A 55,583-nucleotide genomic window follows, 5' to 3' on the forward strand; every position below is an offset into this window, starting at 1 on the left:
TGTCTTACCGGGAGCCTCACCTCACCCTCAACTCGTCCGGCTCGCCCGCCTCCTGTGCTCATCCTGACCAGCGTGATCAGGATGAAAATGGCTCATTGCAACGGGCCGCAGGATCGTGCTCTTGACGGTGTTCCACAAGACGCAGCCACGTGAGGACTGTGAGACTTGAGGCCGAGTCGGATTTCGCGGAACGCTCTGAAGAGATCTTGCGCTCGGGGGACAATCACTCTTCGTGATTGTCATTGATTCGGGACCTTTGGTCGCAGCGGTCAATATCCGGGACGACCATCACGGACTCTGCGCCAGGCTTCTGCGGACTCATCCGGGTCCGCTTCTCGTTCCCGCCACGGTAGTCGCGGAAGTCTGCCAGCTCATCGAGAAGCGTCAGGGAAGCAAAGCGAAGCGGCTTTCTTGAGGTATTTCCAATCTGGCCTGGTTCTGATCGATCTCACGAACGAAGACCTGGACCGAATGAGTGATTTGGTCGAGATATATGCCAATCTCCCCATTGGGTGCGGTTGATGCCTCTGTGATCGCGGTGGCTGAGAGACTTGAGTTGGCCGAGGTGGCCACACTCGATCGTCGTCATTTCACCGTCGTACGTCCCCGGCACGTAGACGCGTTCACCCTCTTGCCCGAGCAGCTCTGAGCATAGGAATGAAGGAGCATCGCTAGCAGTATTCGGACGGATCGGCTACTGCGGGGTCGGTGGCACCAGCGTCAAGCTAGGTGACCCTTCAAGCCGTTGCGCGCGGGCGGCCACTTGTGCTTCTGTATATGTATCTATACAGTTATCGCATGACTGTTCTCCATGACGCGATCGAGCTCACGGTCACCGAGGCCGCACAACGTGGGGTAGCACGCCTGGTGGCTGACGCGGAGCAGGGTGCGGATCTGGTGGTGACCCGCCGGCACCAACCGATCGCAGCCGTCGTGAGCATGCGACGTCTCAACGAGCTGGAAGAAGCCGCAGCAGATCTGCGGGATCTGGCCTTGGTTCTCGTCAGGTCCGCCACAGACACGGGGCGGCGGACGTCGATGGACGAGGTCCTATCCGCCTTCGGGCATACCCGTGAGTCGCTGGCTGCGCTCCCGGATGACGACGAGTAGCAGTGTCCGACGTCGTATTCACCGACCCGGCCATCGATGATCTCCGCAGAATCGGGCCGGATGCCGTACCCAAGGTCCTCAAGAAGATCCTCCTTCTGCTGGAGAACTCGGAAGCGGGCTACCCGCTGGGCGGTGAGCTGACCGGGTTCCGCAAGCTTGTCGTGGGGCGGAACACGTGGAGGATCGTCTACCGGATCACCGACGACAAGACGGTGGAGATCTGTGAGATCTGGGCAGTCGGAGAGAGGGCTGACGCCGAGGTCTACGCCGAAGCCCAGGCACGAGTCCGCGCGGCCGGAGGCTCACGGCCCGACGTCGTCCGCCTCGGCGAAGTCATCGACCGTCTGGGCGCTTTCACCGATCACATCCGCATCGATGAGATGCCGATGCGCGAGCCGGTACCCGACTGGCTCGCCAATCGATTGATCTACACAGTCGGCATGGCACGGGAAGATGTGGCGGCACTCGACCTGGAAGAAGCCGTCGATCTTTGGGCGGAGTTCCGCTCCAAGTCCCGCTAGCTCTCGTCGGCGTTCATGGCTGCAACGCGTGCTGTTCGGTGCCGGGCTACTGCGGCATCGGCGGCACCAACGTCAATCCAGGTGACCCATTAGGGGAGCCTGCTTGTCAGACGGGCCTGGTTCCGACCGAGGAGTTAATCTCCGCAGGTCTCCCTGTACGGCTCGCTCGTTGACGCCACTCTCATCGGCTCCCGCCCCCAAACCCACCAGAGTTCCGCCTCCCGCGTACCAAGTCCCTCAGCGAGGCGGTGGAGGAAGCCGATAACACTGGAGTCATCGTCGGTGATTTCGGCTCACGCCTGTTGGATGTATCTGATCTGTGGAACATATCCCGTCATACGGCACCGATCATCCGATGTGATCACTCCAGCAATGATCTCGCCGGGAGGATGGTACCAAAAAGTGATACCATCAGCGTATGGCTGAGACACGGCTTCGACTGCCGGACGAGACGTATGAGCAGATCAAGCAGATCGCCAGTGGTGACGCTCAGAGCGTCAACTCGGCGATGGTGGTCGCCATCGAGGAGTACATCTCCCGGCGCCGGCGGGAGCGTTATCAGGCGATGGGCCGAAAGATCGCCGAGCGAGACCGGGAGTTGCTTGAGCGGCTCGCGCGATGACGACCTATCCGACCACGGAGGACCTACTCGCCCTGGCGGAGGCGGTGCTCCCGCTGGTCCGGGTACGTGATGGCGGTCAACTGCACGCTGCTGTGCTCCGTCCGCAGACGACCGTGTTCGGTGACGACGCCTATCCGGACCTGTGGCAGAAGGCGGCCGCCCTGATGCAGAGCATCCTGATCGGGCATCCACTGGTCGACGGCAACAAGCGGCTCGGCTGGGCCGCGGCCGTCGCCTTCCTCGAAGACAACGGGGAGACTCTGGAGTATCACGACGTGGACGAGGCCGAAAGCCTGGTCATCTCCGTGACGACAGGCGAATTGGAAGATATCCCTGACCTGGCGCAGCGCCTCCGCAAGCTACGCGCATGATGACGATCCAACAGACTACGCGATCACCATCTGAAGCCTGAAGCCAATCGCGGCCACCAGCAGCATCTCAAGAGCCAACGGCTGCTGCGGCATTGGTGGCACCAGTGTGTGCTGTCCCTTGAAGGGGCGGTACGTACCGGTGTCAGGGGCGGGGGACGGGGGCGGGACGGGTGCCGATCGGGACCACCAGCGGAGTGCCCACCACCGGGTCGGCGATCACCCTGGCCCGCAGGCCGAAGATCTCCTCGACCCGCTCCTCGGTCAGCACGTCCTCGGGTGCGCCGGCGACGACGACCCGGCCATCCTTCATTGCGACCAGCCGGCCGGCGTACCGTGCCGCGAGGTTCAGGTCGTGCAGCACCATGACCACCGTCTTGCCGGCCTCGGCGTGCAGACGGCCGATCAGCTCCAGCACCTCGATCTGGTGAGCCAGGTCGAGGAAGGTGGTGGGCTCGTCGAGCAGCAGCAGATCCGTTCCCTGAGCCAATGCCATGGAGATCCACGCCCGCTGCCGCTGCCCGCCGGAAAGCTCGTCGAGCGGCCGGTCGGCCAGGTCGAGCAGGCCGGTGCGCTCCAGCGCCTCGGCCACCGCAGCCTCGTCGTCGCGCGACCACTGGCGGTACCACGCCTGGTGCGGGTGCCGCCCCCTGGCCACCAGGTCGGCGACGGTCAGGCCCTCCGGGGCGACCGGAGCCTGCGGAAGCACCCCGAGGACCCTGGCGACCTCGCGCGCCGGGAGCCCGTCGATCCTCCTGCCGTCGAGCAGCACCTGGCCGCCGGACGGCCTGAGCAGCCGGCCGAGCGCCCTGAGCAGGGTGGACTTGCCGCAGCCGTTGGGCCCGATGATCGCTGTGATGGTTCCGCTTTCGATGCCGAGGTCGAGCCCGTCGACGACCAGCCGGTCGCCGTAGCCGAGCCGCACGTCAACGGCCTGGAGCCTCATCGGTGTGCCTTTCCGATTCGCGCGCCGCGGGCCCGTGAGGGGCGCCGCCACAGCAGGAACAGCAGGTAGGGAGCGCCGAGCACGGCGGTGACCACGCCGACCGGCAGCTCGGCCGGGGCGAGGAGGGTCCTGGCCGCCAGGTCGGCGGCGGTCGTGAGCACGGCACCGGTGACCGCCGACGTGATCAGCGGCGGCTGCGACGCCCGGGTCAGGCGCAGCGCGATCTGAGGGGCCGCGAGGGCGACGAACGCGACCGGCCCGGCCGCCGCGGTGGCGACGGCCGCCAGGAGCACGGCCACGAGCACCAGCGCCGTCCGCGCCCGGCCCAGCCGCACGCCAAGGGCGGTGGCGGTCTCGTCGCCGAACCGCAGCGCCGCGAGTGTGCGGGACAGGCCGAGGGCCACCGGGATCAGCAGGCCCAAGGCGTACGCCACGGGGGTGACGTGCTCCCATCCGCGCGCGTGCAGCGAACCGGTGATCCACACCATCGCCCGGGCGCTGTCGTTGACGTCGCCGACCGTCAGCAGCCAGTACGTCACGTTGGTGAACACGGCCGCGACGCCGATGCCCACCAGGACCAGGCGGTAGCCGTCCAGCCCGCGCCGCCAGGCAAGGGCGTAGACGAGCGCCGCACCGCTGAGCCCGCCCCCGAGAGCCGCGGCCGGGACGCCCACGTCGGCGAGGGCTCCGCCGGCGCCGCCGTACGCGCTGCCGGTGGCCACCACCACCGCGACGACGCACAGGCCGGCTCCGGAGGTCACGCCGAGGATGTCCGGGCTGGCCAGCGGGTTGCGGGAGACGGCCTGAGTGATCGCGCCTGCCAGGCCGAGCGCCGCGCCGACGAGCGCGCCCGCCAGCACCCGCGGCAGCCGCAGCTCCATCACGACGAAACGGTTACCACCCGAGCCGAAGATCGAGTCGAGGATCTCGCGGGTCGTCAGAGGGAAGTCGCCCATCCGCAGGTGCGCCAGGGCGAGGGCCGCGAGCAGGGCGAGCCCCACGAGCGACACGACGGCCGCGCGCGGCCGGACGAGCCAGGACACCCGGCCCAGCCGGTACGGCCGGGCGCCGGAGGGCGAGAGGCGCCGCACGGGCGCCGGGCCGGGGACCGCGCCAGGAGTCTTGCCGGGCGTCTTGCCGTAAGTCTCGCCGGGCGTCTTGCCGGGCGTCTTGCCGGGCGTCTTGCCAGGGATCTTCGCCGGGATCACAGCCGCACCTGCCTGCCCCGCCGTACGACGGCGATGAAGAACGGGGCGCCCAGCAGGGCGAGGACGACGCCCACCTCCAGCTCGCCGGGCCGCGCGACCACCCGTCCGATCACGTCGGCGACCAGCAGCAGCACGGCCCCGAGCAGCCCCGAGTACGGCAGGAGCCATCGGTGGTCGGGGCCGGACAGCGCCCGGGCCAGATGGGGGACGACCAGGCCGACGAACGCGAGGGCGCCGCAGGCGGCCACCGCTCCCGCTGTGAGCAACGTCACGGCGCCCAGCCCCACGACGCGGGTGACCCACACGCTCTGCCCGAGTGACCGGGCGACGTCCTCGCCGAGGGAAAGCGCGTTGAGACCGCGGGCGTTCGCCAAGGCCAGCACCAGCCCGGCGGCGATGAACGGCGCGATCTGCCACGCGGGCTCGGAGCCGCGCCCGGCGATCGAGCCCGCCTGCCAGAAGCGGAAGACGTCCATGGCCTGCTCGTCGAACAGCACCAGGGCCGAGGTGAGCGCGTGGAGGAGGGCGCTGACGGCGGCCCCGGCGAGCGCGAGCGTGATCGTCGGCGGCCCGGCACGGCCGCCGGCGAGCCCGAGCGCGAAGACCACGACGCTCGCGACCAGGGCGCCCGCCATGCCGAACCAGATCGAGGCGTGGACGGTCGAGACGCCGGTCACGACGATGGCCAGTACCATCGCGAAGGCGGCGCCCTGGGCCACGCCGAGCAGGCCCGGATCGGCGAGCGGGTTGCGGGTGTGGCCCTGCATGAGCGCCCCCGCCACCCCCAGCGCCACTCCCGCGAGCACGCCGAGCACGGTCCGCGGCACCCGCAGCGAGCGGACGATCAGGTCGTTCTCGCCGCCGGACGGTGACCAAAGGGCGTGCCAGACGCCGCTCACCGGCACGGCCTTCGCACCCACGGCGAGGCTGAGCACGGCGACGGCCAGCAGCGCCGCGGCCAGCGCCGCGAGCAGGCGCACGCGGCGGCTCTCCAACATGGCTCTCCTTGACCTTCCCGATGCCTTCGTATTAGGTATGGCTAACCTAACTTAGTGGCAAGAGGGGAACAAACACATGAGAGTGCTTCGTGGCACCGCGCTCGCCGTGGCAGGGGCGCTGCTGTCGATGACCATGGCCGCGTGCGGCTCCACCGGCGGTGGCGCGGATGCGGCCTCGCCCCCGGCGGCCGGGGCGTACCCCAAGGTGATCGAGCACGCGATGGGCACGACGAAGATCCCGGCGCCCCCTAAGCGGGTGGTCGCGCTTGATCAGAGCTTCGTGGACGCCGCGCTGACCCTGGACACGGAGGTCGTCGGCTACACGACGTACCGCTCGATCACCGACGGCCTGCCGGCCTACCTGGAGCCGGTCATTTCCAAGGCGCGCAGCGCGGTGCCGGTCGGCACCCTTGAGGCCCCCAGCCTGGAGAAGATCGCCGCGCTCAAGCCGGACCTCATCCTGTCGGCGAAGGTGCGTCACGAGGCGTTGTACGCCAAGCTCAGCCAGATCGCCCCGACCGTGTTCAGCGAGACGACCGGAGCGGCCTGGAAGGACAATCTCCGCCTGGTCGGCAGAGCCCTCGGCAAGGAGGACCTGGCCGAACAGAGGCTCGCCGAATACCAGGAGCGGGCCAAGAAGATCGGTGAGCGGATCGCGGCCAAGAACGGCGGCACGGCGCCGACGGTCTCGATCATCCGGTTCGCGGGGGAGCCGACCGTCCGCCTGTACGTGGAGAACTCCTACTCGGGCCTCGTGCTCAAGGACGCCGGGCTGGTGCGCCCGAAGGGCCAGCCGACCACGACCGAGACCATCGCGGTCGACCTGAGCGAGGAGCGCATCCCGGACATGGACGCCGACCACATCTTCGTCTCCGCGTACGACGACCCGTCGGTCGGCCCGGTGAAGGAGAAGTTCGAGGCCAACCCGCTGTGGGGACGGCTCAAGGGGCAGTTGCACGAGGTCTCCGACACCACCTGGATGACCGCCGTCGGGATCCAGGGGGCCCACTCGATCCTCGACGACCTCGCCTCGACGTTCGGGGTGGACCCGGCCCGCCAGGCCTGAGGCCGGAGCGCCGAAGCGACGAAGCGACCGGGACCGGCGAGCGGGGGCGCGACGCCGATCCCCCTGGCGTGCGCCCCGATCCATCGCGTCGCGTGAACCGATCGGGTGCGCCCGCCCGTCTTCCAAGTAGGGCCGGTCATCCCGGTGCGCGGAGAGCGGGGAGGCGTGCCAGTGAATTCTGCCACACTTTACTCCGGATTGAGCCTCTAGTGTTACGATATTGAGACTTGTTCGGCCGGTGTGTGACTTGCCCGTGCCGACCCGCCATGCTGGGCGTCTCCTGAGCACTCCGCTGACCAGGGAAAACGAATTAACACAGTGCTTACACCCCGGACGGCACGATGTCCTTGGCGCAAGAATGAATGGTTGGCCTCGCATGGCTTCCGGCCGGACGGGTAACGGGGGAGAAGTTCCGTAGGGGGAATGAGATGATCTCGACCGACGAGCAGCGACAGACATGGTTCGAGCGTGAGGTCGTGCCGGTCACCGGCCAGCTTTACGCCTCCGCCATGCGTCTCACGCGTAATCCCGCCGACGCGGAGGACCTGGTCCAGGAGACGGTCGCCAAGGCGTACACGTCCTACCACCAGTTCCGTGAGGGCACGAACCTCAAGGCGTGGCTGCACCGGATCCTGACGAACAACTTCATCAACGACTACCGGAAGAAGCAGCGTTCTCCCAAGCTCTCCGCCGCCGAGGACATCGAGGACTGGCAGCTCGCGGCGGCCGAGTCCCACACGTCGACCGGCCTGCGGTCCGCGGAGAACGAGGCGCTCGACCAGATTCCCGACGGCGTCGTGATGAACGCGCTGCGCTCCCTCCCCGAGGAGTTCCGCGTGGCCGTCTTCCTCGCGGACGTCGAGGGCTTCGCCTACAAGGAGATCGCCGACCGGATGGGCACGCCCATCGGGACCGTGATGTCCCGCCTGCACCGGGGTCGCCGCCAGCTCAGGGGCATGCTCCAGGACTACGCCCGCGAGGAGGGCGTCGTCCGCGTCCCGGAGCACGCCTACGCCGCGTGAGCCGCCCCGCCATCCCCCTGGTCGCGTACGGCGGGCCGTCAGGAGACCGGTGAGGCGGCGATCAGCGCGACGGCGCCGAGCGCGAAACCCACGCCGGTGATCTGCATTGGGCTCAGCCGCTCTCCCAGGACATGTCGTGCGAGCATCAGCGTGCTCGCCGGATAGAGCGACACCAGCACCGCGACCAGGCTCAGCATTCCCCGCTGGGCCGCGAACAGATAGAGCACGTTGGCCGCCATGTCGAGGACTCCGGCCGTGATCGTCACCGGCAGGCTCCCCGGCAGCGGCCGCAGGCTTCTGCGGGTGGCGAGCGCCAGCAGCGCGACCAGGGTGATGGACGCGATCCGCGCACCCGCGAGCGGCCAGACCCCGGCGTCGCCGGGCGCCAGCTTCAACAGGATGAAGAACCCGCCGAAACCGGCTCCGGAGGCCAGCGCGCCGACGATGGGTCCGAGCCTGGCCCCGGCGGCGGGACCGTTCGGGTCACGGCTGACCAGCAGCACGGCCAGCAGGCCGAGGGCCACGCCGGCCAGCGCCTGCGCCGACGGCCGCTCCCCCCGCACGAGGCCGAACGCCACCGGCACGACCATCGCCGTGGTCGCCGTCGTGGGCGCCACCACCGACATCATCCCCGTGGCGAGACCCCGGTAGAACAGCACGATGCCGCATGCCCCGGCCACGCCGGACGCCATGCCCCACAGCAGCGCCGCCGCGCTCAGGGTGCCGGGCAGCACGGGGATCAGCGCAGCGATCAGCAGCAGCCCCCCGATCTGCGAGACGGCGACCACGGCCAGCACCCGTGAACGCCTGGTGGCCAGTCCTCCGAAGAAGTCGGCGGTCCCGAAGATCACCGCACATGCCGTCGCCAGCGCCACCGCTGTCACGAACGCCCCCAAGAAAAGATCTCGACAGTGCAATAGATTGTAGTCACAGATCACTATGCTGTACTCATGCCTGATCCTGTGACGATCAACGCGGCCATCGCCGCGAACGTGCGCGGCCAGCGCGCTCACCGGGGCATGACGTTGGACGAGCTCGCGGCCAGGTCGAACGTGAGCCGCGGCATGCTCATCCAGATCGAGCAGGGCCGCACCAACCCGAGTGTGAACACGCTGTGCCGGATCGCGGACGGCCTCGGGGTGACGGTCGGAAGGCTGGTGGAGGTCGCCGACACCCCGGTGGTCCGGGTCGTGCACGCCTCGGAGGTCGTGGCGTTCGAGCACGCAGGCGGCGGCAGCGCGCGGCTGCTCGTGGGCACCGACGCGCCCGCGATCCTGGAGCTGTGGGACTGGCGCCTCGGGCCCGGGGAGCACCACGACGGCGACGCCCACCCCGCCGGCACCCGCGAGATGCTCACGGTCCTGGAGGGGGAGCTGACCCTCGGCGTGTACGGCAGGAGCCATGTGGTCGGCACCGACGAGGCCGTCGTCTTCAGCGCCGACCGCCCCCACCGGTACGCCAACGAGGGCCGTGGGCCCCTGCGGTTCATCATGGTGGTCACCGAGCCGGGAGAACGTCTCGACGACTGACCGTTACGGCTGCGCGGTGACGCTTCGTAGCCGATGATTACAGTATGAAGTCGCAAGCCCGGGCCCAAGGTTGGGTACATCCCTCTTTGTGCGTCTCTCTACGGCAGGGGGCGGTAGCCGGTGACTGAACCGCTCGCCGCATTGGGCAAACTGCGCGCGGAACTCGCCGCACTCGGGGTTCAGGAGGCCTACGAGATCGGCGACGACACCACCCTCTCGGTCTGGATCGGCCTCGTCGTGAGCTTCCGCGAGGGGCTTTACCGTTGGCGCGAGGGTGCCGTGAAGTGCCGCCACCTGGGTACGGACCCCGTTGGATGCGCCATCAGGGTGGCCCGCAGGTACGCCGAGCTCAAGGCGGACGTGCCCCCCTGGTGGGAGGAGCTGGACAAGGTTCTGCGGGGGGAATCGGCCGAAGGCTATCCATAGGCGTCCGTGACCCCCCGCCTGCTCCGGGGGGTCGTATGCGGATCGGTTCCGCCTTGCTGTCGCTGTCGCTTTTGCTGGTGTCGGGATGCGCCGAGGCGAGGTCGGCGGCGTCGGTGGTGTCGGCGATCGGGGCCGGGACCGGGACCGGCGAGTCCCGCTCGCACTTCCGCGCGGCCAAGGACTTCGACGCGGAGATCCTGCGGATGCGGCTCGTGGCGGCGCAGCCCGCCTGGCCGGGACCACGCCTGCCGGCCGCCCCACCCGCCCGGCGGATCGACTGCAGGCAGCACCGCTGCGTGGCGCTGACGTTCGACGACGGGCCCGGCGACAACACCGGCACCGTCCTGGACATCCTGGCCGCGCACCACGCCCGCGCGACGTTCTTCCTGCTCGGCCAGATGATCACCGGCGGCACCCGCGACTTCGTCCGCCGGATGGTCGCGGAAGGGCACGAGGTGGGAAACCACTCGTGGGACCACGCCGCGCTGGCCGGGCTGTCCTCCGCCGCGCTCAGCCGGGAGCTCGACCGCACCCAGGACGTCGTACGGCGGACCACGGGGGTGCGGATGACCCTCATGCGGCCGCCGTACGGGTCGACGAACAAGGAGGTGGAGGCCGCGTCCAGGAAGGAGGGGCTGGCGCAGATCATGTGGGCCGTCGACACGCTCGACTGGCGCGACCGGAACCCGGCGCTGGTGGCCAAGCGCTGCGGCGAGGCGAAGCCGGGCGACATCGTGCTGATGCACGACATCCACCCCACCACCGTCAAGGCGCTGCCCCATCTGCTCGACGAGCTCGACCGCAAGGGCTTCACGTACGTGACCGTGTCCGAGCTGCTCGGCAGCCCCCTCCCCGGCAAGCAGTACTTCAACCGATGAAGGGCTACGACTTCGAGGGGCCGGCGCTTGAGCTGGGGGCGCTGCTGCGCGACGACGGCACGGCCGATCCGTCCCAGCGGATCCGCGTCCCGCTGGCCATGATGAACCGGCACGGCCTGGTGGCCGGGGCGACCGGGACGGGGAAGACCAAGACGCTTCAGCTCATGGCCGAGCAGCTGTCCGAGCACGGCGTGCCGGTCTTCCTCGCCGACGTCAAGGGTGACCTGTCCGGCATGGCCTCACCCGGCGCGTCCTCCGACCGGGTGGCGCGCAGGGCCGCCGAGGTGGGCCAGACGTGGTCGCCGGAGGCCTGCCCCGTCGAGTTCTTCTCACTCGGCGGGCTCGGCGCGGGCATCCCGCTGCGCGCCACGATGAGCGCGTTCGGGCCGACCCTGCTGGCTCGCGTGCTGGAGCTCAACGAGACGCAGGAGTCCTCGCTCGGCCTGATCTTCTACTTCGCCGACAAGAACGGGCTCCCGCTGCTCGATCTCAAGGACCTGGTGGCGGTGATCCGCTACCTGACGGACACGCCCGAGGCGCTCACCGGGATCGGGGGGCTGTCGGCGTCGACCGTCGGCGTCATCCTCCGCGCCCTGGTCAACTTCCAGGCGCAGGGCGCCGAGAACTTCTTCGGCGAGCCCGAGTTCGACGTGCGCGACCTGCTGCGGACCGCGCCGGACGGCCGGGGGGTGGTCTCCATCCTGGAGCTGCCCGCCGTGCAGGACCGGCCGCAGCTGTTCTCCACCTTCCTGATGTGGCTGCTCGCGGACCTGTTCGAGGTGCTGCCCGAGGTGGGCGACCCGGACAGGCCGTCGCTGGCGTTCTTCTTCGACGAGGCCCACCTGCTGTTCGACGGCGCGTCCAAGGCGTTCCTGCGGTCGATCACCCAGACGGTGCGGCTGATCCGATCGAAGGGCGTCGGCGTCTTCTTCGTCACCCAGACGCCGAAGGACGTGCCGGCCGACGTGCTGGGTCAGCTCGGCGCCCGCGTGCAGCACGCCCTGCGCGCCTTCACGCCGCAGGACGCCAAGGCGCTCAAGGCCACGGTGTCGACCTTCCCCACGTCGTCGTACGACCTGGAGAGGCTGCTGACCGAGCTGGGCATCGGAGACGCCGTGGTGACCGTCCTGTCGGAGACGGGCGCGCCGACGCCGGTCGCCTGGACCCGGCTGCGGGCCCCGCGCACTCTCATGGCGCCGTCCGCCCCGGCCGCGGTCGACGGCCTCGTCGCCGCCTCCCCGCTCCGGTCCAAGTACGGCGCGGCGGTGGACCGCCAGTCGGCGTACGAGATCCTGTCGGCCCGGCTGGCCCCGGGCGGTGCGCCGGAGCCCGGACGGCCCGCGGAACCACCGGCTCCCGAACGGCCCGAGCCGTCCGCCCTGGAGGGGGTGCTGGCGTCGAAGGAGTTCCGGTCGTTCGCGCGCTCGGCCGCGTCCGCGCTGGGCCGGGAGATCACCAGGTCGATCTTCGGCACGCCCCGGCGCCGGCGACGCTGACGCGGGGAGCGGTTTTGTCGGGCGGACGTGCGACAGTGTCGGGCATGGGTTTCAGCGGCATCCCCGACGAGGCGCTCATGTTCTACGAGGGGCTCGTCGCCGACAACAGCAAGGTCTACTGGGCGGCCAACAAGGAGCTCTACGAGACCGCCGTGAAGGGGCCGATGCTCGCCCTGATGGAGGAGCTGGCCCCCGAGTTCGGCTCGGCCCATCTGTTCCGGCCGTACCGGGACGTCCGCTTCGCCAAGGACAAGACGCCGTACAAGACCCACCAGGGGGCCTACTGCGGAGTGGGAGTGGAGGGGGTCGGCTACTACGTCCAGGTCGACGCCGACGGGCTCTACGCGGCGGCGGGCTGGTGGGGGTCGGGTGAGCAGGTGACCCGCTACCGGGACGCCGTCGACGACGACACCGCGGGCTCCCGGCTGCGGGATGTGCTGGCCGCCCTGCCGGACGGCCTCGCACTGGGCGGCGACCGGCTCAAGACCCGGCCGCGCGGCACGCCGGAGGGCCATCCCCGGCTCGACCTGATGCGGTACAAGTCCCTGCACGCCGGGCGCCGGTTCGAGCCGGAGCCGTGGCTTCACACGCCGGAGGCCCTCGACCGCGTCCGCGGAGTCTGGCGTTCCCTCGTCCCGCTGGTCGACTGGCTGCGGATCCACCTGAGCTGACCGCCGGCTCTGGAGTGCCGTGCGGCGGGCCAGGTCAAGCCGGGGTCCTGATGACCCCGCAGGCCACCCGGCGGCCGGCGTCGCCGGTCTTCAGCGTGGTGGCGTCGGGCCCCGTCGTGCCGGTCTCGTCCTTGGGGTGGGTGTACCTGTCGGGGATGTTGGCGAAGTTGTCCGGCTTGGCGTGGATGATGATCGCGCTGCCGTCGCCGTCCCTCAGCCGGTTGACGGTGAGCCGGTCGGTGAGGAACGACGCGCTGGCCGTGCCGTCCGCCGCGGCGAGCAGCGAGGGCAGGTTCCCGGCGGCGTCGCCCGACGAGCCCGGCTCCAGGTGGCCGCCGGCGCTGGTGAACGCGCTGCCCGTCCCCGCGTCCACGGACTTGGGATCGCAAACTCCCGAGGAGTGGACGTGGAAGCCGTGGAAACCGGGGGTCAGTCCCCGGACGTTGACGGTGACCCTCGACTTGGTCGCGTCGTACCGGTCGATCTGGAGGGTGCCGAGCACCGCTCCGTTCACGTCCCTGATCACGGCGGTCGCCGGGCGGTCGGATGGCACCTGAGCCGGTGCTTGGGCCGGTGCTTGGGCCGGTGCCCGGCCTGGTGCCTGGGCCGTCGCTTGGGCGGGCCACAGCGCTGACGCGCCGCCGGCCAGGGCGAGGACGAGGTTGACGGCCAGGGCGGCATTGGTCTTGCGGGGCATGGAATGACTCCTCCGTAGGCGTCGGTGCCTGCGACAGGAGACCATGCGCGGGCATGCCCGGCGGGAGCGGTAGACCCGATCCGTGCCGGCCGTTTACCCGTTCCTTGCCTCCGCGTCCCAGTCGATGCGGTGCAGGTGGACGGGGGAGAACATCTGCTCGGGGGAGGGCATGGCGGGCCGGTCGCCGGCTTGACCTGCCTTGGCCTTGTTCTTGGCGGCGGCGTCGCCGCCGACCATCTCCACCCGCGTGCGCCGGAGACGCTCGAATGCCGCGAAGGCCTCGGGCAGCGGCAGGTCACGCAGGCAGCGGGCCAGTTCGACGGCGCTCTCCACCGCCAGCGAGGCGCCCTGCCCGGAGCTGGACGACGGGGCGTGGGCCGCGTCGCCGACGAGGACCATGCGCCCGCGGTGCCAGTGCGGCACCGACGGCATGCGCTCCATCGGGCCGGTCACCATGAGGTCGCCGGGGTCGGTGCCGGCCAGCAGCTTCTCGCCCGGGACGTGACCGGCGTAGAGGTCGCGCAGGCGTGCCAGCCAGTCGGCGCCGGGAACGCGGACGACCTCGGCGAAGGTGAGGGGCTCGGTGCGGGGCAGGCTCGCGAACCAGCAGATCCGGCCGTCGGGCACTCGCCAGTAGCCGATGAAGGTGCGGCCGAAGGCGAAGTACATGACCCCCGGCTCGGCCTGTACGCCGCCGCCGCCGGCGTAGCCGCCGAAGCTGAGGACGCCGCCGTACTCGGGGCCGGGCGCGCCCGGGTCGATCAGCGTGCGGACGGTGGACCGGATGCCGTCGGCGCCGATGAGGACGTCGGCCGTGGCGGTGGTGCCGTCCGCGAACGTGGCGGTCACCCCCTCGGGGGTCTCCTCGGCGGAGACGAGCCGCTTGCCGTACTCGATCGGGACCCCCGCCGCCACGGCGTGATCGGCCAGTGCCCGGAAGAGGTCGGCGCGCGGCATCGCCAGGGTGGGCGGCAGGCCGGGGAATCCGCCGAACTCGGCAAGCCGGTTCCCGGCACCGTCGGCCATCACCACACCGGGGACCGGCTGCCCCACGGCCCGCACCACCTCGTCCGCTCCGACGATCCGGAGCGCGTCGAGCCCGTTCGGGGCCAGGCTGAGCATCGCCCCGACGCCGTACGCGGCGCTGTCGTGGGCCTCGTGGACGGTCGCCCGGATACCCGCCCTGGCCAGGGCGAGCGCCGTCACGGGCCCGGCGATGCCGCCGCCGATCACCAATGCGCTGGTCACCTTGCTCATGCTCACTCCTCGTCCGCTACGAGCCCTTGGGGTGCTCGCCAAATAGTTGCATTGCAACTAGTTGAATGTCAACTAGTTCACGTGAGACTACGAGGCGAGTGGCTGGACCGGATCCTGGCCGTCCCCGGGAACGGCGAAGCCCCCGGGCCGGGTCGGCTCGGGGGCTTCGGGACGTCGCGTCAGTTGGCGCGCTTGGCGCGGGCCGTCGCACGGCCCCGGCTGGAGCTGTCGAGCACCACCTTGCGGATGCGCACGGTGTCGAGGGTGATCTCCACGCACTCGTCCTCGCGGATGAACTCCAGCGCCTGCTCCAGGGACAGGACGCGCGGAGGGATCACCTTCTCGGTCTCCTCGCTGGTGGAGGAGCGCATGTTCGTGAGCTTCTTCTCCTTGGTGATGTTCACGTCCATGTCGTCGGAGCGGGAGTTCTCCCCGATGATCATGCCTTCGTACACCTCGGTGGTGGGCGAGACGAACAGCGTGCCGCGCTCCTGGAGGTTCAGCATGGCGAACGCGGTCACCGCCCCGGCCCGGTCGGCCACGAGCGAGCCGTTGTTGCGGGTGCGCAGCTCGCCGAACCACGGCTCGTAGGAGTCGAACACGTGATGGACCAGGCCGGTGCCCCTGGTCTCGGTGAGGAACTCGGTACGGAAGCCGATGAGGCCGCGGGCGGGCACCACGAACTCCATCCGGATCCAGCCGGTGCCGTGGTTGGTCATGTGCTCCATGCGGCCCTTGCGTACGGCGAGAAGCTGGGTGACGGCGCCGAGGTACTCCTCGGGGCAGTCGACCGTGAGCCGCTCGACCGGCTCGTGCACCTTCCCGTCGACGACCTTGGTGACGACCTTGGGCTTGCCGACCGTCAGCTCGTAGCCTTCGCGGCGCATCTGCTCGACGAGGATGGCCAGGGCCAGCTCACCGCGGCCCTGCACCTCCCACGCGTCGGGGGTCTCGGTCGGCAGCACGCGGAGCGAGACGTTGCCCACGAGCTCCTTCTCCAGGCGGTCCTTGACCAGGCGCGCGGTGACCTTGGCGCCCTTGACCTTGCCGACGAGAGGGCTGGTGTTGGTGCCGATCGTCATGGAGATGGCCGGCTCGTCGACCGTGATCAGCGGCAGCGGCCGGGGGTCGTCGGGGTCGGCCAGCGTCTCACCGATCATGATCTCCGGGATTCCGGCGATCGCGATGATGTCGCCCGGCCCGGCCTCCTCGGCCGGCTTGCGCTCCAGGGCGTCGGTCATCAGCAGCTCGGAGATCTTGACGCGCTGGATGGTGCCGTCGGTCCGGCACCAGGCGACCTGCTGGCCCTTCTTGATCGTGCCGTGGTAAACGCGGCACAGCGCGATCCTGCCGAGGTAGCTGGAGGCGTCCAGGTTCGTCACGTGGGCCTGGAACGGCGCCGTCGGGTCGTAGATGGGCGCCGGGATGGTCGTCTTGATCGTGTCGAACAGCGGCTCGAGGTCCTCGGCGTCCGGCATGCCGCCGTCGGCGGGCCGGTTCAGGGACGCGCGGCCGGCCTTCGCGGAGGCGTAGACGATCGGGAAGTCGATCTGCTCCTCGGTCGCGTCGAGGTCGATGAACAGCTCGTAGACCTCGTCCACGACCTCGGCGATCCGGGCGTCCGGCCGGTCGACCTTGTTGATGCACAAGATCACCGGCATCTTCGCCGACAGCGCCTTGCGGAGCACGAAGCGGGTCTGCGGCAGGGGGCCCTCGGAGGCGTCGACGAGCAGGACCACGCCGTCGACCATCGACAGGCCGCGCTCGACCTCGCCGCCGAAGTCGGCGTGGCCGGGGGTGTCGATGATGTTCAGGGTCATCCCGCCGTGCCGGACCGCGGTGTTCTTGGCGAGGATCGTGATCCCCTTCTCGCGCTCCAGGTCGTTGGAGTCCATCACGCGCTCGTCGACGTCCTGGTTGGCGCGAAACGCCCCGGACTGCCAGAGCATGGCGTCGACCAGGGTGGTCTTGCCATGGTCGACATGCGCGATGATCGCGATGTTCCGCAGGTCGTCGCGGCTGTTCATAGGCATAGTGGAGTCTCGCTCTAAGTCGTCGGGGTGCCGCGTCCCGGGACTGAGGCGAGACGCACATCTGGAACCGCACAGTGCGGCTCTCCCATTTTAGTCGATGCCATGGGCCGGCATCGCCGATGCCGCCGCTCGCCGAGCGGCAGGGCGCGGGGGAGCCGCGGCGGTGAGGAAATAAGGTCGATGGCATGGCTCTGGCTCCTGCTTTCGCGGCGATGCTCCGCACGTCGGACGGTGTGCGGATCGACGCCGCCCACACGCCCAACGGCTCGTTGGACCTCGGCATCGTCGTCGCCCACGGCTTCACCGGGTCGTGGCGGGAGCGCACGACCAGACGGATCGTGCACGTCCTGTCCCGGTCGGGCGGGGTGGTGTCGTTCGACTTCCGCGGCCACGGGCGCTCGGACGGCCGGTCCACCGTCGGCGACCTGGAGGTCCTCGACGTCGACGCGGCGGTGAAGCACGCCCGCTCGATCGGCTACCGCCGCGTCGTCACCGTCGGCTTCTCCATGGGCGCCGCCGTCGTCGTACGCCACGCCGCGCTGCACCGCGGGGTGGACGGCGTCGTCTCGGTCAGCGGACCCGCCACCTGGTACTACCGGGGCACCCGGCCGATGCGGCAGGTGCACTGGGCGATCGAGCGCTGGCACGGCCGGCTCGCCGCGCGGGTCGCCAAACGCACGCGGATCGCCGAGGGCCAGTGGGACCCCATCCCGCTGGCGCCGTTCGAGGCGGCGGCTCTGATCGCACCCATTCCGCTGCTGGTGGTGCACGGCAACGCGGACCCGTTCTTCCCGCTTGAGCATGCCTACCAGCTCTACGAGAACGCCAGGGATCCGAAGGAGCTGTGGATCGAGAAGGGGTACGGGCATGCCGAGGCGGCCGCCTCCCCGGATCTCATCCGGAGAATTGGTCAGTGGGTTTCGCGAACCAAATCCCTATAAGGGTCGTCTATGGAGGGTGTGCGGGCGCGGACCAGGCCCGCACCGCCGGTCGAGGGGACCGGCGCACACCTTCGCCGGTGTGGCCCAGCGTCGCGGGGGCGCGCTGGGCGGTCCCCGGTCCCGTACGGCACGCGCGCGCCGCCGTAGGGGACCGGGGGCCAGGCGAGGTCGTCCGGCCAGGTGGTCAGATGGGCCAGGGGCTCAGCCGAGACGGGCGATCGACTTGTACTCCAGGTAGGACGCCAGCCCCTCCGGGCCCAGCTCGCGGCCGAGGCCGCTGGCCTTGAACCCGCCGAACGGGGTGTTCGGGTCCAGCGTGTTCATCATGTTGACGCCGTAGGTCCCGGCGCGGACCCGGCGGGCGACGTCCATACCCCGCTCGGTGTCCGCCGTCCAGACGGTGCCCGCCAGGCCGTAGTCGCTGTCGTTGGCGATCCGGACGGCGTCGGCCTCGTCCTCGTAGGGGATCACCGTCAGCACCGGGCCGAAGATCTCCTCGCGGGCGATCCGCATGTCGTTGGTGGCGCCGGCGAACACGGTCGGCGCGACGTACCATCCCCGGTCGAACGGCCGGTCGAGTCCGCCGACGACGGGCTTGGCGCCCTCCTCGATGCCGGCCCTGATGTAGCCCTCGACCCGCTCCTGCTGGCGCTTGGCCACCATCGGGCCGATGCCCGTGGCGGGGTCGGCCGGGTCGCCGACCCGCTGGCCGGTGACCATCTCGGCCACGGCCTGGACCACCTCGTCGTACCGCGTGCGGGAGGCGAGGATGCGGGTCTGGGCGACGCACGCCTGGCCGTTGTTCATCAGCGAGGCGATGGACAGGAAGCCCATGGCCGACGGCAGGTCGCAGTCGTCCAGGATGATCGCCGCCGACTTGCCGCCCAGCTCCAGCGTGCATCTCTTGAGCTGCTCGCCGCAGATGGCGGCGATCCTGCGGCCTGCGGCCGTGGAGCCGGTGAAGGCGACCTTGTCGACGCCCGGGTGGGAGACGAGGTGCTCGCCCGTCTCGCGGCCCGCCGCGACGATGTTGACGACGCCCGCGGGAACGCCCGCCTCGATGATCATCTCGGCGAGGAGGTAGGAGTCGAGCGGCGTCTCCGGCGCCGGCTTGAGCACCACCGTGCAGCCCGCGACGAGCGCGGGGGCGAGCTTGGTCATCGTGACGAACTGGGGGACGTTCCACGGCACGATGGCCGCGACCACGCCGACCGGCTCGCTGCGCACGACCACCGGGCCGAACATGCCGGGCCGCTCCTCCTCGACGGGGAAGGTCGCGCCGAGCCCGGCGTAGTACCTCAGCATGCCGAGAGGCTGCGGGGCCTGGGCGAGCTGGGAGAACGTGATGGGGGAGCCCATCTCCAGGGTGATGATCCCGGCCATCTCCGCCTGGCGGGCCTCGTAGAGATCCGCGAGCCTGGCGACGACGGCGGCGCGCTCGGCCATGCTCATCCGGGGCCAGGGGCCGTTGTCGAAGGCCTCCCGCGCCGCGGCGACCGCCCGGTCGACGTCGGCGGGCGTGCCGTCGGGCACCCGCGCGACGACCTCCTCGCTGTGCGGGGAGACGACCTCGATCGTGCCCGTGCCCGCGGGCGCCATCCAGTCGCCCCCGATGAACAGCGTGTCGTGCTGCAGCATGGTCCAGCCTCCAGATCGGGCGCGCCTTCCCGCGCACACAGTCTGACCGAACCATGTTCTGGAGGGCCTTGGCAAGGCCTTTGGCAAGGGCCTGTCCGCGTTCCCGCGGTTCCCTCCGGCGGCCCGTACGGCGGGACGCTCAGGGCTGGGCGGGGCCGAGCAGGTGGGCGAGCGCGCGCTTCACCAGGTCGGCCCGCAGCGCCGGCGTCGCGACGTCTTCGAGGCCGAAGCCGAAGTAGACGGTGCTCCTCGTGGTGACGGCGGCCCCGTCCTGGAGCGCCACGTCGCTGCGCGTCCAGGTCGCCGCTCCGCGTGCCGAGCCGGGGGGCGGCCCCGCGACGGTCCAGCCGCCCAGGCCGTCCTCGAACGACGTCCGCGCGAGGGTCGTGCCGTCGGCCGTGACCTCGACGTCGTCGAGCAGGACGCCGATGCCCCGGCCGTGCCGGTCGCTGACGAAGGAGATCGAGACCTCGGCCCGGCCGCCGGCGTACCGGGACAGGTCGACCGACCAGTGCCGCCAGCCCCCCGAAAAGCCCGACGCCGCGTTCCAGACCCCGGTCCTGCCCTTCGGGACGCACGCGGATGGGCCGCCGGGCGTCTCGTACGCGGCCAGGAAGGGGTGGATCCGCGTCCGGTCGCCGCAGCCGTCGCCGGTCTCCCGCGAGGTCTGCCCGTCGCGGTCGGGCAGCGTCGTCCAGTCGTCCCGGCCTGGAGTGCGGGCCTCCACAGTGAGGAAGTCCCCGTCCGGCTCGGTGTCGGTGGACGCCCAGAACGACAGCGTGGCGCGGCTCCTGCCGGTGAGGTCGACCGTCCGCGTCAGCCGCTGCCAGGAGGCGTCCGCCTGGCCGCTGCGCACGGTCCAGGCGCCCGTGTGCGGCGCGAAGGGGGAGCCGGAGTCGTACGCCCACCTGAGCGGGGCCGCGCCGGCGAACTGCGGGAACCGGCGCGGCGGCAGCACCGAGGAGGTGGTGATGAAGGCGGAGGTGCGCTCCCGGCCGTCCGGCGTGCCCGCGAAGCGGTCACCGCGGGCGTCGCTCAGCGTGCCCGCGAAGCCGGCGAAGTCGCCGGCGGCGCCTCGCATCGGGAGGGCGTCCCCGCGCCGGTCCTGCCCGCCGCCGCGTACGAGCGTGTACGCGCCGAGGTAGTACTGCGCGAAGTCATCGCTCAACATGAGGCACGGCGGCTTGACGGGGGCCGCGCACTCGGGCCGGGCCGGGTAGTCGGGCTGGTACCAGTAGGCGCCGTCGGCCGCCCGGCCGCGCAGGGGATGCCGGCCGGAGACCAGCAGCCTGCCGCCTTCGTTGAGGTAGTCGCGGAAGCTCAGCTCCAGCGCCTCGGCGAGGTTGGCGGCGGTGCCGCGCGGCTGGCCGGGGGCCCGGGGGACCACGTTGTCGCCCGTCTCCCAGACCACGGCACGATAGTGGCTCAGCACGCCGAGCGGGTGGGGCGCCGTACGGCGGTTGCGGTCGACGTCGTACACGTCGGAGGAGTATCCGGCCGCCGCCAGCGCCCTGGCGTACTCGGCGGCGTACCTCGCCCCCGTCCCGCTCCGCGGCCCGCCGGCCCCGGTGACGTCCTCGGCCGCGACGATCAGGACGTCCCCGCCGATGTCGCGGGAGACCCGGTAGGCGAACTCACCGCTCGTCGCGGCCCGCGAGGCGAACCACACGGTCACGCGGTCGCCGGGGCGGGCGCCGGTCACCGTGCCCCGCAGCCGGTGGAAGTAGGTGTCGTAGCCGGCGCCGTACCGCTCCCCGCCCCGCCACTCGGCGGTCGGCGCGGACCTGACCGGCCCGTCCCCGATCCGGTAGCGGAGCTCGACCGGCCCCAGCCGGCGCTTGGCGTCGACCTGCACCACCTGGTCGGTCCCGTACGCCACCTCGAACGGGTCGAGGACGAAATCGGGCACCCTGGTCCCGAGGTGGCCGGCCGCGTCCGCGGGGTTCACGGCCGACCTCGCCACGTCGAGGGCGAACGGGAGCTGCCTGTCGAACTCGGCCTGGACCCTGGCCTCGTCGTCGGGGAAGACGAACCCGCAGCGCCGGCAGCCCTCGCCCAGCTCCGGCGTCCAGGCGAGCGTGCCGTACGCGGCGTGGGCGTGGTCGGTGGTCTCGCCGTTGGTGGTGTAGAGCTCGGCGTTGACGCCGGGGTCGAACCCGGGGACGGCGGGCTTGCCGTCGGTCCCGCTCAGCGCCTGGTAGACGGGGTCGTCGGCGGTCCTGGTCGCGACCTGCCAGCCCTCGGGATACAGCAGCAACGGTCCGAACGAGTGGTAGTTGACCATGGCGCGGAAGCGCAGCCTGGCGAGCAGGCCGTCCATGGCCCTGGTCTCCGGCTCCGAGGCGGGGGCGGGGCCGCGGTAGGTCTGGCTGGAGGGGACGCCGGAGGAGCCCTCCTCGTCGTAGCCCCACCGGGTGGGGAAGTTGCGGTTGGGGTCGACGCCGTCGGCGCGGGTGATCCGCCCGTCGCCGTCGTTGTCGCGCAGGTTCTTGCGCCACAGGCGGTTGCCTGGTGTGAAGGTGTAGTCGTAGCCGTCGGGGTTGGCCACCGGCACGAACCACACCTCGGTCGTGGAGAGCAGCCGCGCGATGTCCGGGGTGTCCTTGCGCGCCACGAGGTATTCCAGGAGGCGCATGTCGACCTCGGCGGCGATCCACTCGCGCGCGTGCTGGGTCGCCGCGTAGAGCACCGAGGGACGGGCCCCGTCAGGCAGGATCCGGGCGCCACGGGTGAGCCGTACGGCGAGGATGTCCTTGCCCTGGACCGATCTGCCGATCGACTCCAGTTTCGCGACGTCACCGTTGTGGGCCGCGATCGCCCGGAGCTTGTCCGCGATGCCGCCCTGCTGGGAGTAGGACCTCCAGACGGCGTACCCGCCCGCCGCCTGCGCCCTCGCCGCCTGGAGCTGTGTCCGCCCCCGGGAGTCGCGGACCGGCCGCGGGGCCAGGCCGAGATCGCGGATGCCGGCCAGCTCGGCCCGGGCGGCGGTGAGCTCGACGCGCTCCCTGGCCCCCTCGATCCGCCGGCGGACGACGTCGAACCCCTCCTGCGCCAGCGTCGCCCCGGTGCCCGGCGGGCCCTCGACCCGGTAGAGCTCGCTCCTGTCGGCGGGAGGGAGGGCCTCCGCGCCGGCCGGTGAAGCCGCCGCCGGCGGGGTGACCGTCGGTGGGGCGACGGCCGGCGGCGCTCCCGTGGCGAGGACGGAGGCGAGGACGGAGGCGAGTAAGGAGGCGAGCAGTCGCCGGGGCATGGACGCCGTCCTTCGCTGGAGGGGCCGGTGAGGGCGGGACCTCCCGAATCTCACGTGCCGGGGGAGCGCACGCCAGCGCGGACGACCTCGTGTCGGTCGAGGCCGGGTCAGGAGGTCTTTGCCGGGGCGGTGCCCGCCGCGTGCCTTACTCGCGCGTGCTGTACTCGAAGGAGGGCCGGCCGAGCCGACGGGGGGCGTGCCATGGCCAGGCAGACGATCGCGGAGCAGCTCGTGGAGATCCTCGCCGGGACCGGCGTCCGGCGGGTGTACGGGGTCGTCGGCGACAGCCTCAACCCGGTCATCGACGCGATCCGCAGGACCGGGGGGATCGACTGGGTCCAGGTGCGCAACGAGGAGAGCGGCGCCTTCGCCGCCGGGGCCGAGGCCCAGGTCACCGGGCGGCTCGCGGCGTGCGCGGGCAGCTCGGGCCCCGGGAGCGTGCACCTGGTCAACGGGCTCTACGACGCACACCGGAGCATGGCGCCGGTGCTGGCGATCGCCGCGCACATCCCCAGCGGCGAGATCGGCACCGGCTACTTTCAGGAGACCCATCCCGACCGGCTGTTCGCCGACTGCAGCCACTACAGCGAGCTGATCTCCAACGGCGCCCAGATGCCCCAGGTCCTGCGTACGGCGATCCAGCACGCGGTGGGCCTGTCGGGCGTCTCGGTGGTGAGCCTGCCGGGCGACGTCGCGGGGCAGGAGGCGCCCGAGGCGTCGGCCGGGCCCGCCCCGGTCGCCACGCGGCCGGTCGTCCGCCCGGCCGACGAGGAGATCGCGGCGCTCGCCCGGCTGGTCGACGGGGCCCGGCGGGTCACCCTGTTCTGCGGCAGCGGGACGGCGGGGGCCCATGACGAGGTCATGGCCTTCGCCGGGAAGGTGAAGTCGCCGGTCGGCCACGCCCTGCGCGGCAAGGAGTGGATCCAGTACGACAACCCGTACGACGTCGGCATGTCAGGGCTGCTGGGCTACGGCGCCGCGTACGAGGCGATGCACGAGGCCGACCTGCTGATCCTGCTCGGCACGGACTTCCCGTACCGCGCGTTCCTGCCGCAGGACGTACGGATCGTCCAGGTCGACGTGCGGCCCGAGCGCCTCGGGCGGCGCTCCCGGCTCGACCTGGCCGTGTGGGGCGACGTCCGCGAGACGCTCCGCGCGCTGACCCCCCAGGTCGCGGAGAAGGACGACCGGCGGTTCCTGGACCGGATGCTGCGCAAGCACGCGGAGGCTCTGGAGGGCGTCGTGGCGGCCTACACCCGCGGGGTCGAGCGGCACACGCCCATCCATCCCGAATACGTCGCGTCGGTCCTGGACGAGGAGGCCGCCGACGACGCGGTCTTCACCGTGGACACCGGCATGTGCAACGTCTGGGCAGCGCGCTACATCTCGCCCAACGGCAGACGGCGGGTGATCGGCTCGTTCACCCACGGCTCGATGGCGAACGCGCTGCCGCAGGCGATGGGCGCACAGCTCGCCGGCGGCGCCCGCCAGGTGATCTCCATCTCCGGTGACGGCGGGCTGTCCATGCTCATGGGCGAGATCCTCTCCCTGGTCCAGCACCGCCTGCCGGTCAAGGTGGTGCTGTTCGACAACTCCTCGCTCGGCATGGTGGACCTGGAGATGATGGTCGCGGGCCTGCGGCCCCACGGGACGGGCTATCCCCGGACCGACTACGCCGCCATCGCCCGCGCGGCGGGGATGCACGGCCGGCGGGTGGAGGACCCCGCCGACCTGCGGCAGGCGTTGCGGGACGCGTTCCGGCACGACGGGCCCGCCCTCGTCGACGTCGTGACCGACCCGAACGCCCTGTCCATCCCCCCGCACATCACCGGGGAACAGCTCACCGGGTTCGCGCTCTCCGCCAGCAAGATCATCGTCAGTGGCGGCGTCGGCCGTATGATCCAGCTGGCCCGCTCGAACGTCCGCAACATCCCCCGTCCCTAGGTATCCCCTCCACCGATAGCGCAAAGTGTGACGTTGTCGGCCATCAGTGCATGGGTTTGTTCTGTTCTGCCCGCACGCGAAAAGATCGTCTCCTATAGTTTCGTGCCGAATATGAGTGGAGGTCGCGTGCGGTCAGGACGCCTGGTCGGGCTCGCGGTGGTCACCGCCGCTCTGCTCGGCGCGCTCGGTGTCCCCGGTGCCTCCGGTGTCGCGGCCGACCCCGACCAGCAGGCCAAACTCCGCAACCTGACGAAGCAGGCCGCCGACCTCGCCAAGGCGTACCGGGGGGAGATCCTCAGCCTGGAGGACGCCCAGAAGGCCGCGAGCAAGGCGTCCAGGAAGGTCGGCAGGCTGAAGACCGACCTGCGCTCGGCCGAGCGGCGGGTCGCCGAGTTCGCCCAGGCGTCGTACATGGGCGTCGGTCTCGACGGGCCGCAGCTCTTCACGACGACGGGCGACCTCGGCACGCTGTCGACGAGCGCGTACCTGTCCAGCGCCCGGTCGGAGCAGCTGATCAACGTCAGATGGCTGGTCGACCAGCAGAAGAAGGCGGCGAAGGACGCCGACGCCGAGATCGACAAGCTGCAGAAGCACATCAAGGACCTTCAGGCCAAGCGCCGCGACGTCGAACGGCGCATGGCCAAGTTCGGCTTCCAGACCCCCGACGCCGGAAGCGGCCTGACCTCGCGCATGGTCACCGTCCGGAACGCGATCATGCAGAACTTCCCGATGCCCTTCGGCGTCGGCTGCCTGCGCGCGGGCGACCCGGGCGAGCACGGCAAGGGCCGGGCCTGCGACTTCATGATGAGCAGCGGCGGGCGCATGCCGGACGTGGTGGCCAAGGAGCGGGGCGACGCCCTGGCCAAGTGGTGCATCGACAACGCCGACCAGTACGGGATCATGTACATCATCTGGCAGCAGCGGTTCTACGACATGCGCACCGGCACGGGCTGGCGGACGATGTCCGACCGCGGCGGCATCACGGCCAACCACTACGACCACGTCCACGTGTCGGTGCTGTGAAGCCGATCACGCCGAGCCCGATCACGCCGAGCCCGATCACGCCGAGCCCGATCACGCCGAGCCCGATCACGCCGAGCCCGGTCACGCCGCGGGCAGCCTGAGCAGGCGGGACAGCACCTCCGGGAGGTCGCCGGGAGTGGTCCCCCGCCAGGCCACGATCCCGTCGGGGCGCACCAGCAGCGGCCCGTACGGCCAGCCGTCGATCAGCCGAGTGCTCAGGGGAGTGCTCAGGTCGGCGCCCGCCGCCTCCCACGCGGTGTCCTGCGCGCCGGCCAGCACGGTGAAGCGGGACTCCACCAGGTCGAGCGAGGACACGCCGTCGGCGACCCACATGTGCGGGACCCGCGAGCCGACCGACCCGTCGAGGTCCAGGGCCACGTCCTCGGTCGACGGCAGGTCCCGTACGTCGGCGCCGTACCGGTATCCCACGTGCGCGACCAGGGCGTTGACCGCGCCCACCTTGGCCCGCTCGGCCGCCATGGCGGGGCTGCGGTCCCAGTGCAGGCGCGGGTCGCGCAGGCGCAGGAGGGCCTGCTCCATGGTCATGGCGGCGACCGGCCGCCGTTCCTCGTCGTAGGTGCCGAGCAGCGCGGGGCCCGCCTCGCCGCGTAGCACGTAGGCCAGCTTCCACGCCAGGTTGTGGGCGTCGGCCACCCCGGTGTTCAGGCCGAACGCCCCCAGCGGCGGCACCACGTGCGCGGCGTCCCCGGCCAGGAAGACCCGGCCCACGCTGAAGCGGTCGGCGACCTGGGCGCGCACCCGCCAGGGCAGCACGCTGACGATCTCGACCTCCAGCCCGGGGTCGCCGGCCGCCGTCCGGATCAGGTCCGCCGCGCGGGCGGGGTCGGAGCCGGTGTGGAACACCCACTCCTTGTCGCCGTCGATCGTCACGAGCGTTCCCCGGGCGTCCGGATGGGTGATGTCGCAGACCGCGAAGGCGGTGTCGCCGATGATGCGCCGCAGGTCGGCGCGGAACAGAATGTTGTTGGTGACCGGCCCGAGGACGCCGGGACCGGACACCCCGACGCCGAGCGCGGGCCGCACCGCGCCGCGCACTCCGTCGGCCGCCACCAGATAGCGGGTGCGCGCTGTCCACTCGCCCTCCGGCCCGTTCAGCACGACGGTGACGCCCTCGGCGTCCTGCTCGAACGACACCAGCTCGGTGCCGTAGGAGACCGTCGCCCCGCGCTCGCGGGCGGCGGCGAGCAGCACGCCGTCGAGCCGGTTCTGCGGGCACGTGCCGCGCAGCCGCGCGGGGGTGAGGGCCGGCGCGGGGTAGACCTGCGCGCTCGGGGTCATCGAGGTGAAGTCGGCCTCCGTGAGCGTCTTCACCGAGATCTTGCCGAGCGACGCCCCCATCGCGTCGATGGCGACGGCGTCGACGGCGTCCGCGAGGCCCACCTCGCGCAGGAACTCCACCGTCCGCATGCCCACTCCGGTGGCCCTCGGGTGCGCCTGCGGCCCGGCCTGGCGCTCGGCGACCAGCGCGTGGACGCCGTGGTGAGCCAGGAAGACCGCGGCGCTCAGCCCCACAGTGCCGCCGCCGGCGATCAGAACGTCATGCATGATTCCCTCCGTGGGAACAGTGTGCCCGAATATGGGAACACTGTACCCAGAATCGTATGATGGGCGCCAGAGGAGGCCGTCGATGTCACTGGTGTGGAGCCGCGAGCCGTACAGCCCCAAGAGGCATGCGATGAGCGTCGAGCGGGTGGCCGGCGCGGCCGTCGCCATCGCCGACGCGGAGGGGCTCGACGCCCTGTCGATGCGCAGGGTCGCCGCCGAGCTGGGCTCGGGCACGACCTCGCTGTACCGCTACGTCAGGAACCGCGACGAGCTGCTCGACCTCATGGTCGACGCGGTCAGGGGTGAGGAGGCGCCGCTGCGCCTCTCCGGCGACTGGCGGTCCGATCTGGCGGCGGTCGCGCACGGGCAGCGAGCGCTGATGTTGCGTCACCCTTGGCTCGGCTCGCTGCTCGGGACCCGCCCCGCGCTCGGGCCCAACTCGCTGCGCCGGATGGACGACGCGCTGGCCGCCGCGGCGGAGCTCACCTCGGACGCCACGCGGGCGGCCAACGTCATCGGGCTGATCCGCGACTACGTGCTCGGCGCCGTGTCGAGGGAGCTCGCCGAGCTTGAGGCGCAGCGCCGCACCGGCCTGAGCATGGAGGAGTGGCGCGCGGGCGTGGCGCCGTACATCCGTGAGATCGTCGCGGGCGGCGCCTACCCGCATCTGGCCAAGCGGATCGTGGAGGCGCGCGACCTGAGCTTCGCCGAGCAGTTCGCCTACGGCCTCGACCGCGTCCTCGACGGGATCAGCGGGGAGTGAGCCCTTCCGGCGCGGGGGCCGAGCCCTTCGCGGATCGCCACGTGTCGGCGAGCAGCGCGAAGATCACCTCGTCGAGGAACTCGCCGTTCACCCACGCGGCGCGCCGCAGCGTCCCCTCCTGGGTGAACCCGGCACGGGTGGCCGCGCCGATCATCGCCGCGTTGTCGGCGAGCGTTTCGAGCTGCAGCCGTTGCAGGCCGAGCACCGCGAAGCCGTAGTCGCACAGCACGCGGACGACGTCCACGCCGAGCCCGCGTCCGCGGAACGCCGGCCGGAGCGAGATGCCGAGATGCGCGCTCCTGTTGTGCGTGTCGATGTCCCACAACAGCGCCTCCCCCGCCAGCTCGTCGTCTTCGAGTGACACGACGGAGAAGGGCGCGGCGTCATCGCGGGGATCGGTGATCGCGTAGGGAGACGCCGCCGAGCCGGGCGAGGTGGGGCGCCAGGGCCGCGTGTCGGATCGCGACCGCGTGGCGACGTCGTCGTGAAGCTCGGAGTGCAGCACCGGGACATCGGACTCGTGCCGGGCCCGGAGCCCGACCTTGCTTCCTCGCAGCATGCGCCGTGTCTACCCCACCGGCTCCAGCGGGATCAACTCAATTGTCCGAGCATGCCCTTCAGCCAGTGGTAGGACGCCTTCGGAGTGCGTTCCTGGGTCTCGAAGTCGACGTGCACCAGGCCGAACCGCTGGTGGTAGCCCTCGGCCCACTCGAAGTTGTCGAGCAGCGACCAGACGAAGTAGCCGCGGACGTCCACGCCTCGCGCGCGCCGCATCGCCTCGATGTGACCGTTGAGGTAGGTGATGCGCTCCTGGTCGTCGATCCCGTCGTACGAGCAGCCGTTCTCGGTCACGTAGACGGGCGGCAGCGCCGTGCCGTACGTCGCCTTGAGTGACTCCAGCAGCTCGCGCAGCCCGTCGGGGACCACCGGCCAGCCGAAGGCGGTCGTGGGGTAGCCGGTGACGCCCGCGTCGTGGAACGGCAGGCCGCCGGCTCCCGGCCCGGCGATCCGGGTGGGGTTGTAGTAGTTCACGCCGAGCCCGTCGAGGGGCTGGGCGATCGTCTCCAGATCGCCGTCGCGGACGAAGCCCCAGTCCTCCAGCCCGTACGCCGACATGTCCGGGTAGGTGCCGAGGAGGACGGGGTCGTTGAACAACCGGTTGTGCAGCGCGTCGTAGGCCGCGGCGGCGGCGAGGTCCTCGGGCGAGTCCGAGGCGGGCCACACGGGCGTGCAGTTGTTGGTGATCAGCACGGTCCGCGCGCCGGCCGCCCGCAGCGCCCGCACGGCGAGACCGTGCCCGAGGAGCTGGTGATGAGCCACCGGCAGCGCGTCGAGGAAGAGCGTCCGCCCCGGCGCGTGGACGCCCAGGCCGTATCCGAAGGTCATGTGGACGAACGGCTCGTTGAGGGTGATCCATGTGCCGACCCGGTCGGCCAGCCGCTCGGCGACCAGGGCGGCGTAGTCGGCGAAATACGCCGCTGTGTCGCGGTTCATCCAGCCGCCCTCGTCCTCCAGGGCCTGCGGCAGGTCCCAGTGGAACAGCGTGGGCACCGGGACGACGCCGATGTCGCAGAGCGCGTCGACCAGCCGGTCGTAGAAGTCGAGCCCCGCCTGGTTGGCCGGCCCCCGGCCGGACGGCTGGACGCGGGGCCACGCGACGGAGAACCGGTAGGCGTTCAGGCCCGCCCCGGAGATCAGCGCCACATCCTCCGGCCAGCGGTGATAGTGGTCGCAGGCGACGTCGCCGGTGTGGCCGTCACGGACCCGGCCCGGCTCGTGGGAGAAGGTGTCCCAGATCGAGGGCCCTCGGCCGCCTTCGTGTACGGCCCCCTCGATCTGGTAGGACGCGGTGGCCGTACCCCAGAGGAACATCGCGCCGCCTCCATTGCTCATGAGTGGTGCTCATGTTAACGCGGGGGCCGTCACGGGGGTGGAGAATGTCGGAATGACGAACGTCACTGGGGGAACGTTACGACGACGGCCCGCTCAGCGCCGCAGCCAGGAACGGGTCGAGCGGATGCTCGACGAGTGCGCGCGGCTTCTCGACGAGGTCGGTTACGAGGGGCTGACCACCAAGGAGGTCGCCCGGCGGGCGGAGGTTCCGATCGGGACCTTCTATCAGTTCTTCACCGACAAGCAGACCCTGGTCCGCGCGCTCGCGCTGCGCAATCTGGACGCGTTCCTCGACCGGATGGCCACCCGGCTCGCCGACGAGCCGCTGTCCGGCTGGATCGGGGCGGTCGACCTCGGCATCGACGAGTTCGTCCGCATGAAGCGGACCACGCCGGGCTTCGGCGTCGTCGACTTCGGCGAGGTGCTGGCCGCCCCCGGCGGCCCCGCCCTCCCCGGCACCCAGCGGATGCTCGACACCGCCCTGGAGAACAACGTGGTCGTCGCCGACCACCTGCGGTCCCTCACCGTCGAGCTGCTGGGGGTCTCCCCGGACCCCGATCTGTCCCGGGCCTTCCTCGTGGCGGTCGAGGCGGCCGACGCCGTGCTCAAGCTCGCGTTCCGCGTCCACCCCGAAGGCGACCCCGGCCTGATCGCCGAGTGCAAGCGCCTCGTACGGCGCTATCTGTCCGACCACCTCGGGTAGTTCCTCGCGGGCCGAGGGGCCCGAACCGGCCACGGCGGGCCAAGGTGGATGAATGTTTCATCAAGCCCGAATCGGCGGAAATGCGTACACCGCCGATGAGCGCCTCCAGGGAGGACTTCCGGCGGACGGCCGGACTGGGGGAATCTTGACAGGCGGTCCGCCGGTCGTATGTGCTTCTGCACACCGCCGCCTCACATCAGTGGACTCAGCTACGTTGGCGAATCGATTCGCGCTCATTGGGACGACCCGCTGCCGAGTGACCCTCTCGTGCTGTTCCGCGATCGGGGCAGTCCGGTCCTCGGTGCTCGTCGGCTCAGAGCGCACTGTCTCCTGCCTTCTCCGACCCCCGCGGTTCTCCGAGCGCGGCTGTCTCCGCCACGCCCTATCCCCCAAGGAGTACGACAATGCAGCCTTCATCCGTTCCCCCATCGGGTCCCTTACGGGGCCGCGCGACACGTGGGTGGCGCTCTCGGACGGGCGTGGTCGCGTCTGTTGTGACGGCGCTGGCGACCGTCGTCGCCACCGCCCTGACGTGGTCGGCACCGGCCTCGGCGGCGACCGCGCCGCTCGTGGGCGTGGGATCGGGGCGGTGCCTGGATGTCAGCGGCAACTCCCAGGCCAACGGCGCGCTGACGCAGATCTGGGACTGTAACGGGGCGGCCAACCAGCAGTGGACCTCCACCAGCGCCGGTGAGCTGCGCGTCTACGGCAACAAGTGCCTGGACGTCAACGGCGCCGGCACCGCCGACGGCACCACGGTGCTGATCTGGGACTGCAACGGGCAGAACAACCAGAAGTGGCGCCTCAACTCCGACGGCAGCGTCACGGCGGTGGGCGCCAACAAGTGCCTGGACGTGTCCGGGGCCGCCACCGCCAACGGCAGCAAGGTGCAGATCTGGACCTGCCACAGCGGCACCAACCAGCGCTGGACCTACAACGGAAGCCAGCCCAGCCCCTCGCCGACCCCGACCGGATCGCCGAGTCCGTCGGTGACGCCGACCGGCACGTGCCCTCTTCCGTCGTCGTACCGGTGGACCTCGACGGGCGCGCTGGCGACTCCGAAGTCCGGGTGGGTCTCGCTGAAGGACTTCACCAACGTCGTCTACAACGGCAAGCACCTGGTCTACGCCACGACGCACGACTTCGGGTCGAGCTGGGGGTCGATGAACTTCGGCCTGTTCACCAACTGGTCGGACATGGCCTCCGCTCCGCAGACCAAGATGAACTCGGGCACGGTGGCGCCGACGTTGTTCTACTTCGCTCCGAAGAACATTTGGGTGCTGACCTACCAGTGGGGCGGGACCGCCTTCTCCTACCGGACCTCCAGCGACCCCACCAACGCCAACGGCTGGTCGGCGGCGCAGACCCTGTCGACCGCGAGTGGCACCGGTGCCGGCACCGGGCCGATCGACCAGACGATCATCGGTGACGGCCAGAACATGTACCTGTTCTTCGCCGGGGACAACGGCAAGATCTACCGGCAGATCATGCCGATCGGCAACTTCCCCGGCAGCTTCGGGTCCAGCTACACGCAGATCATGAGCGACACGACGAACAACCTGTTCGAAGGCGTCGAGGTCTACAAGGTCCAGGGCCAGAACCAGTACCTCATGCTGGTGGAGTCGATCGGCTCGCAGGGCCGTTACTTCCGCTCCTACACGGCCACCAGCCTGGGCGGGTCGTGGACGCCGCAGGCCACCAGCGAGAGCAACCCCTTCGCCGGCAAGGCCAACAGCGGCGCCACCTGGACCAACGACATCAGCCATGGCGACCTGGTCCGCAACAACCCCGACCAGACCAAGACCGTGGACGCCTGCAACCTGCAGCTGCTCTACCAGGGCCGCAGCCCCAGCTCCAACGGCGTGGACTACGGCCTCCTGCCCTATCGGCCGGGTGTGCTGACACTCCAGCGCTGACGGTGTGACGCGGGTCCATCTCGGGTGGTCCTGACGCACGGCGATCAGGACCGGGTGGATCTGGAGCGGGCGGGCTCGGCGCAAGGCCGAGCCCGCCCTTGTCATGGAGCCCGCCCTTGTCGTGTTTGTTGTGGAGAGAGCCCGGCATCCCGCCGTCCGGGGGGCGGCGGCGGCATGGTACGGCCCTCAAGCGCGCTGTGCGAATATCGACGGGTGGTCGTTTACACACCGGGTCAGGTGGCCGAGGAGACGGGGTTCAGCCTCGACACCCTTCGTTACTACGAGCGCATCGGGCTGCTGGAGCCGATCGGGCGCAACGCGTCAGGTCAGCGGCGGTTCACCGAGGAGGATGTCGGCTGGCTCGGCATGATCCGCTGCCTGCGGGACACGGGCATGCCGATAGCCGAGATGCTGCGCTTCGCCGAGCTCACCCGGGAGGGCGAGCACACCATCCGGGAGCGGATCGCGCTGCTCGCCGCGCATGACCGGAAGGTCGAGGCGCAGGTCGCGGACCTCCGGCGCAAGCATGAGGCGATCCAGCGCAAGATCCAGTATTACAAGGACGTGCTGTTCATCCCCGACTCGGTGTGCGATCGGGAGCGGGCGTCCTGATCAGACGGTCCGGTACGCCCGGGCCTGCAGGCTGTAGAGCTCGGCGTAGAGGCCGTCGAGGGCCATCAGCTGGTCGTGCGTGCCGTGCTCCAGCACGCGGCCGTGGTCCAGCACGTAGATCCGGTCGGCGTAGCGCACGCTGGCCAGCCGGTGCGTGATGAGCAGCACGGTGCGTCCGTCGGCGTGGCGCCGGATCCGCTCGAAGAGCGCGTGCTCGGCCCGGGCGTCGAGCGCGGCCGTGGGCTCGTCGCAGATCAGCAGCGGTGCGTCGCGGTAGAAGCCGCGCGCCACCGCGATCCGCTGCCACTGGCCGCCCGACAGCTCCTGCCCGTCCTTGAAGCGGCGGTCCAGCAGGGTGCGGTAGCCGTGCGGAAGCTCGGCGATGACCTGGTCGGCGCCGGCGACCTCGGCGGCCTGGACCACCGCGTCCTCGCCTTTCTCCATGCCCATCGTGATGTTGTGCCGGGCCGTCAGGGGCCAACGGGTGTGATCCTGCGCGATGACCGCGATCCTGCTCCTGAGCCGGTGGGGGTCGACTTCGGCGAGGTCGGTGCCGTCCCACAGCACACGTCCGGTGTCGGGGTCGTACAGGGCGGCGAGGATCTTGGCGAGCGTGGTCTTGCCCGACCCGTTCTCCCCGACGAGGGCGACGACCTCGCCGCGGTCGATGTGGATCGACACCCCCCGCAGGGCCGGGGTGGCCGACGCCGGGTAGGAGAACGTGACGTCCTCCACGGTGACGCGGTCGAAGCCGCCGGGCGCCTCGCGGATCCGCCGGGCGGGGGTCCGCGCCTCGGCCTGCGTGGCGAAGTCGAGGTAGTCGGTGAAGTAGAGCCCCTGCTCGTACAGCCTGTTGGTGGCGTACATCAGGTTCGCGAGTGACATTTGGCCCGACCGGATGGCGAGCACCGCGGTGCCCGCCACCGCGAGCGGCACCGCCCCAGCGGCCAGGAGCAGCCCGAGCGCCACGTAGACGGCGCCCTGGCCGATGCCGCCCAGCGCCTCGCCGACGATGCGGGCCAGGGTCTGCCGCCGGGCGAGGTCGAGCATCATCCGCTGCTCGGAACGGGCGACGCGGTCGAACAGCCGCAGGAGGAAGCCGCGCATGGTGAACGTGCGGACCTCGGCCGCCGTGTCCTTGTCCGCCAGCAGCTCCTCGATGATCCACTTGCGCCGCCGCTGGGGGATCAGCAGCAGGTCGGTCGTGTATCTCATGCGTGCTGAGCGGATCGCCGCCCAGGCGTCGGGGACGACGGCCAGCAGGAGCAGTGGCAGCAGCACGGGGTGGAGGACGCCGAGCACCCCGGCCGCCGCGACGATGCCCACCAGGCCGGTGAGCGTGTCGACGGCGGTCTGGACCACCATGTCGGCCATCTGCATGCCGCGCTGCCGCGCGCGCTGGAGGGCGTCGTGGAACTGCGGGTCGTCGAAGCAGATCAGGTCGACCTGGCTGGTCAGGCCGAACAGCCGCTCCTCGCTGATGCGCAGGACCTGCGGGCCGAGCCGGGACTGCGCCCACCCGGCGCCGGCCTGGAGAGCCGTGCGGATCGCGGCCGCCGCGCCCACCAGGAGCAGGCTCGGCAGCGCGGCCCGGATGCGGTCGGGCGTCGGCCCCGACTCGAACAGGGCGGTCAGCACCCCCGTCGTGGCCAGCAGCCCGAAGGCCGTGAAGAACCCGCCGAGGACGCTCAGCGCGACGGTGGCCACCGTGTCGCGCGGGCTCGCCTGCCATGCCATCGCGAGGGCCTGGCGGATCAGCCGGGGCAGCCGGCGCGCCACGGTCAGGAACCCCAGGCCCGCCATCGTCCCCGTGTGGCGGGCCCACCCCGGGGACTCCACCTCCGCGAGAGTGGGGATGTCGTCCGCGTGGTCGCCCAGGCTCCGCGACTCCTCTGTTCCCTCGAAACCCTCTTCCGAGATGGCCGCCATAGGAGCAGTGTGAACGCGGCCACCGACATTTCCCAGGCAATATCGCCGGGGTGTTCTCGTACGCGGAGCGGGGCGCCGGCGCCCGTGGACTCGGGCGTCCAGCGTATGCAGAGACGTTATCCGGACAAACTTGACGCCGAGCCGCCGGAAGTGGGTTGATTGGGCCCTGCTGACAACGTTGTCAGCGACGTGGTCGGGGGCCCGGTTATCCACGGGAAACTTTGAAGGGAATGTTGTGATGAGACGACGGTTGATGGCGGCCGTCGCGGTCTCCGTGGCAGGTCTGCTCAGCTTGTCCGCCTGCGGAAGCGGCGACGAGCAGGCGAGCGGAAGCAGCCAGGCCGCGCAGAAGAAGGTCGAGGTCTTCTCGTGGTGGACGGGCCCCGGAGAGGCCGACGGCCTCCAGGCGATGCGCAAGATCTTCGAGACGAATAACAAGAACTTCACGTTCTTCGACGCGGCGGTCGCCGGCGGCTCCGGTGACCAGGCCCGCGCGCTGCTGTCGAGCAAGCTCCAGGCGAACCAGCCCCCGGACACGTTCCAGGGCCACGCGGGCGCCGAGCTTCAGGGCTACATCAAGTCCGGCAAGCTGGAGTCCCTGAACTTCCTGTTCGACGAGCTCAAGCTGAAGGACGTCATGCCTCAGCAGCTCATCGACCAGATCTCCGTGCAGGGCCAGGTCTACTCGGTGCCGGTGAACATCCACCGCTCCAACATGCTGTGGTTCAACCCGGCGGTCGTCAAGGAGGCCGGCATCTCGGCCCCGCCCAAGACGATCGACGAGTTCATCGCCGACCTCGAGAAGGTGAAGAAGGCCGGGAAGATCCCGATCTCCATCGGCTCGCAGTGGACCCTGGTGCACCTGCTGGAGAGCGTCCTGTGCGGCTCCCTCGGCACCGACGCGTACAACCAGCTCTGGACGGCGAACGCCGACTGGTCCGGCCCCGCCATGACCAAGGCGCTGGAGAACTTCAAGACGATCCTGGGCTACGCGGGCACGCCGCAGGACGACTGGCAGCCGGCGGCCAAGCAGGTCGCCGACGGTGAGGCCGCCTACAACATCATGGGCGACTGGGCCTTCGGCTACTTCCGGAACCCGGCTCCGGGCGGCATCGGCAAGACCTCCCACAAGGACTTCGAGTGGGCCGCGTCCCCAGGCACGGACGGCACGTTCATGTGGTTGTCCGACAGCTTCACCCTGCCGAAGGGCGCCCCGAACCGCGACGGCGCCGTCGCGTGGCTGAAGGTGGCCGCCAGCAAGGAGGGCCAGGACGCCTTCAACCCGCTGAAGGGTTCCATCCCATCCCGCACGGACGTGGACAAGAGCCTGTACAAGGACTATCTGGCCTGGGACCTGGACCAGTGGGCCAAGGACAAGCTCGCCGGCTCGATCCAGCACGGCGTCGTGGTCAACGACGCCTGGCGTACCGCGATCACCGACGCGGTGGGCCTGTTCCAGCAGGACAAGGACGTGGCCAAGTTCCAGCAGGCGCTGGTGAGCGCCGCGAAGTCCAGCGGTCAGTAAGTTGATCTTCTGTACGGCCCACGCCGCGATCACTCCCGGGCGGCGCCCGGTGCGGCGTGGGCCGTACATGACTTGTGAGAGGTGCAAGTGACGCGGGTGCGCAGATGGCTCCCAGGACTGCTCCTGGTGACGCCGTCGATCATCCTCATCGCCGTCTTCGTGTACGGGCTGCTGGGATGGAACTTCAAGCTCGCGATGACGGACAAGCACGACGAGATCCCCGAGATCGCCGGGAAGTTCGTCGGCCTGGAGAACTTCACCGGCATCTGGAGCCAGGAACGCTGGACGATCTCCGTCCGGCACTCGATCGTCTTCACCGTCGTCTTCGTCCTCGGCGCGCTCGCCCTCGGATGGTTCCTCGCGTTCCTGATGGAGAAGGGGATGAGGGGAGAGAGCGGGTTCCGGGCGGTCTACCTCTTCCCGATGGCGATCTCCTTCATCGCCACCGGAGTGGTGTGGCGCTGGCTGATGAACAGCGGCACCGGCGAGCACGCGGTGGGCCTGAACCGGCTCTTCCACTACCTGGGGCTGGACTTCCTGCAGTGGCAGTGGTTCCGCGACCCCGACTGGGGGATGGCCGCGATGGCGGTCCCCGCCATCTGGCAGATGTCCGGCTACGTCATGGCGCTGTTCCTCGCCGGATTCCGCGGCGTCCCCGAGGACCTCCGGGAGGCCGCCAGGGTGGACGGCTGCACCGAGTGGGGCGTCTACCGGCATGTCGTGCTGCCGCTGCTGCGGCCGGTGACGCTGTCGGCGCTGATCATCCTCGGGCACATCTCGCTCAAGGTCTTCGACCTGGTCGTCGCCGTGTCGGGCAAGCAGATCATCACCGACGTGCCCGCCACCTTCATGTGGACGGCCGTCTTCGACTCGCACGACCCGGCCAAGGGCGCCACGATCGCCTCCTACATCGTCCTGTCCGTCGTGATCTTCGTCGTGCCGTACCTCGTCTGGAACGCGCGCAGGGGGAACCGCTGATGACCGCGCACGTCGCCGGCAAGCCGCGCCACGCCGCCCCCGCGCCCCCGGCGCCTCCCCGCGACCGGGCGGCGGTGATGCGGCGGGTGCGGCTCGCCCTGCTCATCCTGTTCGTTCTGATCTTCCTGATCCCGGTGTACGTGCTGCTGGTGATCAGCTTCAAACCGCTCGCCGAGGCCGATCCCGGGCAGGCGTGGAACCTCCCGAAGGTCTGGACGACCGAGGCCTGGAGCGTCGCCTGGGAGAAGCTCGAGCCCGGCATCGTCAACAGCTTCCTGCTCGCGATCCCCGGATCGCTCATCTCCGCCGCGCTCGGCTCGATGAACGGCTACGTGTTGTCCAAGTGGCGCTTCCCCGGCGCCGACCTGGTGTTCACGCTGTTCCTGTTCGGCATGTTCATCCCGTACCAGGGCGTGATGATCCCGCTGGTGCAGCTCATGGTGAACCTGGGCGACGGCCTCGGCATCGACCTGTACGGCGGGATCCCGGGACTGACCCTCGCCCACGTGGTGTACGGCATCCCGATCTGCACGCTGATCTTCCGGAACTACTACGTCACGATTCCCGACGAGCTGATCGAGGCGTCCCGGGTCGACGGCGCGGGAATGCTGCGCACGTTCCGGTCGATCGTGCTGCCGGTCTCCGGCCCGGCGTTCGCCGTGGTCATCATCTGGCAGTTCACCTCGATGTGGAACGACTTCCTCTTCGCGGTCTTCCTCACGGGGCCGACGTCATGGCCGACCACGGTCATGCTGAACAACATCGCGGGCGCCGTGACCACGCCGTACAGCCAGCAGATGGCCGCCGCTATCCTCGCGTCGCTCCCGACGATGATCGTCTATCTGCTGCTCGGCAGGTTCTTCATGCGCGGCCTCATGGCGGGCGCGCTCAAGGGCTGACGGCCCCTGGCGGGGTGGAGCATGTCACGCGGGAGCGCGGCGAAGGGCCGGCGGTCGCTCGCCCGAGCCCCGGGCGACGATCCGCGTGGGCAGCTCCACCCGCCGGGCCGGGCCGTCGTGCCCCGACAGACGCCGGAACAGCATCTCGGCCGCGGTCCGGCCGATCCGCCCCGGGTCCTGCGCCACGACCGTGATCCCCAGCAGGTCGGCCAGCTCGAAGTCGTCGAACCCGACGAGGGCCAGGCCCTCCAGGTCCGGCGTGTGGACGCCGGCCCGCCGGGGGCCGGAGGAGATCGCGATGAGGGCGCGTACGGTCTCCACGGTGATCCGCCCGTTGCCGGTGAACAGCGCGGTCGGCGGGTGCGGGCCGGTCAGCAGGGGGCGGAGGACGGCTCTCAGCCGCTCCGGCTCCGCCGGGCCCATCGTCACCAGCTTCTCGTCGTACGGCAGGCCGGCGGAGACCAGCGCCCTTCGGTAGCCGCGCAGCCGCTCGTTCGCGGTGAAGATGGCGGGGGAGTCGCCTACGAAGGCGATCCGGCGGTGGCCGTGAGCGATGAGGTGGGCGACCCCGGCCTCGGCGCCGCCCAAGTTGTCGGACACCACCGTGTCGGCGTCGAACCCGCCGGGCGGCCGGTCGGCGAAGACCACCGCGATCCCCGCGTCGGCCTCGGGGACGAGATAGTCGTGGTCGCCGCCGGCGGGCACGATGATCAGCCCGTCGACGCGCCGGGCGCAGAAGGCGAGCACGAGCTCGCGCTCCCTCGCGGGATCCTCCCGGGAGGATCCGGTGAACAGCAGGTGGCCGTGGTGGAGCGCCACATCCTCGACGGCCCGGCTGAGCCCCGAGTAGAACCCGTCGGCCACGTCCTCGATCACCAGGCCGATGCTGGCGGTGCGGCCCTGCCGGAGGGTGCGCGCGCCGTCGTTGCGGCGGTAGCCGAGGCGGTCGATCGCCGCCTGGACGCGCTGCGCCGTCGCGGCGTTGACCCCGGCCTCGTTGTTGACGACGCGGGAGACGGTCTTCAGAGCCACCCCCGCGGCGGCCGCGACGTCGTTCATGGTCGGACGGCCGTTTCTCGTCTCTCCCACGCTCGGATCATCTCTTATTTCAGGAGCGGTGACAACGTTGTCAAATAGTACGGAAGTGGGGGATTGTGTGGACATCGCGGTCTCCCGGGCCTCCGAAGAACGGCACCCCCGGAAGGGGCCTGAGCGCCTCAGTAGGGTGCAGGGATGATGCGGAAGATCGGCGGGAAGCGGGGTCTGGTGCTCCTTGTGGCGGGGTTCCTCCTGGCCGCCCTGAACCTCAGGCCCGCGCTGGCGGGGGTGTCGCCGCTGCTGCCCGCCATCATGGAGGATCTCGGGCTGAGTGCCGCGGAGGGCGGCGCCGTCACCACGGTCATGGTCCTCTGCCTCGGCCTGCTCGGCCCTCTCGCGCCCGCGCTCGCCACCCGGCTCGGGCTCGACCGCACGCTGCTCGTGGCGCTCCTGCTGCTCGCCGCCGGCGTCGCCCTGCGCAGCGCCGCGGGCTCGCCCGCCCTGTACGCCGGAGCCGCCCTGGCCGGGACCGCCGTCGCCGTCATGAACGTCGCCATGCCCGGCATCGTCAAGCAGCACTTCCCGGCCAGGATCGGCATGGCCACCGGCGTCTACGTCTCCGTCATGGTGGGCGGGGCCGCCCTCGCGTCGGCGGTGATGGTCCCCCTCGCAGAAAGGACCGGCTGGCGGGCGGCGGCCGCCTCACCGGCCCTGCTCGCTGTGGCGGGCGCGGCGCTGTGGGCCCCTCAGGCGCTGCGGGCCCGGCGGTCAGGCCCGGCTCCCGGCCACCGGCCGTACCTGACCCTGCTGCGCGGCAGGACGACCTGGTTCGTGATGGCGTTCATGGGTCTCCAATCCCTCACCTTCTACGTGATGCTGGCCTGGCTGCCGACGATCTTCCAGGCCGCCGGGCTCCGGGCCGACCAGGCCGGATACCTGCTCGGCCTGACCAACTTGGCCCAGATCGCGGCGACCCTCACCATGCCGCTGCACGCGGGCCGCTCGCCCTCCCAGGTCCCGCACGTCGTGGTGGCGGCGCTGCTCACCATGGCCGGGTACGCCGGCGTCCTGCTCGCGCCGGCGACCCTGCCGTGGTTGTGGATGGTGGTGCTGGGGCTCGGCCAGGGCGCCTCGATCGCCCTCGCGCTGCTGATCATCACGTTGCGGGCGCCGGATCCGGCCTCCGTGACGGCGCTGTCGGCCGTCGCCCAGTCGAGCGGCTACGTGCTCGCCGGGCTCGGCCCGCTCGCCATCGGGCTGATCCACCAGCTCTCGGGAGGCTGGACGCTTCCCCTGCTCACCGGGCTGGGAGCCTGCGTCCTCCAGCTCGGGGCGGGCGTGGTCGCCGCCCGTCCCACCACGGGGCGCGTGCCCGCCGTCACGCGGGACGATCTACGCTCGTAGCCATGCCCCTCGACGCCCTGACCTCGCACCTCACCGGCCTCGCCCGGGAGCGCGGCGGTGTGCTGGGGGTGGTCCCCGGCCTCGTGACCGAGCCCGGCCCCGGCTGGATCCCCGCGCCGGATCTTGCGCGGGAGCCGTACGACGGGCTGCTGGCCCTGGTGGACGAGACCGCGGAGCGGTGGGGAGCGCCGCGGCACGTGGCGGCGGCGCTGCTGTGGAAGACGTACGGATACTGGCACACGCTGCCGATGGCGCTCGGGTGGGCCCTCGGGCGGCGGGTGCCGCTGATGCGCTTCGGCGACACGCTCGTGAGGTCCTCGGAGGCGGGGGTGACCGTCGCCGCCCGGACGGTGACGGTGGCGGTCCTGCCGGGCGACCCGCTGGCCGGCGCCCCGGGCACGGTCGTGACCGCCGACCTGGGCGCGGCCATCCGGGAGGCGCTCCTCGACGGCCAGCGGCCGCTGATCAGGGCACTCGGCGCGCTTACCAGGGTGGGCGAGCGCACGCTGTGGGGCTCCACCGCCGAGGGAGTGGTGCATCCGCTGCTGAGATCCGGCTCGTACGACGAGGCGGCCCGGCTCCTCAAGGAGATCGGGGAGCCGGTGGAGGGCCTGGTGGTCCCGGACGGATCCGGCTACCGCCGCCGCACCTGCTGCCTGTGGATCACGCTGCCGGCGGCCGATCCCTGCGCGAGCTGCTGCGTCGCCTGAACGCGGCAGTCGCCTGAACGCGGCAGTCGTCTAACGCGGCAGCAGGTGGAGGTCGATGTCGATGGGGAACGGCTGGTCGACGGTCATCCGGGAGTGATGGACCCCGGTCACCTGGTAGGCCCCGCCGGCGGAGTCGAGCGCGTAGGAGTAGACGAACGGCCGGTTCGCGGTGTTCTCCACCCGCCAGAAGTAGGGGATCCCGGCGGCGGCGTAGTGCCGCGGCTTCAGCTCCCGGTCGGGGAGCTCCGACTCGGGGGAGACGACCTCGATGACGAGCCGCACCTCGTCCGCCCAGAAGCAGGACCGGTCGTCGTCAGCCGCCGCGAGGTCGTCGACCAGGGCGACGTCGGCGCAGGTGCGGCGGCGCGCCGAGCATGACGTCCATGCGGGTCACCGCGATGACGTCGCCGGGCGCCTGGGCGTTGAGGGCGGTGCGCAGGCCGTACAGCAGGCGCTCGTGGAAGCGCCTCTGGGGTGCTGTCGAGACGAGGATCCCGTCGACCAGCTCGGCCTGCGGGCGGACGTCCGGCCCGCCGGGGGCGCGCCGGAGTCCACGTTCCTCTGACGGCGGGTAGGGCCAGTCATCGAGCACGCTTGTCATGAGTCCAAGCGTAGCGCCGCTCTGTCACCCAACGTGTTCGTTGCACTACTTCGCCGGACCGGGCCGGCCGTATCGGCCCGGCCCGGCGGCGCGTCTACGCCGGGTCGACCGGGCGCAGCTCGTCGGCGTAGCTGACGGAAAGGCGGCGCATCATCCCGTCGTCGGCGATGGAGTACTGCCCCATGCGCCACAGCGGCGGTGAGTAGGCGTGGATCGAGACCGTGCCCGGCTCCTCGCCCGTCAGCCGGTGGATGTGATCCGGGCCGAAAGAGAGCGATTGGCCCTCGGTCACGGTGGTCTCCAGGTGCTCCCCGCCGATCCGGGGGTTGGACTCCTTCAGCTCGCCGGTCACCACCCGCACCGCTCCCGACGAGATGTCGTGGTCGTGCCACCCGGTGTCGTCACCCGGCCGCCAGCACAGCAGCCACACGTCCACGTACGCGTCCCGGTAGAGCGAGGCGTAGTGACGGCCGCCGTCCTCGGCGCCGCTGAAGTTCAGGTGGCCGTCCCACAGCTCGGGCCGGGCGGCCAGCTCCTCCACCAGCGCGCACAGCTCCCGCCGGTCCAGCGCCCGGGCCGGGAGCCCTTGGAACGGCGCCTCCGCCGGAAGGCTCTCGAAGGGAGCACAGGTGGCGGCGACCTGGATGGTGGAGGTGCTCATTGCTGCGGCTCCTTTCGTGACAGCAAGCGGCCGGCGTTGGCCGAATGGATGGCGTGGCGGGCGGCGTCCCCGAGGTCCGGCGACGGCGCTTCGGCGTACGGCTGGTCCGAGCCGGTGACGACGACGTCGATGCCGAGCTCACGGATCACCGCGTCGATGGCCCGGGGGCCGTAGGAGGAGGTCTCGACGAACAGGCCGGGGTCCACGAGCCCCCGGCCGGAGCCGCCCCGGTTGATCTGGCGCTCCGAGTGGAGCGGAGCCAGGCCGGCGAGGAGCGCGAAGCACACCTTGAGCCGGGGATGCCGGGGGCGGCCGAAGGCCTGGAACGCGTACCAGGCGGCGTGCATCTGCTGCACGTACGGGACGACCGCGGCCCACCAGCGGGGGCCCGTCGCGCCGGCGGCGGGCCCCGGGTGGACGAACAGCGGAAGGCCGCGCGCCTCCAGCACGTCGAGCAAGGGGGCGGCACGGCCCAGGCCGGCCTCGTCCTGGAGGGCCGTCGCGGGGAGCTGGAGCCCGGAGAAGCCCTCGTCCAGCGTGCGCGCGAGCCGTACCGGATCGGCGTCGGTGACGGGGGCGGCGGCCCACGCACCGAACGGCGCCGGGAGCTCCAGGGCGCCCTCGTGGTAGGCGTCGACCAGCGGCCACGCCTCCTCGGGCGGGAGGTGCTCGACGCCGAGCGGGCTCGACAGCGACACGAGGGCGAGGTCCAGGTGGGCGTTGCGCTTGCGCCGGGCGTCGACGTCGTGGTCGGCGGGGTCCACCTCGTACGGCGCCTCGCCGTCCAGCGTCAGCGTCCACCCGTCGAGCAGCGGCGGACGGGTGCGGCGGCGCAGCGCCGCGAGGAACGAGGGCGTCCACAGGTGCTGGTGTACGTCGACGCTCATCGTTCCCCCTTCCAAAGCTGTATTCCCTACTGATAATACATGTAATACGAAGCGTCGGCGGACGTCAAGCGCGTGAAGCGATTCACTGATCCGTTTCAGTGAAACGCTTCACCTCTTGCGGTGTCAAGACGGAGAGCGCCGTCCGGAATAGGCTGACCTGGTGGCCCAGCGCAAGCGTGCGACGATCCGCGAGGTGGCTCAGGCCACCGGCCTGAGCCCGGCGGCGGTCAGCTATGCCCTCCGCGGCCTGCACGTCTCGGCCGAGACCGTCCAGCGCGTACGGCGGGCGGCCGCCGAGCTGGGATACGAGGCGCATCCGATCGCCAGGGCGCTCGCGAGCGGCCGCACCGGGATGATCGGGCTGCTCTGCGGCTCGCTGGAGGACCTCTGGCAGCAGTCGCTGGCCGTCGGCATCGGGCGCGCCCTGCGGGACAAGGACCGCTACGCCCTCATCCTCGACGCGGCCGGCAACCCCGCGCGTGAGCGGACGCTGGCCCTCCAACTGCGGGACCAGCGGGTCGACGCGCTGATCGTCCAGCCGGTCGACCCCGCCGCCCTCTTCTGGGGCGATCTCGCCGAGGGCCTGCCGATCGTGGCGATCGGCGACGCGCTCAGCGGGGGGCGCGGCGCCGCGGAGGTGGTCTTCGACAACCGGAGCGGGGTCACGATGGCCCTGCAGTACCTGCGCGACCGGGGGCACCGGCACGTGGCCGTGCTCACCCCGACCCGCTCCAGCACGCCGGACCGGCCCGCCGACGTGCACGTCATCGCGGAGGGGCGGCGGCTCGGCCTGGAGATCGCGGTGCGCACGTCGGGGCAGGGCGTCTCCGAGGCGGCGCAGGTCGCGGAGGAGTTCCTGGCAGGCGCCGACCGGCCGGCCGCGGTGTTCTGCTTCTCAGACTCCATCGCGTACGGCGTCTACAAGGCGGCGGCCCGGCTCGGGCTGTCGATTCCCGGGGACGTGGCCGTCATGGGGTACGACGACCACCCGATGTCGGAGCTGCTCGGGCTGACCACGGTGAACTGGGACATCGACGGCATCGTCCGCGAGGCAGTGCGGCTGGTCGTCGCCGCCTCGGACGGCACCCTCCGCAGGCGCCGCATCGTCCAGGCCCCCGCCCTGCGGGAACGCCGCTCTGTCTGACGCCCGCCGGCCGGGGGCCGGCGGCGCTAGTCGTCGCCGAGGATCATGTTGAGGACCCAGCTGATGATCGCGACGATGATGGCGCCCCAGAAGGCCGCCACGAACCCGCTGACGTGGAAGGGGACGTCGAGCTTGCCCGCGAGCCAGCTCGTGAGCAGGAGGAGGCCGGCGTTCACCACGAGGGCGAACAGGCCCAGGGTGAGCACGTAGAACGCGCAGCCCACGGTCTTGATGATCGGCTTGAGGACGGCGTTGACGATGCCGAAGATCAGCGCGACCGCGAGGAGCGTGCCGATCCGCATGGCGGTGGTGTCGGCGTTGACCGTGATGCCGTCCACCAGCTGGGTGGCCGCCCACAGGGCCGCCGCGACCACGACGATTTTGAGTATGACCTTCACGGAAAAGATCCTTCCATGCTGCGGCAATATGTGCGCGCGCACCTGTGGAAAGCCCGCTCCCGGGAGCGTCTCACCCCGGCCGGAAGGCAGAGCCGGGCCGGTTGGGACCCCCGCACTGCCGCGATATGCCGCGTTGTGATCGGATGGGGTGGTTCAAGCCGAGCAAGGGAGCGACGATGAAGACACGCGAGATCCTCCTGGCCGCCCGCCCCACGGGCTGGCCCGAGCTCTCCGACTTCGAGCTCGCCGAGCGCGATCTGCCCGGCCCGGCCGAGGGGCAGATCCTCGTGCGCAACCTGTTCATGTCGGTTGACCCGTACATGCGGGGCCGCATGAACGACGTCAAGTCGTACGCGCCGCCGTACCGGCTGGGGGCGCCGCTTGAGGGCGGCGCGGTGGGGGAGGTCGTGGAGAGCCGGGCCGCCGGCTTCGGGAAGGGCGACCTGGTCCTGCACAACCTCGGCTGGCGCGAGCACGCCCTGCTCGACGGCTCCGCCGCGCGGAAGGTGCCCGAGATCCCCGGGGTGTCGCCCTCGGCATACCTGGGCGTGCTGGGCATGCCAGGCCTGACGGCGTATGTCGGCCTCCTCGACGTCGCCGCCTTCAAGGAGGGGGAGGCCGTCTTCGTCTCGGCGGCGGCGGGAGCGGTCGGCAGCCTCGTCGGCCAGATCGCCCGGCTGAAGGGCGCCTCGCGGGTGATCGGCAGCGCCGGGTCGGACGCCAAGGTCGCTCTGCTGACGGAGCGCCTGGGCTTCGACGCCGCGTTCAACTACCGCGCCGCGCCGGTGAAAGAGCAGCTTGAGAAGGCCGCTCCGGACGGCATCGACGTGTACTTCGACAACGTCGGCGCCGATCACCTGGAGGCGGCCATCGACTCCCTCAGGCTGGGCGGCCGCGTGGCGCTGTGCGGGGCGATCGCCGGGTACAACGAGGCGGAACCGCCGCCGGGGCCGCGCAACCTCCGCCAGATGATCGGCAAGCGGCTCACCATGCGGGGCTTCCTGGTCGGCGACCACTACGACCGGATGCCGGACCTGATTCACGAGGTCGGTACCTGGCTCCGCGAGGGCGAGATCGTGTACGAGGAGACCGTGGTCGACGGGCTCGACAACGCGGCCGGGGCGTTCATCGCCATGATGCGGGGCGAGAACATCGGCAAAATGATCGTACGGCTCTGAACGTGTTTTCCCCAGGAGCCGGCATGATCGGCAAACCGGCGGGAAACTGCACCTGGAGGTGAGTTTGGATGGACGTGGAAGAGCTCGAGTCGCTGCCGGCGAAGGAGTTGCACGACCGCGCGGTGCGCTATGCCGTCCGGCACGGCGACTTCGCATTCCTGTGGGACCTGCTGAAGGCGATCCCGGCCGCCGAGGCCGCCACCGGCCACAGCGAGGAGACGGCAAACGACCTGAGCCGGGTGTCCGCCCTGCTCAGCGACGCGATGGCGGCCGGCGAGGGACAGCTCGGCGACGCGCTCCGGCCCGTCTACGTCGACTACCTCTCCCGGCATCCCGACGCCTGACCATCCCCGGTGCCGTCGTCAGGCGATTCCGTTCTGGTAGGCGTAGATCACCGCGTGGGTCCTGTCGCGGAGCTGCAGCTTTGCCAGGATGCGGCTGACGTGGGTCTTCACCGTGCCCTCGGCGACCAGGAGCCGATCGGCGATCTCCCGGTTGGACAGCCCCTGGGCGACGAGGCCGAGCACGTCACGCTCCCGCACGGTCAGCACGCCGAGCCCGGCGGTGTCCGCCGGGCGCGGCGCGGTGTCCACGAAATGCCGGATCAGGCGGCTGGTGACGGTGGGCGCCGCCACGTTCTGGCCGCTCGCGACGGTGCGTACGGCGGCGACCAGGTCGGCCGCGAGGGTGTCCTTGAAGAGGAATCCGGCGGCTCCGGCGCGCAGCCCGGCGTAGACGTACTCGTCGAGGTCGAAGGTGGTCAGGATGATCACATGCGGAGGGCTCAGGGGTTCCGCGGCCGCCCGCAGCCGGCGGGTGGCCTCGATGCCGTCGATGCCGGGCATGCGGACGTCCATGAGCACGACGTCGGGCCCGGTCGCCGCGGTGACCGTGAGGGCGGCGAGGCCGTCGGCGGCCTCGCCCGCCACGGTGATGTCGCCGGTCTCGTCGAGGATCATGCGGAAGCCGGTGCGCACCAGGGCCTGATCATCGGCGATCACGACGCGGATCATGCCGGAGCCTCCAGCGGCAGGACCGTGCTGACCTCGAAGCCGCCCTCGTGGCCGGGGCCGGCGTGCAGCGTCCCGCCGAGGGCGGTCACGCGCTCGGCGATGCCGCGCAGGCCGTTGCCGAAGACCGGGACGGGGACGCGCGTCCCGGAGTTGCGCACCCGGATGCGCAGCCGGTCGGCGGTGAAGCCGAGGTCCACCGTGCAGTCGCTGTCCGGTCCGGCGTGTTTGAGGATGTTGGTCAGGGCCTCCTGGATGATGCGGTAGGCCGACAGCTCGACGCCGGCGGGCAGCGCGGCGGGCTCACCGGTGACGTGGAACGCGACCGGGGTGCCGCCGGCCCGGACCTGCTCGATGAGCTCGGGCAACGTGGCCAGGCCCGGCTGGGGGGTGAGCTCCGCGCCGGGCTCGGCCCGTACGAGGCCGAGGAGCCGCCGCATCTCGGCCAGCGAGGCCCGGCCCGTGACGATGACGTTGGCCAGGGCGGCCTCGCTGCGTTCGGGATGGCGGCGCAGCGCGGCCTGCGCGCCCTGCGCCTGGATGACCATCACGGACAGGCCGTGCGCGACGACGTCGTGGAGCTCGCGGGTGATACGGCCGCGTTCGGCGGCCACCGCGAGGGCGGTGAGCTGCTCCTGCTCGCGCCTGAGGTCGGCGGCGCGGGCCTCCAGCGTGGCCAGGTGGGCCCTGCGGGTGCGCGCGTTGTCGCCCGCCGCCCACGCGATGCCCAGCAGCAGTGCAGGGACGACGGCCTGGGGGGCGGCCTGCACGACGGGGTCCCACCAGGCCGGTGTGGGCGCGTCGGGGTCGTGCGCGCTCTCCGGCTCGTCCGGGTCGAGGCCGGTCGGCTTGGATGATCGCACCGAGCCCGGCTCCGGCTTGGGCGGGTCGGGTGAATAGGTCAGCGATCCGGACGGCGGGACGAGCGCGTACTTGCCGAAAGCGCTGAAGGCGCCGAAGGCGACGGCCAGGCCGAACCCGCACAGGCCCACCTGGACGGCGACGAGCGCGGCCACCGAGACGCGCCGGGTGCGCGCGGTGCCGGCGAGCGTGTAGAGGGTGATCAGCGGCACCATGTCCGAGGGCAGATGGGACATGAACGGGGTCACGACATGCCCGGCGGAGCCCGCCACGGCGAGCGCCGTGGCCACCACCGGCCGGCGGTGGCGGAGGAAGACGGCCGCCGCCGTGGGCACGGCGGCCACCCACCACCACACCAGCAGCAGCCGCCACTCCTCCACCGATCCGAACTGCTTGACCAGCATGGCCTGCGCCGGCCGGTGGAGCATCACGTCGGCGCTCAGCAGCAGGCTGGAACCGATCACCAGGGCGACCAGACCGGCGTCGAGCAGCAGCCTTCGCGTGCCGGACGGCACCCCGGAGACTCGCACAGGGGCAGCGTATGCGTCCTGCGGGCGGGCCGGCGTCTGTCGTAAGACGTACTCCGGGGTCGGCCGGACGGCAGACGCGGCGGCCGGGGGAGCCCCGCCAGCCTTGGGGCCATGAATCACAGACAGGCTTTCGCGGCCCTCACCACCGCGGCCCTGGCGTTCGGCTCCGCCGCCTGCTCGTCCGGCGGCCCCCCGAAGGCGCCGGCCTCGCCCTCGCCGTCCCTCAACGTGATCCAGCAAGGGATGGCGGTCGGGAAGCGGTTCGCGCAGTGCGGGCGCGACCACGGCCACCCCGCCTTCCCCGATCCGATCGTCGAGGACGGCAGGGTCCGGTTCCCGGTCCCCGGTGAAGGAGCCGCCGTGAAGAACCAGATCAAGACCGTGGAGGACATCCCGGAGTGCCACAAGATCTTGACCGAGATGCCGTCGCTGCTGAACATCCGTCCCCGCAACCCTCCCGCCGCCGCGGACATGGTGAAGGCGCGGAAGTACTCCGATTGCATCCGCCACCACGGCATACCGGAATGGCCCGACCCGAAGGCCGACGGCTCGTTCCCGGTCTCGGGGACTTCCCTGGAGGAGAAGTCGCCGCGTGTCAGAGCCGCCCGGGACGCGTGCGAGCAGTACGCCGTGGACTTCCCCTTCTCATGAGGACCACAGCGCTGATCGCCGCCGTGGCCGTCGTGCTCGCCGGCGCCGCGGGCACGTGGCAGGCCACGCGGGAGGATCCCGCGGAGAACGTCACGGCGCCGCCGGTGGCCGTGACCTCGGCGACGGTGAGCCGCGGCGACATCGTCGCCCGGACGCAGCTCGCCGGCGTGCTCGGATACGACGGCTCGTACACGATCGTCAGCCAGCTGCCACCCGGTGTGGTCACCGCCACCCCCCGCCCGGGTTCGGTGCTCAAGCGCGGCGCCCGCCTGTTCTCCGTCGCGGCGACCCGGGCCTGGCTGATGTACGGGTCGACGCCGGCCTACCGGGGCTTCGCCATGGGCATGAGCGACGGCGCCGACGTCAGGCAGCTGGAGCGCAATCTCGCCGCCCTCGGCATGGACCCCCATCACTGGATGACGGTGGACCGGCACTTCTCGGCGGCCACGGCGGCGGCGATCCGCCGCTGGCAGGCCGCCCACGGGGTGCCGTACGCGGCCCGCACCGGGAGGCTGGGGCCGGGGCAGGTCGTCTTCCTGCCGGGCGAGATCCGCGCGGGCCGGGTGCTCGCCGGCGCAGGCACGCCGGCCGGGCCGGGCACGCGGATGCTCAAGGCCAGCTCCACCACCCCCGTCGTCCGGGTCTCCCTGACCACCGACCGGCGTTCGCAGGTGCACGTGGGCGACGCGGTGCGGGTCACCCTCCCCGGCGTCGCCCGCGCCGTCAAGGGACGTGTCCGTACGGTGGGCAGGGTCGCCACGGCGCCCGCCGGCACGTCCCAGGGCGACGGCCTGGCCACCGTCCCGATGACGATCCAGCTGATCGGGCCGGGCAAGGCCGTGGCCGGTCTGGACCTGGCACCGGTGCAGGTCGGCGTCGTCAGCTCCCGCCGCAGAGACGTGCTGACGGTCCCCGTCACCGCGCTGCTCGCCCGTCCCGGCGGCGGCTACCAGGTCGCCGTCCTCGGCGGCTCCCGCCGGCTCGTGCCGGTGGAGCCCGGCCTGTACGACGAGGACACCGGCACGGTCGAGGTGAGCGGCGACGGCCTGAGCGAGGGCGCCCGGGTGGAGGTGCCGGTGTCGTGACCGACGTCGTGCTGTCCTTCCGGGGCGCGGTCAAGACCTATCCCGGCACGCCACCGGTCGAGTCCCTGCGGGGCGTGGACCTGACCGTGCGCGCCGGGGACCTGGTCGCGGTCGTCGGCCCCTCCGGCTCGGGGAAGACCACGCTGCTCAACCTGGCCGCGGGGCTGGACCGGCCCACCGGCGGATCGGTCGAGCTGGCCGGTCACCCCATCGAGACGCTGCCGGACCGGGACCTGTCGGGGCTGCGCGCGCACACCCTCGGCGTGGTGTTCCAGCAGTTCCACCTGCTGGACCACCTGTCCGCCGCCGAGAACGTCGCCACGGGGCTGCTCTACCGGGGCCTGCCGTCCCACCGGCGCCGCGCCGCGGCCCTGGCGGCCCTCGACCGCGTCGGTGTCTCTCACCGCGCCCACCAGTACGCCCGCACGCTGTCGGGGGGAGAGCGCCAGCGGGTCGCCATCGCCCGGGCCCTGGTCGGCCGTCCCGCGCTCGTGCTGGCCGACGAACCCACCGGCAACCTCGACAGCGTCAACGGCGACCAGATCCTCGGCCTGCTGCGCGACCTGAACGCGGACGGAGTCACCTTGCTCGTCATCACCCACGATCCCTACGTGGCGGCCGCCTGCTCCCGCCGGGTCGAGATCCGCGACGGCCTCATCGGCGCCGACACCCGGCAGGACCCCCGATGACCCCGCCCCTGACCCCGCCCCGGTCCCGTGTCCGGCCGGCCGATCTGGTGCCGCTGGCCACCGGCGGCCTGCGGAGCCGTCGCCTGCGGACGGCCCTGTCGACCCTGGGGATCGCCATCGGCATCGCCGCCATCGTCGCGGTGCTGGGCATCACCCGCTCCAGCCAGTCGGAGCTTCTCACCCGGATCGACCGCCTGGGCACGAACCTGCTCACCGTGGCCAACGGCACCACCATGGCCGGCGACGAGTCCGAGCTGCCCTCGACCGCCCGGGCCGGCAGCGCCCGCGCCGACGGCGTCCAGCGGGTCACGGCCACCGCCGCGCTCGAGGACGTGCACGTCTTCCGCACCGACCGCATCCCCGGCGCCGAGAGCGGCGGCCTGGAGGTGCGGGCCACCGAGCCCACCCTGCTGAGCACGCTGGACGGCCGGATGGCCGCCGGAGTCTTCCTCACCGACGCCACCAGCCGGTATCCGGTGGTCGTCCTCGGGTACCAGGTCGCGGCCCAGCTGGGGATCGCGCACGTCGGCCCCGCCACCCGCGTCTGGCTGGGCGGGCACTGGTTCACCGTCGCCGGCGTCCTGCTGCCGCTCGAACTGGCCCCGGAGATCGACCGGGCCGCCCTCGTCGGCGTCCCCGTGGCCGCCGGCCACCTCGGCTACGACGGTCACCCCACCCGTCTCTACATCCGCGCCGGCACCGGGCACGTCGCTCAGACCGCCGGCCTGCTCGCGCGCGCCGTCAACCCCGAGGCGCCCGAGACCGTGACGGTCAGCCGCCCCTCCGACGCCCTGACCTCCCGGGCCCTGGTCGCCGACTCCGGCACCTCCCTGCTCCTCGGCCTGGGCGCGGTCGCCGTACTGGTCGGGGGCATCGGCATCGCCAACGTCATGGTCATCTCCGTGCTGGAACGCCGGACCGAGATCGGTCTGCGCCGGGCCCTCGGCGCCACCCGCAGGCACATCGCCGTCCAGTTCCTGCTGGAGTCGTTGCTCCTCGCCTGCCTCGGCGGCGTCACCGGAATCACGCTGGGAGCTCTCATCACCTACGCGACCGCCCTCGACCGCCACTGGCAGCCGATCATCCCCTTGGCCGGTGTCGCGGCCGGACTGGCGGCCGCCCTGGTCATCGGCGCCCTCGCCGGCCTCTATCCCGCCGCCCGCGCCGCCCGTCTGGCGCCCACCGACGCCCTGCGCGCCGTCTGATCACCACCGCCCGGGTACGGTGTCTTGTCATGGGGTCTGTACGCGTAGAACGCACCGATGACGGATTCGTCGCCCGCAACGACCGCGGGGCCGAGATCGCCATGGGCTCGGGGGACGGGCTGTTCAGCCCGGTGGAGTTGCTGCTCGCCGCCGTCGGCGGGTGCAACCTCGTGACCGTTGAGACGCTCACCGATCAGCGCGGCCACCGGCTCGTACGGCTGGCGGTCGACGTGAGCGCGGAGAAGGAGAGCCCGACGCTGCTGAAGTCGGTCACGGTCGCGTACGACGTCGAGCTCCCCTCCGAGGAGTCGAGGGAGGTCTTCGAGGCCGTGGCGGAGCGGGTCCACGAGCGCCACTGCACCGTCAGCCGCTCGCTGGCCAGGGGGACCGAGGTCAAGCTCGTCCTGGGGGAGTAGCCGCGGCGTGTGTGGATGTAGGCCGAAAATCCACCTGCGTATGACGACTTCATGACAACTGCGCTTGTACTGTTGAAGCAAGTCCTCCAGCAGAGGACGACGCACGGACTTTATTGAATAAGGACGCGGATGGGGGAACCGCGTCCGGAAAGCGGGGGACCCGCCGGCTGCCTTTGGGGAGGGCATTCCTGGCGGAACCGCTTTGATCCGGAGCCGGGCAGTTGGGGGACTGCCCGGCTCCGGCATTTCCACGTTCGCGCACCCTGAAGCGGAGTATCCTCCGGGTAAAGTGGAGTGCACCTCCGTCTTCTGTATCGCCTGCGGCACCGCCCGCGTGGCCCCATCCGGACGCCGTCCTCCTCTCCCGCCCCCTCCTCTTCGCCTGGACAGGCCGCCGCGCCGGGAACCGGGCGGCCGTCCCCGCGTGGGCCGCACCCGCTCTTTGCTTCTCCTTGCCCATCGCGTTCTCGTGCTTTCGCGGTGCCGGAAAACGGGACGCGCGCCACCGGTAATGGGAGTTCCTTTGCCACGGCTTGCCCGGCCGCCCGGCTAATCGCGCACATTGCCGTATGTGCCGTTCACTTTCGCCGCGCGGGACGCACGGGAAGGGGAGGCCGCAGTAATGCGGTGTGCGCGCGCTTTCGTGGCGGGGGCTTGGGCGTAGGCCGGGCCTCTTGGCCTGCACGGGTAGATCTTCTGGGTGTTTTGAGTGTTTTGCTTTGCTCTGTCCTGACCTGTCGGGTAGTGTCGCAATTGCCGCCTAACCGGTGGTGGAAAGGACTTGGAGCGGAGCGCACGGTGGGGAGACCCCGCATCGATCTCCGTCCCGAGTGCCTCGGATCGCACTCCTGACTCACGACGGCCTTCCGGCCGGTCGCCATCGCCTCAGCGCCAACGCGCACGTCACGGGCGGTCGACACCGCTCGCCCGTGAACGTGGCCCGTCTCGCGGCCTGCCGACAACCGCAGGTTCCCAATGACGCATGGCCTCCCCTGTCGTCTCACGAAAGATCCCCATCCTTCATGAAGACTCTGTTTGACCTGCGCCCCCAGCGAAGCGTCCGTCCCCTGACCACACTCGTGTGCGTCGGCGCCCTCGGCGCGTCCCTCATGGCAGCCGCGCCCGCCTCGGCTGCCGTCCAGCCGGTCAACCAGCCCGTCATCACCGCCGCCCTCCCCGCCGTCCTTCGGGACGCCCTCCCCGCTGCCCTGCCCGCCGTTCTCCCCCAGAACGAGCAGGCCCTCCTCCAGGGCAGCACCACGGGCTCCTACTTCTGGGACGACGCCTCCGGCCGTCAAGGCGACACCGGGATGCCGGCGATCGGCAAGCCCATGCAGAAGGGGCTGTTCGCCAGCCCGAGCTGGCCGCTCGGCACCGAGGGCTACGTCTTCCACGGCGGCAAGCAGGCCAAGTTCTTCATCGGCGACCGGGGCCCCGGCGACCCGTCCGACAGCGGCGTCATGCTCGACATCGACGGCCAGACCTTCGCCGAGCTCACCGGCGCCACCTGGAACAGCGAGACGCTGACGGTGAGCGGCGACGCCGGGCACATCGACGTGCAGTACGTCGTCACCAAGTGGGGCGACGGCCCGGGCACCCGGGGCGCGCCGCTTCCCTTCTCCGCCGGCGCCTGGAAGAGCTGATCGCGGGGACGCTCCGCGATCACTCGCCGATGTGCGAGACGTCCGCTGGGCTGCTAAGGTTACGCACGTCGCGCCGCTAGCTCAGTTGGTTAGAGCAGCTGACTCTTAATCAGCGGGTCCGGGGTTCGAGTCCCTGGCGGCGCACAGTAGGAAAACCCCAGCTCGGTCCGCCGAGCTGGGGTTTTCGCGTATGGAGGCGTGGGTCGCATGTGGACCCGCGACGTGGCCGGATGTGCGGCCGCTTCCTTGGACGGTCGGCGCCGGGACTTCGTCGCTGCGACAATTGGCCCGTGGATGCGGACGTTGCACTCCTGGAGTGGCTGGCGGGGCTGGACGAGAAGGAGCTGGCAGGCGTGCTGGCCGTCCGGCCCGACGTGCTGCTGCCGGTTCCGCCGCGGAGGCTGGCCGAGCTGGCGGACCGGTTGGACGATCCCGAATCGGTGTACCTGGTGTTGTCCCGGTCGCCGGTCCCCTGCCTGGTGCTCGCCCAGGCAGTCCTCGTGGCCGCTCTCGCGGGACGGCCTCTCGCCGCCCTGATGCCCGAAGGGTTCGACTACGCCGGTGAGCTCGACGAGCTCGAGCGGCGTGCGCTGGTGTGGCGGGAAGGGGAGGGGCTCCGGATCTGCTCCGCTCTGCACGAGGTCCTGCCCGCCCCGCTGGGGCTCGGCCCCAGCCTCACCGAGATCCTCACACAGATCACCGTCGCCGAGCTGGCCGACCTGTTCAAGCGGCTGGGCGGCACGGGCACCGGCCGCAAGGCGGTGCTCGTCGACTCGATCACGGCGATCCTCGCCGACGACGAGCGGCTGGCACAGCTCGTCGCCCGGGCGCCGCAGGGAACGCGCGAGCTGCTCGACGACTTCGCCTGGCGGGGCCCTGCCCACATCCTCGACGAGCCGCCGCACGTCGGTTACCACGCGCGGCCAGGCCGGATGACCCCGGCCCGATGGGCGCGCGAGCACGGACTCATCTGGAGCGTGGACTGGGAGGGCGCTCACGTCATGCCCATGGAGGTGGCGCTCGCGTTGCGCGGGCGCGACTACC

General features: G+C 71.1%; 54 protein-coding genes and 1 tRNA gene (1 of these 55 running past the window's edge). 34 read left to right on the forward strand and 21 right to left on the reverse strand.

Going from position 1 to position 55,583, the window contains the following annotated elements:
* Window positions 1-798: 798 nt before the first annotated feature.
* The 4 genes from AB0B72_RS33450 to AB0B72_RS33465 all read left to right on the forward strand — a co-directional run bounded on the left by AB0B72_RS33450 (window position 799) and on the right by AB0B72_RS33465 (window position 2,624).
* Complete coding sequence (locus AB0B72_RS33450; RefSeq protein WP_367743346.1) at window positions 799-1,110, forward strand: hypothetical protein; 312 nt, start codon at window positions 799-801, stop codon at window positions 1,108-1,110.
* Between the two features lie 2 nt (window positions 1,111-1,112).
* Entirely contained in the window at window positions 1,113-1,631 is a 519-nt protein-coding gene (locus AB0B72_RS33455; protein WP_367743347.1) for a type II toxin-antitoxin system RelE/ParE family toxin, read from the forward strand.
* Between the two features lie 418 nt (window positions 1,632-2,049).
* On the forward strand, window positions 2,050-2,253 hold the full coding sequence (locus AB0B72_RS33460; RefSeq protein WP_367743348.1) for an Arc family DNA-binding protein: 204 nt from the start codon (window positions 2,050-2,052) through the stop codon (window positions 2,251-2,253).
* Window positions 2,250-2,624, forward strand: coding sequence for a type II toxin-antitoxin system death-on-curing family toxin (locus AB0B72_RS33465; RefSeq protein ID WP_367743349.1), 375 nt, complete (start codon window positions 2,250-2,252; stop codon window positions 2,622-2,624). The genes AB0B72_RS33460 and AB0B72_RS33465 overlap by 4 nt, the downstream gene beginning before the upstream one ends.
* A 142-nt stretch (window positions 2,625-2,766) precedes the next feature.
* Here AB0B72_RS33465 and AB0B72_RS33470 read toward each other — a convergent pair whose 3' ends face one another.
* Genes AB0B72_RS33470 through AB0B72_RS33480 form a run of 3 tightly spaced genes read right to left on the reverse strand, consistent with a single transcriptional unit; the run spans window position 2,767 to window position 5,773 of the window.
* The gene (locus AB0B72_RS33470; protein ID WP_367743350.1) at window positions 2,767-3,567 is read right to left on the reverse strand and encodes an ABC transporter ATP-binding protein; all 801 of its coding nucleotides are present in this window, start codon (window positions 3,565-3,567) and stop codon (window positions 2,767-2,769) included.
* Window positions 3,564-4,775, reverse strand: coding sequence for a FecCD family ABC transporter permease (locus AB0B72_RS33475; RefSeq protein WP_367743351.1), 1,212 nt, complete (start codon window positions 4,773-4,775; stop codon window positions 3,564-3,566). Before AB0B72_RS33475 ends, AB0B72_RS33470 begins: the two co-directional genes overlap by 4 nt.
* The gene (locus tag AB0B72_RS33480; RefSeq protein ID WP_367743352.1) at window positions 4,772-5,773 is read right to left on the reverse strand and encodes a FecCD family ABC transporter permease; all 1,002 of its coding nucleotides are present in this window, start codon (window positions 5,771-5,773) and stop codon (window positions 4,772-4,774) included. Before AB0B72_RS33480 ends, AB0B72_RS33475 begins: the two co-directional genes overlap by 4 nt.
* A gap of 76 nt (window positions 5,774-5,849) precedes the next feature.
* On the opposite strand from AB0B72_RS33480, the gene AB0B72_RS33485 reads away from it, so the two are divergent.
* Window positions 5,850-6,839, forward strand: coding sequence for an ABC transporter substrate-binding protein (locus AB0B72_RS33485; protein ID WP_367743354.1), 990 nt, complete (start codon window positions 5,850-5,852; stop codon window positions 6,837-6,839).
* 428 nt (window positions 6,840-7,267) lie between these two features.
* The gene (locus tag AB0B72_RS33490) at window positions 7,268-7,861 is read left to right on the forward strand and encodes a sigma-70 family RNA polymerase sigma factor (protein ID WP_367743356.1); all 594 of its coding nucleotides are present in this window, start codon (window positions 7,268-7,270) and stop codon (window positions 7,859-7,861) included.
* 38 nt (window positions 7,862-7,899) lie between these two features.
* Here AB0B72_RS33490 and AB0B72_RS33495 read toward each other — a convergent pair whose 3' ends face one another.
* Window positions 7,900-8,745 (reverse strand): EamA family transporter, encoded by an 846-nt coding sequence (locus tag AB0B72_RS33495; protein ID WP_367743357.1) that lies wholly within the window; start codon window positions 8,743-8,745, stop codon window positions 7,900-7,902.
* 66 nt (window positions 8,746-8,811) lie between these two features.
* On the opposite strand from AB0B72_RS33495, the gene AB0B72_RS33500 reads away from it, so the two are divergent.
* The 5 genes from AB0B72_RS33500 (at window position 8,812) to AB0B72_RS33520 (ending at window position 12,861) form a co-directional block, all read left to right on the forward strand.
* Window positions 8,812-9,390, forward strand: a complete 579-nt coding sequence (locus AB0B72_RS33500; protein ID WP_367743359.1) for a helix-turn-helix domain-containing protein — start codon at window positions 8,812-8,814, stop codon at window positions 9,388-9,390.
* Between the two features lie 120 nt (window positions 9,391-9,510).
* Window positions 9,511-9,816, forward strand: a complete 306-nt coding sequence (locus tag AB0B72_RS33505) for a hypothetical protein (protein ID WP_367743360.1) — start codon at window positions 9,511-9,513, stop codon at window positions 9,814-9,816.
* Window positions 9,817-9,851: 35 nt separating this feature from the next.
* The gene (locus AB0B72_RS33510; RefSeq protein ID WP_367743362.1) at window positions 9,852-10,694 is read left to right on the forward strand and encodes a polysaccharide deacetylase family protein; all 843 of its coding nucleotides are present in this window, start codon (window positions 9,852-9,854) and stop codon (window positions 10,692-10,694) included.
* Window positions 10,691-12,190 (forward strand): helicase HerA-like domain-containing protein, encoded by a 1,500-nt coding sequence (locus tag AB0B72_RS33515; protein ID WP_367743363.1) that lies wholly within the window; start codon window positions 10,691-10,693, stop codon window positions 12,188-12,190. The genes AB0B72_RS33510 and AB0B72_RS33515 overlap by 4 nt, the downstream gene beginning before the upstream one ends.
* A 44-nt stretch (window positions 12,191-12,234) precedes the next feature.
* Window positions 12,235-12,861 (forward strand): DUF2461 domain-containing protein, encoded by a 627-nt coding sequence (locus tag AB0B72_RS33520; RefSeq protein WP_367743364.1) that lies wholly within the window; start codon window positions 12,235-12,237, stop codon window positions 12,859-12,861.
* A 34-nt stretch (window positions 12,862-12,895) separates the two neighbouring features.
* Here the strand turns inward: AB0B72_RS33520 and AB0B72_RS33525 are convergent, their stop codons facing one another.
* The 3 genes from AB0B72_RS33525 to typA all read right to left on the reverse strand — a co-directional run bounded on the left by AB0B72_RS33525 (window position 12,896) and on the right by typA (window position 16,848).
* Window positions 12,896-13,558: a superoxide dismutase family protein gene (locus AB0B72_RS33525; RefSeq protein ID WP_367743365.1), complete on the reverse strand. Its 663-nt coding sequence runs from the start codon at window positions 13,556-13,558 to the stop codon at window positions 12,896-12,898.
* A gap of 93 nt (window positions 13,559-13,651) precedes the next feature.
* Window positions 13,652-14,815 carry an FAD-dependent monooxygenase gene (locus tag AB0B72_RS33530; RefSeq protein WP_367743366.1) on the reverse strand — a complete coding sequence of 388 codons (1,164 nt, stop codon included), beginning with the start codon at window positions 14,813-14,815 and terminating at the stop codon, window positions 13,652-13,654.
* Window positions 14,816-14,994: 179 nt separating this feature from the next.
* A complete protein-coding gene (gene typA, locus AB0B72_RS33535) occupies window positions 14,995-16,848 on the reverse strand; it encodes a translational GTPase TypA (protein ID WP_367743367.1) in 1,854 nt (617 codons plus the stop codon).
* A gap of 185 nt (window positions 16,849-17,033) precedes the next feature.
* Between typA and AB0B72_RS33540 the strand changes: the two genes are divergently transcribed.
* The gene (locus AB0B72_RS33540) at window positions 17,034-17,789 is read left to right on the forward strand and encodes an alpha/beta hydrolase (protein WP_367743369.1); all 756 of its coding nucleotides are present in this window, start codon (window positions 17,034-17,036) and stop codon (window positions 17,787-17,789) included.
* A 201-nt stretch (window positions 17,790-17,990) separates the two neighbouring features.
* Here AB0B72_RS33540 and AB0B72_RS33545 read toward each other — a convergent pair whose 3' ends face one another.
* Window positions 17,991-19,427: an aldehyde dehydrogenase gene (locus tag AB0B72_RS33545; protein WP_367743370.1), complete on the reverse strand. Its 1,437-nt coding sequence runs from the start codon at window positions 19,425-19,427 to the stop codon at window positions 17,991-17,993.
* A gap of 139 nt (window positions 19,428-19,566) precedes the next feature.
* A complete protein-coding gene (locus tag AB0B72_RS33550) occupies window positions 19,567-22,677 on the reverse strand; it encodes a M14 family zinc carboxypeptidase (protein ID WP_367743371.1) in 3,111 nt (1,036 codons plus the stop codon).
* Window positions 22,678-22,878: 201 nt separating this feature from the next.
* Here AB0B72_RS33550 and AB0B72_RS33555 point away from each other — a divergent pair, with 201 nt between their 5' ends.
* On the forward strand, window positions 22,879-24,621 hold the full coding sequence (locus tag AB0B72_RS33555) for a pyruvate dehydrogenase (protein WP_367743372.1): 1,743 nt from the start codon (window positions 22,879-22,881) through the stop codon (window positions 24,619-24,621).
* Between the two features lie 126 nt (window positions 24,622-24,747).
* The gene (locus tag AB0B72_RS33560) at window positions 24,748-25,644 is read left to right on the forward strand and encodes a coiled-coil domain-containing protein (protein ID WP_367743373.1); all 897 of its coding nucleotides are present in this window, start codon (window positions 24,748-24,750) and stop codon (window positions 25,642-25,644) included.
* An 81-nt stretch (window positions 25,645-25,725) separates the two neighbouring features.
* Here the strand turns inward: AB0B72_RS33560 and AB0B72_RS33565 are convergent, their stop codons facing one another.
* Entirely contained in the window at window positions 25,726-27,210 is a 1,485-nt protein-coding gene (locus AB0B72_RS33565) for an FAD-dependent monooxygenase (RefSeq protein WP_367743374.1), read from the reverse strand.
* Window positions 27,211-27,292: 82 nt separating this feature from the next.
* Here AB0B72_RS33565 and AB0B72_RS33570 point away from each other — a divergent pair, with 82 nt between their 5' ends.
* Window positions 27,293-27,973: a TetR/AcrR family transcriptional regulator C-terminal domain-containing protein gene (locus AB0B72_RS33570; protein ID WP_367743375.1), complete on the forward strand. Its 681-nt coding sequence runs from the start codon at window positions 27,293-27,295 to the stop codon at window positions 27,971-27,973.
* Here the strand turns inward: AB0B72_RS33570 and AB0B72_RS33575 are convergent.
* On the reverse strand, window positions 27,960-28,532 hold the full coding sequence (locus tag AB0B72_RS33575) for a GNAT family N-acetyltransferase (RefSeq protein ID WP_367743377.1): 573 nt from the start codon (window positions 28,530-28,532) through the stop codon (window positions 27,960-27,962). The genes AB0B72_RS33570 and AB0B72_RS33575 overlap by 14 nt on opposite strands.
* Window positions 28,533-28,564: 32 nt before the next feature.
* On the reverse strand, window positions 28,565-29,845 hold the full coding sequence (locus tag AB0B72_RS33580) for a GH1 family beta-glucosidase (protein ID WP_367743422.1): 1,281 nt from the start codon (window positions 29,843-29,845) through the stop codon (window positions 28,565-28,567).
* Between the two features lie 73 nt (window positions 29,846-29,918).
* Here AB0B72_RS33580 and AB0B72_RS33585 point away from each other — a divergent pair, with 73 nt between their 5' ends.
* From AB0B72_RS33585 to AB0B72_RS33595, 3 genes are all read left to right on the forward strand, one after another.
* Window positions 29,919-30,569 (forward strand): TetR family transcriptional regulator, encoded by a 651-nt coding sequence (locus AB0B72_RS33585; RefSeq protein WP_367743378.1) that lies wholly within the window; start codon window positions 29,919-29,921, stop codon window positions 30,567-30,569.
* A 479-nt stretch (window positions 30,570-31,048) separates the two neighbouring features.
* Window positions 31,049-32,485: a non-reducing end alpha-L-arabinofuranosidase family hydrolase gene (locus AB0B72_RS33590; protein ID WP_367743379.1), complete on the forward strand. Its 1,437-nt coding sequence runs from the start codon at window positions 31,049-31,051 to the stop codon at window positions 32,483-32,485.
* Between the two features lie 213 nt (window positions 32,486-32,698).
* Window positions 32,699-33,097: a MerR family transcriptional regulator gene (locus AB0B72_RS33595; protein WP_367743380.1), complete on the forward strand. Its 399-nt coding sequence runs from the start codon at window positions 32,699-32,701 to the stop codon at window positions 33,095-33,097.
* On the opposite strand, the gene AB0B72_RS33600 is transcribed toward AB0B72_RS33595, so the two are convergent.
* Window positions 33,098-35,026 carry an ABC transporter ATP-binding protein gene (locus AB0B72_RS33600; RefSeq protein WP_367743381.1) on the reverse strand — a complete coding sequence of 643 codons (1,929 nt, stop codon included), beginning with the start codon at window positions 35,024-35,026 and terminating at the stop codon, window positions 33,098-33,100.
* A 238-nt stretch (window positions 35,027-35,264) separates the two neighbouring features.
* Here AB0B72_RS33600 and AB0B72_RS33605 point away from each other — a divergent pair, with 238 nt between their 5' ends.
* From AB0B72_RS33605 to AB0B72_RS33615, 3 genes are all read left to right on the forward strand, one after another.
* Window positions 35,265-36,551: an ABC transporter substrate-binding protein gene (locus tag AB0B72_RS33605; protein WP_367743382.1), complete on the forward strand. Its 1,287-nt coding sequence runs from the start codon at window positions 35,265-35,267 to the stop codon at window positions 36,549-36,551.
* 96 nt (window positions 36,552-36,647) lie between these two features.
* Complete coding sequence (locus AB0B72_RS33610) at window positions 36,648-37,529, forward strand: carbohydrate ABC transporter permease (RefSeq protein ID WP_367743383.1); 882 nt, start codon at window positions 36,648-36,650, stop codon at window positions 37,527-37,529.
* Between the two features lie 77 nt (window positions 37,530-37,606).
* Window positions 37,607-38,428 (forward strand): carbohydrate ABC transporter permease, encoded by an 822-nt coding sequence (locus AB0B72_RS33615; RefSeq protein ID WP_367743423.1) that lies wholly within the window; start codon window positions 37,607-37,609, stop codon window positions 38,426-38,428.
* A gap of 24 nt (window positions 38,429-38,452) precedes the next feature.
* Here AB0B72_RS33615 and AB0B72_RS33620 read toward each other — a convergent pair whose 3' ends face one another.
* Window positions 38,453-39,517: a LacI family DNA-binding transcriptional regulator gene (locus tag AB0B72_RS33620; RefSeq protein WP_367743384.1), complete on the reverse strand. Its 1,065-nt coding sequence runs from the start codon at window positions 39,515-39,517 to the stop codon at window positions 38,453-38,455.
* Window positions 39,518-39,661: 144 nt separating this feature from the next.
* Here AB0B72_RS33620 and AB0B72_RS33625 point away from each other — a divergent pair, with 144 nt between their 5' ends.
* Together AB0B72_RS33625 and AB0B72_RS33630 are read left to right on the forward strand one after the other, a co-directional pair.
* The gene (locus AB0B72_RS33625) at window positions 39,662-40,870 is read left to right on the forward strand and encodes a CynX/NimT family MFS transporter (protein ID WP_367743385.1); all 1,209 of its coding nucleotides are present in this window, start codon (window positions 39,662-39,664) and stop codon (window positions 40,868-40,870) included.
* 2 nt (window positions 40,871-40,872) lie between these two features.
* Window positions 40,873-41,580, forward strand: coding sequence for a hypothetical protein (locus AB0B72_RS33630; RefSeq protein ID WP_367743386.1), 708 nt, complete (start codon window positions 40,873-40,875; stop codon window positions 41,578-41,580).
* Window positions 41,581-41,610: 30 nt separating this feature from the next.
* Here AB0B72_RS33630 and AB0B72_RS33635 read toward each other — a convergent pair whose 3' ends face one another.
* From AB0B72_RS33635 to AB0B72_RS33650, 4 genes are all read right to left on the reverse strand, one after another.
* Window positions 41,611-41,919 (reverse strand): Uma2 family endonuclease, encoded by a 309-nt coding sequence (locus AB0B72_RS33635; protein WP_367743424.1) that lies wholly within the window; start codon window positions 41,917-41,919, stop codon window positions 41,611-41,613.
* Window positions 41,894-42,181 carry a hypothetical protein gene (locus tag AB0B72_RS33640; RefSeq protein WP_367743387.1) on the reverse strand — a complete coding sequence of 96 codons (288 nt, stop codon included), beginning with the start codon at window positions 42,179-42,181 and terminating at the stop codon, window positions 41,894-41,896. The genes AB0B72_RS33635 and AB0B72_RS33640 overlap by 26 nt, the downstream gene beginning before the upstream one ends.
* Window positions 42,182-42,275: 94 nt before the next feature.
* Window positions 42,276-42,842, reverse strand: a complete 567-nt coding sequence (locus tag AB0B72_RS33645; RefSeq protein WP_367743388.1) for a cysteine dioxygenase family protein — start codon at window positions 42,840-42,842, stop codon at window positions 42,276-42,278.
* Window positions 42,839-43,729 carry an amidohydrolase family protein gene (locus AB0B72_RS33650; protein ID WP_367743389.1) on the reverse strand — a complete coding sequence of 297 codons (891 nt, stop codon included), beginning with the start codon at window positions 43,727-43,729 and terminating at the stop codon, window positions 42,839-42,841. Before AB0B72_RS33650 ends, AB0B72_RS33645 begins: the two co-directional genes overlap by 4 nt.
* A 160-nt stretch (window positions 43,730-43,889) precedes the next feature.
* On the opposite strand from AB0B72_RS33650, the gene AB0B72_RS33655 reads away from it, so the two are divergent.
* The gene (locus tag AB0B72_RS33655) at window positions 43,890-44,873 is read left to right on the forward strand and encodes a LacI family DNA-binding transcriptional regulator (protein WP_367743391.1); all 984 of its coding nucleotides are present in this window, start codon (window positions 43,890-43,892) and stop codon (window positions 44,871-44,873) included.
* A gap of 26 nt (window positions 44,874-44,899) precedes the next feature.
* Here the strand turns inward: AB0B72_RS33655 and AB0B72_RS33660 are convergent, their stop codons facing one another.
* Entirely contained in the window at window positions 44,900-45,271 is a 372-nt protein-coding gene (locus AB0B72_RS33660; protein ID WP_367743392.1) for a phage holin family protein, read from the reverse strand.
* Window positions 45,272-45,447: 176 nt separating this feature from the next.
* On the opposite strand from AB0B72_RS33660, the gene AB0B72_RS33665 reads away from it, so the two are divergent.
* The gene (locus AB0B72_RS33665) at window positions 45,448-46,449 is read left to right on the forward strand and encodes an NADP-dependent oxidoreductase (protein WP_367743393.1); all 1,002 of its coding nucleotides are present in this window, start codon (window positions 45,448-45,450) and stop codon (window positions 46,447-46,449) included.
* Between the two features lie 68 nt (window positions 46,450-46,517).
* Window positions 46,518-46,793, forward strand: a complete 276-nt coding sequence (locus AB0B72_RS33670) for a hypothetical protein (protein ID WP_367743395.1) — start codon at window positions 46,518-46,520, stop codon at window positions 46,791-46,793.
* An 18-nt stretch (window positions 46,794-46,811) separates the two neighbouring features.
* Here AB0B72_RS33670 and AB0B72_RS33675 read toward each other — a convergent pair whose 3' ends face one another.
* Together AB0B72_RS33675 and AB0B72_RS33680 are read right to left on the reverse strand one after the other, a co-directional pair.
* Complete coding sequence (locus AB0B72_RS33675; RefSeq protein ID WP_367743396.1) at window positions 46,812-47,462, reverse strand: response regulator; 651 nt, start codon at window positions 47,460-47,462, stop codon at window positions 46,812-46,814.
* On the reverse strand, window positions 47,459-48,850 hold the full coding sequence (locus tag AB0B72_RS33680; RefSeq protein WP_367743397.1) for a sensor histidine kinase: 1,392 nt from the start codon (window positions 48,848-48,850) through the stop codon (window positions 47,459-47,461). The genes AB0B72_RS33675 and AB0B72_RS33680 overlap by 4 nt, the downstream gene beginning before the upstream one ends.
* Before the next feature lie 111 nt (window positions 48,851-48,961).
* On the opposite strand from AB0B72_RS33680, the gene AB0B72_RS33685 reads away from it, so the two are divergent.
* The 8 genes from AB0B72_RS33685 to AB0B72_RS33720 all read left to right on the forward strand — a co-directional run.
* Window positions 48,962-49,501, forward strand: coding sequence for a hypothetical protein (locus tag AB0B72_RS33685; RefSeq protein WP_367743398.1), 540 nt, complete (start codon window positions 48,962-48,964; stop codon window positions 49,499-49,501).
* Window positions 49,498-50,586, forward strand: coding sequence for a peptidoglycan-binding protein (locus AB0B72_RS33690; protein ID WP_367743399.1), 1,089 nt, complete (start codon window positions 49,498-49,500; stop codon window positions 50,584-50,586). The genes AB0B72_RS33685 and AB0B72_RS33690 overlap by 4 nt, the downstream gene beginning before the upstream one ends.
* Window positions 50,583-51,275 (forward strand): ABC transporter ATP-binding protein, encoded by a 693-nt coding sequence (locus AB0B72_RS33695; RefSeq protein ID WP_367743400.1) that lies wholly within the window; start codon window positions 50,583-50,585, stop codon window positions 51,273-51,275. The genes AB0B72_RS33690 and AB0B72_RS33695 overlap by 4 nt, the downstream gene beginning before the upstream one ends.
* The gene (locus AB0B72_RS33700) at window positions 51,272-52,480 is read left to right on the forward strand and encodes an ABC transporter permease (RefSeq protein WP_367743401.1); all 1,209 of its coding nucleotides are present in this window, start codon (window positions 51,272-51,274) and stop codon (window positions 52,478-52,480) included. The genes AB0B72_RS33695 and AB0B72_RS33700 overlap by 4 nt, the downstream gene beginning before the upstream one ends.
* Window positions 52,481-52,509: 29 nt before the next feature.
* Window positions 52,510-52,896 (forward strand): OsmC family protein, encoded by a 387-nt coding sequence (locus AB0B72_RS33705; protein WP_367743402.1) that lies wholly within the window; start codon window positions 52,510-52,512, stop codon window positions 52,894-52,896.
* 1,022 nt (window positions 52,897-53,918) lie between these two features.
* Entirely contained in the window at window positions 53,919-54,539 is a 621-nt protein-coding gene (locus tag AB0B72_RS33710; RefSeq protein ID WP_367743403.1) for a hypothetical protein, read from the forward strand.
* Between the two features lie 70 nt (window positions 54,540-54,609).
* Window positions 54,610-54,683, forward strand: a tRNA-Lys gene (locus tag AB0B72_RS33715).
* A 146-nt stretch (window positions 54,684-54,829) separates the two neighbouring features.
* Window positions 54,830-55,583 carry the 5' end (the start) of a helicase-associated domain-containing protein gene (locus AB0B72_RS33720; RefSeq protein WP_367743404.1) on the forward strand. The gene runs 1,577 nt beyond the window's last position, so only the first 754 of its 2,331 coding nucleotides appear in the window; its start codon is at window positions 54,830-54,832; the stop codon falls past the right edge of the window.

Source organism: Microbispora sp. NPDC049125 (genome assembly GCF_040802045.1).
In the GTDB taxonomy this organism is placed as follows: Bacteria; Actinomycetota; Actinomycetes; order Streptosporangiales; family Streptosporangiaceae; genus Microbispora.

Coding starts and splice junctions, on each gene's coding strand:
- AB0B72_RS33450 (WP_367743346.1), top strand. CDS start 799: ATGACTGTTCTCCATGACGCGATCGAGCTCACGGTCACCGAGGCCGCA.
- AB0B72_RS33460 (WP_367743348.1), top strand. CDS start 2,050: ATGGCTGAGACACGGCTTCGACTGCCGGACGAGACGTATGAGCAGATC.
- AB0B72_RS33465 (WP_367743349.1), top strand. CDS start 2,250: ATGACGACCTATCCGACCACGGAGGACCTACTCGCCCTGGCGGAGGCG.
- AB0B72_RS33470 (WP_367743350.1), bottom strand. CDS start 3,567: ATGAGGCTCCAGGCCGTTGACGTGCGGCTCGGCTACGGCGACCGGCTG.
- AB0B72_RS33480 (WP_367743352.1), bottom strand. CDS start 5,773: ATGTTGGAGAGCCGCCGCGTGCGCCTGCTCGCGGCGCTGGCCGCGGCG.
- AB0B72_RS33485 (WP_367743354.1), top strand. CDS start 5,850: ATGAGAGTGCTTCGTGGCACCGCGCTCGCCGTGGCAGGGGCGCTGCTG.
- AB0B72_RS33490 (WP_367743356.1), top strand. CDS start 7,268: ATGATCTCGACCGACGAGCAGCGACAGACATGGTTCGAGCGTGAGGTC.
- AB0B72_RS33500 (WP_367743359.1), top strand. CDS start 8,812: ATGCCTGATCCTGTGACGATCAACGCGGCCATCGCCGCGAACGTGCGC.
- AB0B72_RS33510 (WP_367743362.1), top strand. CDS start 9,852: ATGCGGATCGGTTCCGCCTTGCTGTCGCTGTCGCTTTTGCTGGTGTCG.
- AB0B72_RS33515 (WP_367743363.1), top strand. CDS start 10,691: ATGAAGGGCTACGACTTCGAGGGGCCGGCGCTTGAGCTGGGGGCGCTG.
- AB0B72_RS33520 (WP_367743364.1), top strand. CDS start 12,235: ATGGGTTTCAGCGGCATCCCCGACGAGGCGCTCATGTTCTACGAGGGG.
- AB0B72_RS33525 (WP_367743365.1), bottom strand. CDS start 13,558: ATGCCCCGCAAGACCAATGCCGCCCTGGCCGTCAACCTCGTCCTCGCC.
- AB0B72_RS33530 (WP_367743366.1), bottom strand. CDS start 14,815: ATGAGCAAGGTGACCAGCGCATTGGTGATCGGCGGCGGCATCGCCGGG.
- typA (WP_367743367.1), bottom strand. CDS start 16,848: ATGCCTATGAACAGCCGCGACGACCTGCGGAACATCGCGATCATCGCG.
- AB0B72_RS33540 (WP_367743369.1), top strand. CDS start 17,034: ATGGCTCTGGCTCCTGCTTTCGCGGCGATGCTCCGCACGTCGGACGGT.
- AB0B72_RS33545 (WP_367743370.1), bottom strand. CDS start 19,427: ATGCTGCAGCACGACACGCTGTTCATCGGGGGCGACTGGATGGCGCCC.
- AB0B72_RS33550 (WP_367743371.1), bottom strand. CDS start 22,677: ATGCCCCGGCGACTGCTCGCCTCCTTACTCGCCTCCGTCCTCGCCTCC.
- AB0B72_RS33555 (WP_367743372.1), top strand. CDS start 22,879: ATGGCCAGGCAGACGATCGCGGAGCAGCTCGTGGAGATCCTCGCCGGG.
- AB0B72_RS33565 (WP_367743374.1), bottom strand. CDS start 27,210: ATGCATGACGTTCTGATCGCCGGCGGCGGCACTGTGGGGCTGAGCGCC.
- AB0B72_RS33570 (WP_367743375.1), top strand. CDS start 27,293: ATGTCACTGGTGTGGAGCCGCGAGCCGTACAGCCCCAAGAGGCATGCG.
- AB0B72_RS33575 (WP_367743377.1), bottom strand. CDS start 28,532: ATGCTGCGAGGAAGCAAGGTCGGGCTCCGGGCCCGGCACGAGTCCGAT.
- AB0B72_RS33580 (WP_367743422.1), bottom strand. CDS start 29,845: ATGTTCCTCTGGGGTACGGCCACCGCGTCCTACCAGATCGAGGGGGCC.
- AB0B72_RS33585 (WP_367743378.1), top strand. CDS start 29,919: ATGACGAACGTCACTGGGGGAACGTTACGACGACGGCCCGCTCAGCGC.
- AB0B72_RS33600 (WP_367743381.1), bottom strand. CDS start 35,026: ATGGCGGCCATCTCGGAAGAGGGTTTCGAGGGAACAGAGGAGTCGCGG.
- AB0B72_RS33605 (WP_367743382.1), top strand. CDS start 35,265: ATGAGACGACGGTTGATGGCGGCCGTCGCGGTCTCCGTGGCAGGTCTG.
- AB0B72_RS33615 (WP_367743423.1), top strand. CDS start 37,607: ATGCGGCGGGTGCGGCTCGCCCTGCTCATCCTGTTCGTTCTGATCTTC.
- AB0B72_RS33625 (WP_367743385.1), top strand. CDS start 39,662: ATGATGCGGAAGATCGGCGGGAAGCGGGGTCTGGTGCTCCTTGTGGCG.
- AB0B72_RS33630 (WP_367743386.1), top strand. CDS start 40,873: ATGCCCCTCGACGCCCTGACCTCGCACCTCACCGGCCTCGCCCGGGAG.
- AB0B72_RS33640 (WP_367743387.1), bottom strand. CDS start 42,181: ATGACAAGCGTGCTCGATGACTGGCCCTACCCGCCGTCAGAGGAACGT.
- AB0B72_RS33645 (WP_367743388.1), bottom strand. CDS start 42,842: ATGAGCACCTCCACCATCCAGGTCGCCGCCACCTGTGCTCCCTTCGAG.
- AB0B72_RS33650 (WP_367743389.1), bottom strand. CDS start 43,729: ATGAGCGTCGACGTACACCAGCACCTGTGGACGCCCTCGTTCCTCGCG.
- AB0B72_RS33665 (WP_367743393.1), top strand. CDS start 45,448: ATGAAGACACGCGAGATCCTCCTGGCCGCCCGCCCCACGGGCTGGCCC.
- AB0B72_RS33670 (WP_367743395.1), top strand. CDS start 46,518: ATGGACGTGGAAGAGCTCGAGTCGCTGCCGGCGAAGGAGTTGCACGAC.
- AB0B72_RS33675 (WP_367743396.1), bottom strand. CDS start 47,462: ATGATCCGCGTCGTGATCGCCGATGATCAGGCCCTGGTGCGCACCGGC.
- AB0B72_RS33685 (WP_367743398.1), top strand. CDS start 48,962: ATGAATCACAGACAGGCTTTCGCGGCCCTCACCACCGCGGCCCTGGCG.
- AB0B72_RS33690 (WP_367743399.1), top strand. CDS start 49,498: ATGAGGACCACAGCGCTGATCGCCGCCGTGGCCGTCGTGCTCGCCGGC.
- AB0B72_RS33700 (WP_367743401.1), top strand. CDS start 51,272: ATGACCCCGCCCCTGACCCCGCCCCGGTCCCGTGTCCGGCCGGCCGAT.
- AB0B72_RS33705 (WP_367743402.1), top strand. CDS start 52,510: ATGGGGTCTGTACGCGTAGAACGCACCGATGACGGATTCGTCGCCCGC.
- AB0B72_RS33710 (WP_367743403.1), top strand. CDS start 53,919: ATGAAGACTCTGTTTGACCTGCGCCCCCAGCGAAGCGTCCGTCCCCTG.